Consider the following 48571-nt stretch of genomic DNA (forward strand, 5'->3'; position numbering starts at 1 on the left):
ATTTGGCGCTTTCAAATCCCCTTTCATAGTAAGAGGCATCCAGCAGCAAATACTGAATACAGGTTTCTACAAACACTTTCTGGTTTCTCCGGGTGGCGTTGCGCACAGCATTCAGTGCGCCCTCACAGGTAAGATGTACAATGTACCCCGGGCAACCCGTATAATTGGAAATATCCGTAAAACGGCCGGATGCTTCCGCCTCTGTTACTTCCGGTTGCGAGAGATAATGATAGAGAGGAGACAGCTGGCCATTGGCCTTATGCTGTGCCACCAGGTAATCGATCATATCTCCATTGGTGGCATGTACAGTTACCAGGCCGCCGTGTTGTTTCACCTCCTGCATCAGGGCAGTCATCTGCCGGTCATCGATCATCAACGCACCTTTATATGCCATGAATGTTTTGAAGGAAGTGATTCCTTCCTGTTCAATCATTTCTCTTATTTCCTTCCTGGTATTATCATTAAAATCTGTTACTGCCATATGAAAGCTGTAATCGCCAACAGCAGTACCATTAGCCCTGCTATTCCATTCATTCAGCGCTTCCTTTAAAGAATGGCCCTGCTTTTGTAAAACGAAATCGATCACAGTAGTAGTGCCGCCATGTAATGCAGCCCTGGTACCTGTTTCATGTGTATCGCTGGAAAATGTTCCCATAAACGGCATATCCAGATGTACATGCGGATCAACACCACCAGGCATGACCAGCATTCCAGACGCATCAATTTCCCGATCCGCTTTCACGTCCAGGTTCTTACCAATGGCAATCACCTTTTCGCCATCGATCAGGATATCTGCGACATAATCATCCGTAGCAGTTATAACCCTTCCGTTTTTAACGATCACTGACATAATTAACCTCCTGTTTATAATTACTGGTAGAAGATATTTGATAAGACTTCATGAAAATAAAATAGGTGACTCCCGATACAAAGAACCCCACAAACCATGCATAGCTGTATAACTGCGTGATCCATTGTGGCACAGCACCTGGTGGAATTAACTGAATGGTAGACAGGAATCCGGGGATATTAGGAATGATGCCCAGCAACAATGCCATCATCGCACGCCGGTTAAACCCATTTGTGTAACTATATAATCCTTGGGGCTGATATAATTCATTTGTATTCAGCTCCTGTTTGCGTACGAAATAATAATCGGCAATCATGATTCCACCTACAGGTCCCAGCAGGCCGGAATAGCCCACCAGCCAGGTAAATATATATCCACTGGGATCTGCTACCAGCTTCCATGGAAAAATAAGTATGCCAATAATACCGGTGATATAACCACCTGTCCGGAAACTAATTTTTGAAGGAGACAGATTGGCGAAATCATTGGCCGGGCTTACAATGTTTGCAGCTATATTGGTGGCCAGCGTAGATATTACGACAGCAATCATGGCGATGCTCACCAGTATTTTATTTTCAAATTTCCCGGCCAGTACAACGGGGTCCCATATAGTAGTTCCGTACACCAATGTAGTAGCTGACGTCACAACCACCCCAATAAAAGAAAACAACGTCATGGATGCAGGAAGGCTAAGTGCCTGTCCTTTTATCTGTGCCCGCTGGCTTGCTGCATACCGGGTAAAGTCCGGTATATTCAGCGAAAGGGTGGCCCAGAAACCTACCATACCTGTTAGTCCGGGAATAAAAAATGTCCAGAAGGCAGCAGCGGAATGAAATCTTGAAGGCTGTGTGAGTATGGGCCCCAACCCGCCATTCACTGATGTAATCGCCCAGTATAGTAATGACAGTGCTGCCAGTGGTAAAAATATCGCTTTAAATACCAGCAACTTTTTGATACTGTCAATACCCAGGTAAACGACATACATATTCACCGCCCAGAAAAACAGGAAACAGATGGCAGGGCCTGTAGCCAAACCGAATGAGGCAGGAAATACTGCCGGCATTACGGCCAGTGAACGTATCCACAGATGCAGCATCTGATACAGTGCAAAACCGCCTATCCATGTTTGTATTCCGAACCATCCGCACGCCACTACGGCGCGCAGCATAGCGGGAATATTAGCGCCCCTGGTTCCGAAGCTGGCCCTGGCAAACACCGGAAATGGAATACCATATTTGGCGCCGGCATGCCCGTTCAGCAACATAGGTACCAGCACCACCATATTACCGAGAAAGATGGTGAGTATAGCCTGCCACCAGTTCATGCCGCCATCAATCAATGAACTCGCCAGCATATAGGTAGGAATACACAGGCTCATGCTGATCCATAGGGCGGCATAGTTCCAGGTATTCCATGTTCTTCCGGCAACGGGAACAGGTGCGAGATCCTCGCTGTACAAGGCAGTGTGTGGTATGTTTACATTACCGGGGCTCATCGTTTGTTTTTTATATCATAAAAGCCGCAGGGTTTATGAATAACTATAATTGGCTTATATGGCATATTCATCCGCGATGTACAATGCTTCATCAATCATAGCCAGACCTTCGTCGGCTTCCTCACGGGTGATGCACAAGGGAGGTGCAATGAAAACATAATTCCAGCGAATAAAAGTGTACATCCCCAGTTGTTTCAGTTTCGCCGCCACTTTATTCATTACGGCCATCTCATCCGGCTTTGCATTGAAAGGCGCCATCGGCTCTTTTGTGCTGCGGTTCTTCACCAGTTCTAAACATCCCAGCAAGCCGGTGGTTCTGAAGTCGCCGATACTGGGATGACGTTCTTTCATTTCCGTTACCCGTTGTTCAATATATACACCCATGACGGCAGCATTTTCTATCAGGTGTTCATCTTCATAAATTTTCAATACTTCCACGGCTGCAGCACAAGAAACAGGATGCGCAGAGTAGGTAAGTCCCAGCCATAGTGTTTTGTCATTAAAATAATCAGCAATGGCATCACTCACAATAACGCCCCCCAGCGGGAGGTATCCGGCAGTGATACCTTTTGCAACAGCGATCATATCCGGCACCACACCATGTACATCACAGGCAAACCATTTGCCCGTTCTGCCAAAGCCGCTCATTACTTCATCTGCAATCAGAAGTATATTATACTTATCGCATAATGCTCTTATTTTTTGCAGATAATCTGGCGGATATTTGATACATCCGGAAGTGCCACTTTCGCCCTCCATCAGGATAGCTGCTATATTTTCAGGTCCCTCAAACTCAATGACCCTTTCTACGTGGCTCACACATTCACGCTGGCAGGAGTTAACCTCCTTACCGAACGGGCAACGGTAGCAATACGGATCTTCCACGTGAACAAAGTTGGGCGCCTGTTGCGAATCAAGCGCCAGTTTCCTGGGGTCTCCTCCTGCAGTCATGGTGCCATAGGAAGCTCCATGAAAAGCACGGTAACGGGTAATTATTTTATACCGTCCGGTGTATAACCTGGCGAGCTTGATGGCGTTTTCAACAGCGCTCGCGCCGCACACGGTAAACAGCGTTTTCTTTAGATTTCCCTGGGTAATGGCAGCCAGCTTTTTACCCAGTTCGCCACGGGCCTGTGTAACACAACCCGGAGTTACATAACTTACTTCCTGCATCTGCTGCACCACTGCCGCTGTAACCCGCGGATTGCCATGACCGATATTCACATTAACCAGGCCGGATGAAAAATCGATATATCGTTTTTCATCATAATCGTATAGGTAAACACCGGCGGCATACTTTACGGCAATGGGCGCAATTCCGTTCTGTTTACTCCACGAAAACAATGTGTAATCCAGGTTGTCCTGAATAATTTCCTCTGCGTTTGATACTTTAATGATTTCAGACATAGCATATTTTTTGTTGGCGTTATTGATGTTAACTCATCCAGTTTATGCCTTCTTCTGGATTCCATTTGGTAGTGCTTTTCTTCAGCTTTGTCCAGAATTCTATAGAACTTTTTCCTGTTATATCCCCTACACCGAATTTACTTTCATTCCAGCCGCCGAAAGAAAAAGGTTCACGGGGTACGGGCACCCCCACATTAATACCAATCATACCGGCACTGGCTCTATCCACTACGTAACGCGCCATTCCGCCGTTCTGCGTAAATACCGCTGCAGCGTTCCCGTACGGATTAGCATTTTCAATGGCCAACGCTTCATCTATCGTATTTGTTCTGAGAATGCTGATAACAGGGCCGAAAATTTCTTCTCTGGCAACATCCATTTCCGGTGTTACATAATCTATTACGGTAGGTCCCACATAGGTACCATTTTCCTTGCCTGCTACCTTGGCGCCACGGCCATCCACCAGTATACTGGCGCCCTGCTTTTCAGCGGCAGTGATATAGGCTTCGATTCTTTCTTTTGATTCTCTGTTGATGACGGCGCCCAGGTTTTCTCCGGGGATAATCTTTTTTACTTCCTCACAAATCTTTGCGACAATGTGATCCACCTGCCCTATACCTACCATTGCAGATGCAGCCATACAACGCTGCCCGGCGCAACCACTCATAGATGCTGCTATATTCTGTGCAGTCATATCGGGCTTTGCATCCGGTAACACAAGCAGGTGGTTTTTGGCGCCGCCCAGTGCAAGGCAACGTTTCAATTGCTGCGTAGCCCGCTGGTAAACGATCTTTGCCACCTTGGTAGAACCAACAAAAGACACTGCTTCAATATCGGGATGATCGCAGATAGCATTGACAACTTCACTGTCCCCGTTTACAATGTTAAAAACACCGTCAGGCAATCCGGCCTCTTTTAACAGCACGGCAATTTTTGTAAGACTGATCGGCACCTTGTCTGATGGTTTCATGATCATACAATTGCCCAGTGCAATAGCATTGGGGATGGTCCAGTTAGGAACCATAGCGGGGAAATTAAACGGTACAATGGAAGCGACCACTCCCAACGGCACATGCGATGTTCTGCATTCCACCCCCTTGCTCACTTCCAGCACCTCGCCCGTTATCAACTGCGGTAATGAAGTGGCAAACTCTGTCAGTTCAATACACTTCTCCACCTCTGCCACAGCTTCGCTCAGCGTTTTACCATTTTCTTCACTCACGATTTCAGATAATTCCTGCAGATGCTTTTCCAGCAAATATTTATACCGGAAGAAGACCTGCACCCGTTCCTTTATTGGCGTTTTGCTCCAGCCTGGAAATGCCGCCTTTGCTGCTTTTACCGCCTCTTCAAGGTCTGCTGCTGTGGAACACGGCATCTCTGCAAGTGGTGTACCGTCTATAGGAGAAGTAATTATCAGTGTCCTTCCGGATGTAACATCCCTGAAGCTGCCGTTGACAAAGTTTTTAAGTTGTCCGTATTTCATGCGTGGGGGTCTTTTAATATGGGTAACTACATTTTTTATACTATTAAATGAATATACTAAAAAAAATGTATTTTTAATATGTATTTTCTGAATTTTCTGCATCTTTTAATAATTCCATAAATAGCCAATGGGAAAAAATAAGTCAGGTATTAAATTAAATACGGAGCTGGACGACCTGGATTTTTCTATTCTGACTCATTTACAGAAAGATGGAAGAGTTTCTTTTACCGTCATCGCCGATCAGCTCAATGTTTCTATAGGCACGGTCAGGACAAGATTCAATAAGTTGATCGAAGACGCTACCATCAGCATTATAGGCCGTGTAGATCCTGATAAGGTAGGATTCCGCGCCTATGCGCATATTGCAGTATACGTAAGACCGGCCACGCTGAAAGAACAGGTCGCAAAAAAAATTGCCAGAATGCCGGAAGTCAGTTTCCTGGCAATGACATCAGGCGCGTATGATCTGGAAGTCAATGTGATGTGCCGGGACAATGAGCACCTGGTAGAATTTGTAAATGAGCTGTCTGCACTGGAAGGCGTACACCAGACCAATACTACTATTTATTTTAAGGTATACAAGTATGCCCAGCCGGATCTGATGCTGCTGAAGCAGGGATAAATGCTTCAATGGCTGAAAATTTTTAACTTGCTCACAGCATCCATTTAACCAGTTAATGTCAGACAGCTATTGAAAACCAGCGGCGACAATATCATCATTTATAAAGACCAGATTAATTATGAGAGCAGGTACTTTCATGTACTGATACTATTTCTGCTCTCCGGTCTCTTCATCATATGGCCGATCATGTCTATAAGGGAAAGTGCTGCTGAATTTGGTGCATTACTCCCCTCAGCGGCTTGTTTTATTGCATGTATATTGTGTTTATGTGCTACAGAATGGATACTGCGGATAAAAGAAAAAAGCAAACTGTACAACGACAGGAACCATCTGGCCTTCATTCCCTTTGGGCTCTTTATTACATTGTTCTATTATACAGTCCGGTTACTAAAGATGGCCTTAGGCAGTACAGAATGGACAGATGCCTTGTTAACCGCCGGTTTTTTCTCTCTGGGGTTACTCTTTGCATTTGTGATGATTCGTACTATACAGAGGGTTGTTGCAGATGGTAAGCAGCTACCAATTATTACGCTACACCCTGAAGGATTAACATTTATGCATGCACCCCAGCTGGCCTGGAAGACAATTGCCCGGATCGATCTCTGTTCTGATTTTGATATGAAGACAATGCGCCTGTATCTCACCGACAAACAAATCATTGAATATCCGTTAACTGATTACTACAGCGTCAGTGAATTTAAAGACCTGCAACGGTTAAAAGCCTGCCTGGAAAGATTCACAGGTGAGGTATCCATCAGCGAAACATAATTATTTATTCAAATGAACACTGTCGTTATCAAAAGATCAAAAAACGAGTTCATACAGGCAGAACTATAAGCGGTAAAAACAATACTTAATCAAAAAAGAAAATGGTTATAAGTTAACCTTACAATATTTCCAGCACTGAAATAATACCGGACCAACTTTTATTATTTCCCAAAAAAACCGACTACTTCCTGAAGAAGAAAAGCCGGATAATAGAAAATTGTGCAAGGCCGTCGCAATTTTTTTTGTTACTTTATTTTTACTAGCTTTATCCCTGATCAGTTTATACAAATGCAAGAACAATGAACAATTTGTTGTCTGAAGAAGATTTATGCGAATTGTTAGCCCAGGGTAGTCAGGATGCCTTCAAAGAACTATATAACAGGTATTGGAAGAAGATATACAAAATAGCACTCACTTATTTGAAACAGCCCCAGGAGGCGGAGGATATTGTACAGAACATTTTCATTAAATTATGGCTAAAACGCAGTACGCTTGGGACTGTGCAGTGCATGGACGGTTACCTCCGGGTGGTCACCTGCAACGAGGTAATTTCCTATATGCGCAAACACCAACTCCCCCAGATTGCGTTAGACACCAATATGGAACTAAGTACCGACGATAGTCATCTGCCCCATACAATAACTATATCCCGCGAATCAGCCGCACTTGTCTCCAAAGCGATAGAACAATTACCCCCTCAGCGTCGCCATATTTTCAAATTAAGCAGAGAACAGGGCCTTTCCTATGATCAGATCGCATCCCGCACCGGCATTGTTCGGGAAACCGTTAAAAAACATATTGTCCGTGCATTAGTATCTATCCGTCAATACCTTGAAGTCAATAAATAGATTACAATCTCTTTCTTCATCTCCCTACAATTTTTTTTTCAACATGTCCCCTATCTCTCTTCTTTTGCGTCCTTTAATGTAGAAGGCCGATGATTATGTAAGCTTATGGAACAACAGCAAGTATTTAAACAGTTACTGGACAAGTATTTAGCAGGCAATATCAGTGCAGAAGAAAAAGAGCAGCTGGAAACTTTACTGACTTCCAATGAGTATTCGAATAATCTGGAAACACTCATTGATAAAGATTGGGAGCTATTACCTGCAGAAAAGGATACTACGGATCCACTGGGTAAAGCTATATATGGGAGGATTCAGGAACATGCCTTTGCCGGTAAGCATATACTTCAACCTGTATATGTATCTAAAATAAAATGGTGGGCTGCCGCGTCGGTAGCTGTGCTGATAACAGTATCGGCTACACTGTATTATTTCAATATCAAACCCGGCCACCGGCAAGGCGCGAAGGCACAAGCGCTGCAGAACGACGTTGGCCCTGGTGGTGATAAAGCAATATTAACGCTGGCAAACGGAGAAGAAGTAATACTGGATTCCCGCAGGCAGGGAATCATTGTAAGTCAGTCTGGTCTTACCATTAAGAAGAATGGTGCCGGACAAATTGAATATCATGTTTCCGGCAAACAGGATACACCCGTGGAATTTAATACGATCTCAACCCCGCCAGGCGGACAGTTTCTGATAGTATTACCGGACGGCTCCAGGGTATGGCTCAACTCCTGTTCATCCTTGCATTTCCCTACTGATTTCAGAGAATTGCAGCGTGATGTAGCTTTGCAGGGAGAAGCCTATTTTGAAGTAGCTGAAAATGCCCGTCACCCCTTTAATGTCACCGTTAATAATAAAATAAATATCAAGGTACTGGGAACGCGATTCAATGTGATGGCCTATCCTGATGAAGAAAACATACGCACTACACTGTTACAGGGCGCCGTTCAACTTTGGAACGACAATAAGCCTCTTCTCCTTAAACCCGGAGAAGAGGGGCGGTATAACCGAAATCAATCAACCCTGGTGGCCCTGGCCAGCAATGAAGAAGAAGCGTTGGCGTGGAAAAACGGGTACTTCAGTTTCGAACATGCCGACCTCAAAAGCATCATCCGGCAACTGGCACGGTGGTATGGCCTCGAAATCGTTTATGAAGGCTCCTTACCCGAAAAACGCTTTGTAGGTACGATTCCCCGTAATGGCGTATTATCCGGCGCCTTAAACGTACTGAAAGGAATGGGCGTAGACAGCCGCCTGAAAGGGAAGAAACTTGTGATTATGCCAAAAGACTAAATCATTTTTTTAAACAAACAGCCAAAACGATAATTCACGTTATTGATTCACCAAAACAACCTACGCATGTAGATAATTCAACAATGTTATTCTAAAAAAAAGACCAGGAATGCGCTCACATTCCTGGTCAGTGTCAAGTATTAAACAAACTTGCTTACAGCTATTTATTTTTACTCAACCATACAAATGTATGCAAAAAATCAATATTTGCAGCTGGTATTCCTATACCTGGGGCCATAGATTCAAAATATTACTTTTAATGAAGTGGACTGCTATTTTTATGTTGGCTGTCAGTCTGCATGTAAGTGCCACAGGATATTCTCAACAGATATCCCTGACAGTGAAGAATGCTTCCCTGAAGAAAGTATTTAACGAGATCAGGAAACAAACCGGCTACTACCTGGTTTGCGATGAGTCTCTCCTGGACCAGACAAGTTCAGTAACTTTCTGCGTCACCAACAGTACCATAGATAATGTATTGCAAAAATGCTTTCCCGGCATCCCATTCAGTTACTCATTGATAGAAAAAACCATCATCATCAGGCAAAGAGACGAGCAGGTACCTAGGCAAGACTCCAGCCACCTGGTAACCGGGCGTATCAGCGATGACAGGAATCAACCGCTGATAGGTGCCAGCATCAAGCTGAAAGGCACAACCACCGGTACCACCACAGATCAAAACGGCCTTTTCTCCATTGCGCTCAAAGAACGCTCAGGTTTTCTCGAAATCAGTTTCATTGGCTTTGAATCTAAGACAGTAACAGTATATGCTGCTGATAAAGGTATAAACCTGAAACTGAACCGCGATAGCCGCCAGATAGGTGAAGTAACTGTTGTTACGGCACTTGGCCTGAGTAAAAGAGTGTCTAACCTTACCTATGCTACACAGCAATTAGGTACACAGGAACTGAATACGGTAAAAAGCACCAACGTGCTTAATAGCCTCAGTGGAAAGGTTTCCGGTGTACAAATCAACCGGACTTCCGGTGGGGCCGGTGGCTCCGTGCGTATTGTTATCAGAGGTGAAAAATCTACCCGCAACAGCCAGCCGCTCTATGTGATAGATGGATTACCTCTCATCAACCCCACCGGTGGCGCCAATGCGGAATGGTATAACTCTACAGCTGATGGCGGTGATATACTCAGTACCATTAACCCGGAAGATATAGAGAGCATCAACGTCCTAAAAGGGCCTTCAGCATCTTCCCTTTACGGTAGTCAGGGTAGTAATGGGGTTATTCTCATTACGACAAAAAAAGCGAAAGCGGGTATTTCTAAGGTCGATTTGGCTAGTAGCATGACTTTCGATCAGGCCTATAAATTCCCTGAGGAACAATTCAGCTACCGTCAAACTTCACCCGCTACTGCCACCACACCGGGAAGCGAAGACAGCTGGGGGCTCAAAGGCGTTGCCACACCATCGTCCAATTATATCAAGCATTTCTTCCAGACAGGTATGACCTGGATCAACAGTGTAGGTATGACCTGGGGGAATGATAAAACATCCAACTATCTCTCTTATTCTAACACAGATAATAAAGGGATAGTACCCACCAATACCCTGAAACAAAACGCTCTCACCTTCCGCGAATCCGGCAAATTCCTGAACGACAGGCTCACTGTTGATGGAACCTTCATGGGATCTATCCAGCATACACATAACCGTATAAATCCCGGGGTATATTTCAACCCACTGACAGGGCTATACGCTTTTCCAAGAGGCATCAACTTTAACCAGTACACAAATTACGAATTCGCTTCCGCCACCCGCTATCTGATGGCGCAGAACTGGTGGAACATCAATACCGATAAAGGTTTCACCGGTGAGGACTACCAACAAAACCCTTACTGGATACTCCACCGAAACCCTACCGATAATGAAAACAGGAATCTTTATACTGCCCTTACGCTCAGATATACCATTAATGACTGGTTAACAGCACAGCTAAGAGGCAACTACAACTACTATCAGAATGCGTTCCAGCGTAATACCTATGCCACCACCCAATCCACCCTTGCGCCAGATAACGGGTTGTTGAATGTGAACAAGACCAATAACCAGACATTATATGGCGACGTTGTATTACAGGCCAATAAGAACCTGAATACTGACCTGGTATTGAACGTGACATTGGGTAGCTCTGTCCAGGACCAGAAAGGTGCAACCACGATTGTACGCGGGGCACTTGCTGTTCCCAATGTATTTATGGAATCTGCCATTGACTGGAGCAATATTTCCAGGGCAGTAAATCAGAATACCGCCATTCGCCGCCAGATACAATCTGTTTTTGGTGCGGTGGAGTTGGGATACAAGGATAAAGTATTCATTAATCTGACCGATAGGAATGACTGGTCATCTACCCTTGCCTATACTCCTACCGCCAACAGAGGATTCAACTATTACTCAGGAGGCATAAGTGCCGTGCTGAGCAGGATATTCAACCTTCCTGATCTGTTTGATTATGCAAAGGTTCGTGTATCCTATGCCGTAGTTGGTAATGATATTGATCCATTCAGAACGCGTCCGCTATATACCTTCAATGCAGGTATTTCCACCCCGCCAACAAGTAATCCGATACATGTAGCCGGATACTATCTGCAGCCGGAAAAAAATAAATCACTGGAAATCGGAACGCAGTGGAGCATACTGAAGAATCGCCTGTCACTGGACATAACAGTGTATAAATCCAATATTACCAACCAGTTCTTCCAAAATATTACTGTAGCGCCAGGCCTTGGCGCCGGTACCACTGCAGATGTAAACGGAGGTAATATTCAGAATACCGGCGTGGAAGTAGCCTTGACTTTCAATGTAATTAAAACGCATGCAATTAACTGGAGTACCACCATCAACTATTCCTATAACCAAAACAAAGTTATTGAACTCTTCAACCCCTCTATCGTAGCCGCTCCTTCTGCTGATCAGAAGTATGCCCTGAGCGGTGGCTCCGGATTCCTGGTACAGGGAGGCTCATTTGGCGACATCTATGGCCGCGGATTTAAGAGAGATGCAGCCGGACATATTGTAGTCGGTTCCGATAACATGCCGCTCTCCGTGAACAACATTTACCTGGGTAATCCCAACCCTAAATCCATCATTGGCTGGAGCCATAGTATAAACATCTATGATTTCACCTTTGGCTTCCTGCTGGATGGAAAATTTGGCGGTAAAGTACTCAGCATTACAGAAGCCTTGATGGACCAGATGGGCGTTAGCAAAAGAACAGGTGACACCCGCGATAACGGCGGAAAGATAACAATTCCGGATGCGGTAGATGAAAATGGTAAATCAGTAACAGCAACTGTAGACGCAAAAGATTACTATAAAGCAATTGGTGGTAAAACTCCTGTTGCAGAAGCGTATATGTATGATGCCACTGCGATCCGCCTGAGAGAATTCTCGGTATCATATACCCTGAAACTGAATAAACTGGTGAAACAGGTGCGCTTCAGCGCCGTTGGTAATAATCTCTTCTTCCTGTGTAATAAGGCTCCGTTTGATCCGGAACAGGTGGCGGCTGTTAATCCCGGTGGTGTCGGGGTAGATGTGTTTGGCCTGCCTACCTACCGCAGCCTCGGTTTCAGCCTTAAAGCCACGTTGTAAAAGGTTAGCCGCGATGAATGACCAATTGTTCTTTCTAAAAATGAACTAACATGAAAACCTCCTTATATAAGAGCTGTTATGCTATGATGACAGCCGTGCTGCTCTCAGCCTGTACAAAAAATTTTGAGTCATTGAATACCAATCCTGCAGGGATCACAGAAGATATATTCAAGGCCGATTTCAAGCAGATCGTCCTGCCATTACAGAATGCACAGAAAGCTATTCAAAGCTCCGGTAACTATCAGATACAACAAAATCTAAATGCTGATATCTATAGCGGGTTTATGATGTCACCCGCTCCATTTAACGGCGGCATAAATAACACTAACTACTTCATGATGGACGGATGGAATACAGCTATCCTGGATGTTGCCTATAACAATGTGCTGCAGGTACTCAGCGACTATTCGAAACTAACCACCAGCTATGAAAGCGTTGATTTTTCCTTTACCAATGCTATGGCAAAAACCATTAAGGTATTAGCTTTGCATCGCACCTCAGACATCTTTGGACCTATCATCTACACAAAATTTGGCAAGGCCAATGCAGATCTCTCTGTAGATTATGATTCACAGAAAGATGCCTATACCGCTTTCTTCGCAGATCTTGATGATGCAGCCAATTTACTAAAGCCTTTTACCACAGGATCAAAGAAAGTATTAGCTGCCTTTACCAAAGCGGATATCATTTATAGCGGTAATGCCACCAATTGGTTAAAACTGGTAAATACCCTGCGTCTGCGTTTGGCGATAAGAATTAACTATGTGGATGCTACTACTGCCAGAATACAAGGCGAAAAGGCGCTGGCGCCGGCAAGTGGCGGGCTTATCACAGACAACGCCGCCAATGCACTGGTAGATTTCGGGATGCGTCATCCGATCAGTGAAATTATCGGATGGGACGATATCCGCATAGGGGCGCCACTTGTCAGTTTCTTAACTGGTTATAATGACCCCCGCCTGCCCCATATGACAGCTCCTGCTACTGATCCTGCCGTAGCAGGAAAATATATTGGCATCAGAAATGGAGTGGCCATTGATGATAAATCCCGGTATTCAGGTTATTCCATCCCTTTAGCCAAAGCCGCTTCCGGTGATTATTTCGACCCTAAAGATGGAAAGGCTAAATTGGCTTCCGCAGCAGAAACCTATTTCCTGATGGCAGAAGCAGCCCTCAATGGCTGGGCCAATGCCGGAAATGAAGCAGACAACTATAACAAAGGCATATCCGCCTCTTTTGACGAATGGGCTGCCGGATCATCTGCTGCATATGCAAACGACAATACCTCTACAGCAGCACCTTATGTTGATCCTAAAGCTCAGGTGCCCGGTAACAACGATGTTCCTGTAAAAGATCCCAACCTTAGCACCATTACTATTAAATGGGATGATGCTGCGCCCCCTGAACAACAATTAGAACGCATTATTACCCAAAAATGGATCGCTGTCTATCCCGACGGACAAGAGGCATGGACAGAATTCAGAAGAACCGGTTATCCCAAATTGTTCCCTGTTGTAGTAAACAACAGTGGAGGCCTGATCAAAAAATTTATCCGCAGGCTGCCAATTCCGGCTAAGTATCAATCGAATAACAAGCCTGGTTATGACAGAGCAATACAGACACTCAACGGGCCAGATGACGGTGAAACAAGGTTATGGTGGGACAGTAAGAAGTAATCGCATTTTGCATCTCGATTTTTTACCATAAAACCTCCTCATTATGAAAATTCAGCAATTTGTAGTAGCACTATCAATGGTATCATTGGTAGCCCTTAACGCTTGTAAGAAAAATGAGAGCGCGCTTGCTCCTGTTAGCAGCAAAGCTACAGTAGAAGCAAACCCTCGTGCCCTGCCTGCTCCTGGCAGAAACAAAGTAGCCTATTATACATTCGATGCTGCACCAGTCAACCAGGGTTACAAATCCCTTGTCAACTTCACCGACCGGGCCAACATCGTGATTGTATTTGAAGGTACCCTGTGGGAACTGGCAGATACCGTAAATTATAACAGCGGATGGATGGTAAACAGCATCTACAACTCAAAAAAACAGATATTAGACGACATCCAGACACTACGCGCCCGTGGGGTAAAGGTATTGATGAATGTGGATGATGCTGCCTCATGGAGCACAAGTACCCCATTCACTACCTATAACGGTACCTCATATACGTACACGCAGTTTGCTTCGTTCATTAATAACTGCGTGAATAAGGTTGGACTTGACGGTATCGCCCTGGATGTTGAACATGGCGCCTACGATAATTCCAATTATCGCAACATGATCAAAGAACTGGGTAGATATTTTGGTCCGTTATCTTCAGCCAGCGGCTCTAAAATTTATACCGCCGCCGTATACTCTGGTGGTGAGCCTGGACCTTCTTTCAGAGATCCGGCACTCGCTAATTATATGAACTTTGTGATGGACATGGCTTACTTCAGCGACAATACCTCCCGTTTCAATTACTGGGCCGCCACACTGGGCAATGCTAAAGTAATGGATGGTATGGTGCACGACTATAACAGCCAGGCCTCTGCCGTTAGTCACGCGCAGTGGCATCCTTCACCAGACAAAGCAGGTGTCATGGTCTATGCCGCTAACGCAAATAAAGCGTACACAGATGCTATACTTGGCGCATTTTAATAAATGCTTCCTATTTACCAACGCATAACTATAGACCCTTTATATATATCAAGGGTGACAAGAGGACGTCCTAATGGTGGGGCGTCCTTTCTTTGTGTGCCATGCATGCCTATCGCATGTATACTGACCTAAAGCTGAATATTCGTCGGCGGGTTAAGCTCCGCCTTCCTTACGGATCAAAGAAGCATTGTTAGTACCCGAAGCTCCAAATGAGGTATGAAGTATCGATTTTATGTGTGACGCCCTGGTGGACGGCAGGAAGTTCCGGTTGTTAAACGTAATAGACGATTTTAATCGGGAATCATTGCCCGGCTTTCTCCAGTTTTCAGTGGTCCCCGGTTTTGCGGGGGGACGTCAAACAAAAAAGGTTTGTAAGTTAAACTTACAAACCCTTCCAAGTGCCCAGAACTGGATTCGAACCAGCACACCCTTGCAGGCGCTGCGACCTGAACACAGTGCGTCTACCAATTTCGCCATCTGGGCTACTCTGATTGTGTCAGGGAGCGCAAAGATAATCACTCATTTTATTTTTCCAAAAAAATTTTCAACTAACGGGAATGACTATACTAATAATTATGAATAAAGGAGAAAGACGTGATACTGAAAGTGATATTTCCGCGGGCTACGAGATATAAATCATGAACGCCTTCTGCATGCCGCAGGTTGCCGGTAAGCTTCAAAGCGTAAGTACTGTCGCCGGTATAGGGGATCTCCAGCGTACCGATAACCTTGCCCTTGGGCTTGTCTATACGAAACTCCAGACGTGCGTTGCTCTTCTTCTGATCACAGAGTACCTCCACCTTAAAACCAATTTCACCAAGACTGAGATTCACCTGCGCAAAGCCGAGATAACTCCCCTCCTTCATCTTAAACTCCGTTTCGTACTTCCCTTTCTTCGCTGCAGGCGCCGCTGCCTGCCCATACGCAGCCAGCTGCACGAATGCAAAGAATAGGAAAAATAGCAGCTTCATAGGACAGGGTAGTATTTCGCTACGTTTTTATAAAAAGAACAGGTTCTCTGCTCTCGTTAAAATTAATACAATTGATAAAATTATGGAATTATATAATATTAAATTCAAATAAATTAATACACCGGTCCGCAATCAGGAAATTAGTACATTTGTACTAATGACAGACACTAAAGCAAAAATAAGGGAAGCAGCCCTGAAACTCTTTAATGAGCATGGAATTGACGCCATAACCATACGTCATATTGCAAAGGAACTGGGTATTAGCCATGGTAATGTGCAGTATCACTATAAAAACACCAACGACATTATTCTTACCCTGTTCAATCAGCTAACAGACGACATGACCGCATACCTCGCGAAAGGGGATACTACTCCCCTCACCACCTTCAGGGAATGGAGAGAAAAAATGGAAAGTCTCTTTGATGTAATTCTGCACTACCGTTTTATATTCCTCCACTTCGTGGAAGTGGTACGCCGCGTGCCATCTATAAAAACTATCTACAATAGCTGGGACAAGCCCCGCGAACAACAGTTCATGCAGATGTTCGGGTTGATGAAAGACCAGGGCATCTTCCGCAAAGATCTTCCTGACCAGGTATGGAAAGACCTGATCACCCAGATGTATATCTTTGGTGATTTCTTTCTTTCACACAATGAAATAAAACTTAACCTTAAGGGGAAAAAGGCGGTAAAACACTACGGCAGGATATTTTCCAACCTGTTCTATCCTTATCTCACTCCCAAAGGCCGCCAGCAGGCTGATGAGCTTAATGCGTAACCAGCTCCTCCTGCAACAGGTCTTTCACGATCTTTATCTGCGCAGTGGCCATCTTGGTTTTATCATATGCCAGGTAAATAGTATTAGTGGTGGCAGTGTGCCCGGCCCATACTTCTTTCAACCTGCCCTGCTTCAGCGGGTCCTTCACCAGGTAATTGGAAGCAATAGCCAGCCCGTTGCCGTAACTCAGTGCTTTGAGGATTGCATTATAGTCCGGTATCACAAAGCGCGGCTTTAATACAGGGCGCTTCTGAAAGTTAGCCTGCCAGAACCGGCGGATAACAGACAGGTCACTGCTATACGCATACCAGTCCTGCTCCATGAGCCATTCTTCTGCTTTGTCGTAGTACTCTTTGTTGATGGCCTTTTTAAAGGTGCTGGTATCCAGGCCGGGGCTTCCTACCAATAAAAACTCCTCGGCTAATACAGGCTCATACGCAATATTCTTCTCGTTCCCGTTTGCGGTGGAAAATACAAAGCTGATATCACCCTTCACCAGTTTTTCCATCAGTGGTTTCGTAAGGCCGAACTCGAAGATCAGCTCTGCTCTGGACTGTGATATGACCGGCGCCAGCACCGATTCAAAAAACTCGAGCGGTGCGCCAACGCAGGTCAACGGCATACGCTTCTCACAGGCAAAACGGAAATCTGATTCCACGTTCTCCAGCTTTTCCACCGCTTCCACAATCTGGGTATAAAACAGCTTGCCATATTCCGTGGGCACCATCTTTCGTGGCTGGCGCTCAAAAAGCTGATGACAGATATATGCTTCCAGGGACGACAAATGCTGGCTTACATTCGGCTGCGAAATCAGCAGTTCCTGGGCGGCCCCGGTTAACGTACCGGTTTTATAGATGGCCTTAAATGTACGATACCATTCAAAATTGATCATAGGCAAATCTATAAATAAATTTATACTAATCTATAAATCATACTATTTTATTTATACCAAAACTGGTTGCAAATTTGTAGTGTCAAAACAAAAACAACACAAACATCAATTTTAATATCATGGACCTTAAACTTAAAGGCAAACGTGCATTCGTCAGCGGTTCAACACAGGGAATCGGATTTGCCATCGCCAAACAACTACTCCGGGAAGGTGCAGCGGTAACTATCAACGGCAGATCATCTGAACGGGTAAACGAAGCGGTGAACCGCCTGAAACAGGAAGTTAAAGACGCCATAGTAAATGGCATCGCGGCTGACTTCTCCAAAAAGGAAGACATCGATAATCTGTTATCACAATTAACGGAAACGGATATACTGATTAACAATACCGGCATCTTTGAACCGAAAGCATTCACCGATATTCCAGATGAAGACTGGTTTCGCTTCTTCGAAGTGAACGTCATGAGTGGTGTACGTCTCTCCCGCCAGCTCCTGCCCGGCATGCTGCAACGCAACTGGGGCCGCATTATCTTTATCTCCAGCGAATCTGCCATCAACATACCGGAAGAAATGATCCACTACGGCATGACTAAAACCGCCCAGTTGTCCATCAGCCGCGGACTCGCAGAGCTCACCAAAGGCACCGCCGTTACCGTCAATGCTGTTCTCCCCGGCCCTACTGCATCCGAAGGACTTACCACTTTTGTAGGAGACCTGGCAAAAGCACAGAACATCACCATCCAGCAGGCGGAAAAAGAATTCTTCAAAACCACCCGGCCTACCTCACTACTGCAACGCTTTGAAGATGTAAATGAAATAGCCAGCCTCGTTACTTACATCGCCAGCCCGCTTTCATCCGGTACCAACGGCGCATCTCTCCGTGCAGACGGCGGACTGCTGAAATCTATCTACTAAAAACCTACCAGTTATATTCATATGAAACATCAGATACTGGCTGCCATAGCAGCCGTCGGCATCGCCTTGCCTGCACTTGCGCAACAGGGCCTCAACAAAGAAAGAACGGCATATATCGACAGCGTTATCATCCGCCATATACAACAACAACATATTCCTGGTGCAACGGCACTGATTATACGAAATGGAGAGGTAGTCTACAACAAAGCTTTCGGCTACGCTGATACGGAACGCAAAAAGGCAATGCAGACAGATAACATATTCCGCATCGCCTCACAGTCCAAAGCCATCACCAGCCTGGCCGTAATGATGCTGTGGGAAGAAGGCAAATTCCAGCTGGATGATCCTGTATCAAAATTCATCCCTGCTTTTAAGAACCCGCGCGTGAAAGTATCCTTCAATGCAGCAGACAGCAGCTACACCACCAAACCCGCTACCAGGGAAATCTCTATCCGGGATCTGCTGCGGCACACGTCTGGCATCAGCTACGCCGCCGTATTCGCCGACCCTGAGATGCAGGTCATCTACAGCAAAGCCGGCGTAGTAAGCGGTATCGGTACCACTGACTCCGACCTGAAAACAAAAATGAACCTGCTGGCACAGCAACCGCTGCAACATAACCCTGGTGAAGCTTTCACCTATGGGCTCAATACAGACCTTCTCGGCTACCTCGTAGAAATATGGAGCGGCCAGCCACTGGACGTCTTCCTCAAACAAAGAATATTCGATCCCCTCGAGATGAAAGACACTTACTTCCATCTCCCCAAAGAAAAACAAAACAGGCTCGTTACGTTATATGAAGAGAAAGACGGCAAGATGGTGAAAGTAACCCATCCCATTTATGAAGGTGTGGATCCACTCTTCCCTAACCAACACGGGACTTATCTGTCCGGGGGGGCTGGCCTCGTGTCTACCGTCAACGACTATGCGAAATTCCTATCCGTTTATCTCAACAAAGGTCTTTATAAAAACAAACGCATTATCGGCAGTAAGACCGCAGAGCTGGCACTCACCAATCAACTGACACCAGCCATGGCCATCTCGCCACTGCCAGCACAACCCGAAAACTTCCAGTTCAGCCTCGGCGGCTTCGCACTTGAAACACCTAAGAACGATTACCTGATGCCTTACAGCGTAGGCACATTCAGCTGGGGCGGCGCGTTTAACAGCCACTACTGGGCTGATCCCAAAGAAGGACTGATCGGTCTTATCTTCACACAGGAATACCTCTCCCCTTACTGGTCTATCGGCGATGAGTTTAAGATAGCGGTATATCAATCTCTTTGATCACTTTTCCATATACACCAAAAGAATCACCCATACAGTAATATCCTGTATGGGCGATCTTTTTGGGATTAGACTTATTAACCTTTATTATCCAAGATCCAATTCCGTTATTGCCGGACGAAAGTACGCGTATTCGTTGGAAACGAGCCATTATCAATAAACCACGACAACTGTACAGAGGTCCCGTTACGCACAATCTCCGGGCGGCCTATACTGAGATCTCCAAAAGGCGTAAGCTGTGCAGGGCCCACAAACGTAGTCAGGTCCGTAAAGCCGATGTAAAAAGGAAAAATATAATCCGGATTATTTGCCACTCCTGCCACATTATCCAGTTTGTACGCGCCTGTCCCCACTTTCTCGATATGCAACACTGCGCCATTGGTCGTGCGTTTATAAGTACCACTGATATCATCAGCAGCAGGCACTGTAGTAGCCAACACCAGGCGGGTAGCATAAGTGCGATAACCGTAGGCATTCTTCGCCAGGAACTTCACGGAATAAAAACCAGGCTTGCTCAGATCCACATTATTGGCGTACGGCGTCAGTTGCGTGGTAGCGCCGGAGAGGCTGTCGAAAGCCCTTGCGCCGGGATCTGTGTAAGTGCCGCCTATCCCTAATGACAGCAACGGCTCGCCGCTCAATGTAATTACCGGGTACGTAGGCGTTACCATCTGTGTAATCACGTTATCTGATTTCTTACAGGCGCCAAGCAAGACACCTGCTAGTATGATGATAGATGACAGCTTCATAAGGAGAGGTAATTTATAGTGAAACATCAGTTACCAGCCCACCACACTTTATCAAATACATTGTGCTGCGGTGGCACTTTCGGATTGCGGGTCAGCTCGGAAGCAGGGTACAGGAATATCTGTGGAAACCGCCCCGGTCCTATGATTGAGCCTTGTGACAAAACGAAGAAGGAAGGAAATCCGGTTCTTCTCCATTCTGTCCATGCTTCAATACACTGGTTGCCACACATCGCCGCCCACTTCTGTGTAATGATGGCTTCTGTCTGCGCAGCGCTGCCACTAACGGGGAAGGCTATATCAGGTTGCGCGAGGTAACCATCAACGCCGGTAACACCATAGGCTGCAAAGTTATTGCGGATACCATCAGCATATAGCGCCGCCGCATCACCGCTTAGCCAGCCCCTTACAACAGCTTCGGCCTGCAGGAAAGAAGATTCATAGTCAGAGATCAGTATCACTGGCGCACTGGCCGACTTTGGATTGTTGGCGTTAGCCCCGGTTTTGGCGGATGGAGGAGAAATAGGCGCACCCGATGTCTGCGCATTAAAACTTCCTTGCGGAATACCAACGAAGGTGCCCGCAGGCGTCGGATCAAAGAAGGCTTTCAGCCGTGGGTCATTGTGACCGTTGAAAAAACCGATAGCAGTACTACTGGCCACCAGGTTCTGTACCTTGCCGAGCACCGCGCCTGCAATAGCGCCGTAGAGAGGGTTTTGCTGACCACCGGTAGCATTGAAATCCTGCTTACCCGTTTCTCCTGATCCCATGAATTCCTTCCCTTCCAGGCTCTTGACAATACTCATAGCCCTTGCCGGGTCTGCCTTCGATAAACGCAGCCCTATCTTTAGTTTCAGCGTATTAGCAAAACGCAACCATAGATTCATATCTCCCTGATAGATGAGATCATCATTACCGGGCACATTGGGATCATCTGGATTGATGAGGGCAATAGCGTCATCCAGCATCTTCACCAGGCCATTATAAATATCTGATTGCTTGTCGTAGGCCGGACTGAGATTATTTTTTCCCTGCAGTGCCTGGCTGAAAGGGACATCCCCCCAGAGATCTGTAGACAGCTGAAACGTATAGACCTTGAGGATAGTGGCAATGGCCACATACTGCGGCTTGTTGGTCGCTTTTCCGTTGTCAATCACCTGTTGCATATCTTCCAGCGCATCAGAGTTCATGACTTCCCATACATTGCCAAAAGTACTGGCATCAGGTGAGTACTGGTCATACAATTTGTATTGCGAAGAAGATGGATTCTGGGTCCAGTATTGTCCCCATACCCCGCCTGCGATAGCCAGTGTATTGCCTACCGCAAATGACAGCTCGCCTTCTGCAGAAGACAACAGGTAGGTAACTGGAACATCCGCTGCATGGTTGGGATCTGTGTTAATATCCAGGAACTTTTTGCACCCTCCCATCGTCATCAGGGAGAAAAACAAAACAGCGCTAAAATATATTTTCGTTTTCATCAGATAAACATTTATAAAGTGGCGGTTACCTTGATACCATAATTGCGCAGGGAGAGATTAGATAAAAACTCATACCCTTGCACATTGGCTGCTCCCTGTGAGTTGATTTCCGGATCAGCGAATTTGTTGGATGAAGGCGTCCAGATAAAAAGATTGTTGCCATACAGCGTAATATTCAAACCCCCAAACCCCACGTGCCTGGCGGTATGCGACGGCACCGTATATTGCAGCGATGCCTCCCTGAACTTGACATAACTCGCATCGACCAAATACGCTGCAGACGGCGCCACTGATGTCCAGTAAGTATACGGGTGGAATTTTATGCTGGTATTATCCACAAATTTTCCGCCATCCGCGTACACCGAATTAGGCCACACATAATCTTTGCGATCGTTGTATGCCGTTTCCTCCGTATATCCGCCGAAAGAGATCGTGCTCTTCGTATTAGAATAGAACATACCACCCTGCTTCGTATCAAATAACAACCGCAGGTTGAAACCTTTATAGGAAGCATTGACCCCGAGAGATGCCATATAATCCGGCAGATAGCTGCCATAATAGTTAGTAGCATTACTGAGTGGAAGTCCGGTACTTTTATCTATCACCACTTTGCCCGTAGCAGGATCCATCACAAAACCCTGTCCGTAGAATACGCCATAAGGCTTGCCCACAGCGGCTACCTGCGACATGGTGGTGATGGCGTCACCGATAGAGATCTGTTCCAGTCCCGGCGCAATACTGATCACTTTACTGTTTGTTTTATTATAAGTGCCAAACACTTCTATCTTGAGACCGTAGCGCGTATTCACCGGAATTCCCCGCACACTCAGTTCCACACCGTTATTGCGCATTTCTCCGGTATTAATAATAGATTCTGTATAGCCGGTAGATGGCGCTATGGGCACTTTTACTATCTGGTTGGTTGACTTTGTTGTATAATAGGAAACATCCACTCCAACGCGGTCGCGGAAGAATGACAGTTCTGCCCCTGTCTCAAATGACTGCGTAAACTCAGGTTTTATGTTGGCGTTCCCAATTCTGTCCCTGCGCGTGAATGCCGGCACCAGCTCCCCATTACTGGTAAGCGGAAAAGTAAGTATCCCGAAATCAGATTTTATATCTGTCAGCTCATAGTTAGTGGCAAGCAGGTATGGATCTGCATCCGCACCCACTTTAGCGTAGCCGGCGCGCACCTTTCCGAAGCTGATAATGTTACCCAGCGACTTGTCTTTAAACAATTCGCTGAATACAAAGGAGCCATTTGCACTGTAATAGAAATAAGAATTGTTGTTGGTTGGCAGCGTTGAAGAAATATCATTCCTGCCGGTAAGGCCCAGGAATAACATGTTGCGGTAATCAAAATCTGCCGACCCGTAGAAAGCATATAACCGTTTATTGAAAAGCTCGTTGGTACTACTTAACGGCCCGTTGGAATTGGTGAAACTATAGAAGCCAGGAATATTAATCCCTCCTGAAGGATTGGTTGCCGTCCGGAGCCGGGTGCGTTTCTCCATACGTACGTTGTTACCCACCAGCAACTTCATGTTCAGATCCCTTGCCAGCGGCCGGGTCCAGGTAACCATCACATCATGGTTGATCTGACTGTAGTTGATCAGATCCTCTGAATAACGGCCGATGTCCGTCCAGATGTTACTGCCATAAAAAGGATCAAAAGGCACATAGGTATATTTGGCGCCTTTCTCGTACCGGCGGTCGGAGTAGATATCCGCCCCGATACGCTCTGTGATGTCCAGCTCTGGGATCGGCTTGTACGATAAAGAAAAATCACCGTTGATACGATCTACTGCATTAGTGTTGGTGTAATTCTGCAAAAGAAAGTACGGGTTCTTGGAAAAGGCCCCGTAGTAACCATAGTATTGCGTTCCGTCGGGGCCTGTAAAAGTGCCGTTATAAGGATTGCTCAAATCTTTGAAGCCAATGATGGATATATCCCTCGGTTGCTGAAAGACGGAGTTGTACACGGAGTTGCTCTGCCCGGCCAGCGGTAGCTTACCGGCGATATTGGAATAGGCTATGGTAGCACTGCTTGAAAATTTTTCAGAGAACTCCGATGTACCGCTGAGTCTTACATTGTATTTGTTGTAATTGGTGCCGGGGATAACGCCTTTGTTGTTCAGCGCGGCAAGCGAAAGAAAGTAAGTAGACTTCTCATTACCACCAGACACAGAAACGTTATTGTTCCAGGTTTGTCCTTTGTCAAAGAATTCCTTCACGTTGTTGGGAATAGCTTGATACTTCTTCAGTTGTTGTTTGCCGTTGATGATCTGGCCGAAGGGTCTCTCTTTTCCGTCGAAAGGTTCCCCCCAGCTGAAGTTTTCTTTACGGTCATCGGGAATGGCATCCAGGTTGCCCTGTCCGAATTTATTCTGAAAGGCGGGTAGCTTCAGAATATCAGAGATCTGGTAGCCGCTGCTGACATTGATCTGTGCGCGGCTGTTTTTCTTCCCTTTTTTAGTGGTAATAAGAATAGCGCCGTTAGAAGCGATGCTGCCGTACAAAGCGGCGGCAGCGGGGCCTTTCAGTACGGTCACACTTTCAATCTCTGCAGGATTGAGGTCATTACCACGATTGCCGTAGTCTACCTGGTCGTTGAGGAAATCGGTATTGCGCATGTTATCATTGCCAACCGGTACGCCATCGATGATGAATACCGGCTGGTTGTTGCCCGTAAAGGACGTAGGACCGCGCAACACAATACGGGACGACGATCCCGGCGAATACCCCGATGTAATGTTCAACCCTGCCACTTTCCCCTGCAGGGCATTAATGGGGCTGCTGTTGTCTCCTATTTCTGTGCTGGAAATAGTAGACACAGCATACCCCAGGCTTCTCTTTTCTTTCTTAATGCCTTGGCTGGTTACAATAATTTCTGTCAGGGCGGTTTCTGAAGAGGACAATGAAATCGTGTATTCGTTGCTATTGGTGACAGTTACCTCCTGCGTGGCAAAACCTACGGAACTTATTTCGAGTACTGCGCCGGGCGCCGCTTTCATCGTAAAGCGTCCTTGCTCGTTCGTTTGTGTGCCAGTGGTGGTACTTTTAATACGGATAGTGGCGCCAGGTATAGGCTGATTATTGTCTTTGGCTGTCACTCTCCCGGTGATGCTTTGCTGCGCCGCCGCCGCAACGGATAGCAGGAGCATCCAGATTAAGCATGGAATGTAAATGTAGCGTTTCATGGCAGGCAGATTTTGGTTACCTTTTCCATGAAATTAACCGGATACCTGCTGCATCTTGTGGGAATTCAATGAAGTGCATACTGCGGAATACATACAGCATACAGATAAAGGAGTATGACTTTTGTAGATGATAGCGTGTTGTTGGTAGATGGCAAGCAGCCCTTTCAGAACCCGCCCGGTGCCAGTATGCTTAAAATCAGCTCTTTATAACTACGCCCGATGGGAATGGATTTGTTGTTAATCTCCACATCAGTAGCGGTGAAAGCTTCTATCTTATCTTTTGCGATGATGAACGACCGGTGTATGCGCACGAAATTATTGCGTGCCAGCAACTCTTCTATTTCGCCCAATGGGAACTTGGTGAGGATGGATTTATCTTTGGTTGTAATACTGATATATTCACGCAGACTTTCGATATATAATATCTCGTCCAGATACACCTTTACTTTTTTCTTGCTGACGTTGAAGAAAAGGTAAGGCCGTTCAGGCTTTACCGCGATGGCAGCACCGGGAGCAAACACCGGCTGTTGTTTCAGTTTGTTCACCGCCGTAATGAAGCGGCTGAATTCGATGGGTTTGAGCAGGTAATCCACCACATTGCATTCATAGCCTTCCAGCGCATATTCCTGGTAAGCGGTGGTGATAATGATCTGAGGTGGTTGCTTCAATGATTTTATAAAGGCCAGGCCCTTTAGTTTAGGAAGATGAATATCAAGAAAGATAAGGTCGATGCGTTCCTGTTGCAGCTTCTCCATGGCAAAGATGGCGTCGGTGCAGATTCCCCTGAACTCCAGAAACGGTACCTGGCGGATGTAGTCGCTCAGTACTTCGGCTGCCAGCGGCTCATCTTCCACAACGATACAACTATATTTCTGCATGACTGTTGAGGTTAATAGTCAGATAAACTTTAAACACCGTATCCTCATTCTCCACTAACAACTGGTAGTCTTTATACATCAGTTCCAGCTGTCTCCTCACATTGCTCAGACCAATATTATCGGTTACCACAACCGGTTCGCCGCTCTCTTTGGAATTCTCCACCGTAAAGGTAAGTTTTCCCTGGCGCAGATGCATCACAATATGGATGAATGAGGCGAAACGGGTTTCACTTACCCCATGCTTGAAGGCATTCTCCACGAAAGGCAGCAGCAACAGCGGCGCAATCAGCTGCTGACCATTATCTATCTCCTTCTCAAAGGTGATAGTCAGTCTTTCGTTATAACGGATGCGTTCCAGATCCAGGCAGTCGTCCAGCATCTTTATTTCCTCAGCCACCGGTATCAGCTGCTTACGCGATTCATACAACATAAACCGGAGCAGCTTTGATAGCTTCATCACGATCTCCGGTGTTTTGTCGGATTTCTTGCGGGACAGTGCGTAAATATTATTCAGGGTATTGAAGAGAAAATGAGGATTGATCTGGTTACGCAGGAACTTCAATTCCGTTTCCAGTTTTTCTTTCACGAGCTGTTTCTCCCGCGCGATAACGACCAGCTGCACACGTAACAGTTTGAACATAACTGCGGCGCCACAAACAAACCCCATATCCATCACTGCCATGAGCACACGGCTTATATCCAGCAGATGCCTTGGCTTCACAATATCCTTAAAGAATATGTTATCTATCAGTATCACAAACAACCAGCGGTATATCACAATGCATACCATGAACGCCAGGGCCGCTTCCAGTGCAATGCCCCAGTAAGACAGCCTGTGCTGTAGTGACTTCCTGACTACCACCAGCAGCAGATAATAGGTTAAGATCAGCTTGGGTATCAACATCACCAGACAAGCGCCCAAACATCTCCAGAACAACTGCTGCGATGTAATCGTTGGCGCCGATGCGCCAATCCAGGTATACTCCAGCCAAATATCCTGCAGCAGATATACTACCCAGAATATGATATGTAACAATACGCGCTTCATCATCCGGTTCAAAAATCGTAAAAATGAAAGGAACGTTGGTGAAAATCTACAGATAACCATTTCCGGCATACAGACAACCGCTTGCATCTGCCATATGTATACCCGCTAAATAGTCAGCAGGGCTGGTTGACTACCCTGATGTCCGCCAAAGATATGAAACGGATCATTACAATATTTTCCCGTCTTTTACTGTTTTCTCAAAGAAGATAGCCTCACCATCCACTGTACTCCCCAGCACCACTATCCTGAAGGTCTTGGCGGGTATGGCAATACGGTACTCTTTGGCTGTTACATATGGTTCCCAAAGCCAGGTTACACGGTCCGGCGTGGTCCATTTCAATGGTTTGTCGTATCCCTTCACAGGAAGAACGCTCATATCAGATGGCAGCGCTTTGAGGTCGTTACCCTTGCGGGTATAGAGGCAGATGGCAGGACAAGGAGGGTGGAGATCCTGGTAAACTTTAACGTAAGCAAAATCTTTGAGCAGCATATGGGCTACTATATCTCCGCTCACTTCTTTCTCATCAACATAGTAATATACACCCTTTGCACATTCCTGCTTATCCCAATACATGCTTCGGGCTGCCCATCCTGGTGGCAGCTCATGCTGGAGATAGTCAAGCACATACAAAATCCCTCCCGGATTAACAGGATTTCTCAGATCAAAGGTAAACTGTTCTGTAGGTTGAAAATCAGGAGACACCACATATTGTCTGTCAAGTGCCAGATGCCTATCGTGCCAGCGAGATTTAATTTCTACGGTTTTCAGTTGCTTTGCAGTGGATGATGGTGTTGTAAATCCTGCAACTCCCAATAAAGTTAAATTGCACTTCACCGTGTCTGTATAATATGAAGCAGGAGAAGGCGGCACAAAAGTGGGATACACATCACTAACCAGCATCAGCACATTCCTGCGTCCTCCTGTCCTGCTTGTTTTTAACCGGTAATGAATATATCCTGTATCAAAGAAATACATAGAGGGGAACCTGATATTTCCTAAGGTATCCACCGGCAACAACCTGGGATGCGTAATGACAGAATCCTGCTGAAAATACATTACCAGCTCAGATACTTTACTGCTATTATCTTTGAGTCTTGCATGATAGGTAAGCCAGGAAGTATCCCCACAACGAGTGTATGATGAAAGCATCTGAAAAGATACCATCATAGCTTTCCCAGAGCCAACGGTATCTGTTATCGACAGAGAATAACTACCCTTTCTACTATTATGGATTATATACGTATCTCCATTTTTGCTTATTGTAATTCCCCCACTGTTATTGGTATTCCTGGGATACTTCAGTTTTCTTAACATAGAGGTACTACATGCATTACTAACGGTAACCGGCACTACAGCCATACTCGAAGCATTCAACGTATATCCCCTGACCCAATAATAACCGGTTTGCAAGGGAAGTACCAATTGCCCAAATCCCATGTCATTCACCACTGGAAAAACACTTCTCTGCAACAACGTATTCTTCTCATTATACAACTCTACATAAAAACTTGTACTGAACCGCGTTGTCGTATCACTGGTCAGATATGCCCGCATCCACAGTGTATCTCCCGGATAACACATTTGTTTGTCGATATGTAGATATAGATTTTCCTGCGCTTCACACGTGATGACCTGAAAAACAAGGCACATCATGGATAGTAACTTAGTCATTTCAGTGGAATTAGTATAAAATTACCCTTCAGGCGGATCAACGTTACGATGCCGGTTCTCCTATGACAGTCATTTTTAGGTGATATATCACCAACATATGAGATAGAAAGGGCAGGAACCCTTTCTACCTGAAATTACGAATCTAAAATGGTCGTCTTAAATAATAAAAAGATGTACCCAGCAACTGACAGGTAAATTCGTCCTTAAAAGCCGGATATCCGTGTATGGTACAAATCTGCCCGTTTCCATTTTGAATACAATCCATGCCCAAATCGATAAATCCAAATGTGCACCGGGCTCCTGGGCCTAATTTAGTCCATGCTGTAGTCTGCCTCGCAGCCCTGCCTTTCGCGCCTGACTGTCTAGTAACCAACGCTGCTGACGCAGCAATAACCATAACAGCTACTGCTGCCATCCTGAATCTTTTCATTGCGGAAAATTTTAGATCTTAGATTTCGGTCTACTCTGTTTTGCAGGTTTTCGGCGTCCCCTGTTATTGCGCAATATCTTCAGGCGATCTCCTGCCGGGATAGACCAGTACCCCCAGCGCCGCCAGCACGATGAAAAAGAGATTAAAAACAAGATGCTGATCCCAGCTCAGTTCCTGGATGATACCACCGCAGGAACAAGGTACCTGGTCACTGTACCGGGTAACAATAAATATGTATACTGTAAATAACGTCATCAGGAAAAAACATCCATATAATGCTGGTAATCTCGTTGCAGTAAAAATCAACATAACAGAAAGTGTTATTTCAGTCATAGGTATGCCCCAGTACAACCAGGAAACATACGGCAACAACATAGATGACTGCCCAAGCTGATTGCGGAATTTCTCCACATCAGACAGCTTTGCCACTGCAGCATATACCAGCAACAGGATAAACAGTATACCGGATATTTCCACTACTGTATGTTTCCACGAACGCGTCGGGGTTAAGCCAATACCGGTATTGCCTTTCATCTTTGTAATTTTTAGAATGCGGAAACAGCATGCTACAACGCCAGCGCTGCACCGGTAAGGAGAATTTCTCTCTAATGATCACTCACTATTATGTGATACTAAATGAGGGTTCTTTGTCACCGTTCTTTAAACCGGGATAACAAAACAATTAGGATAACTACCTAACTAAGGTAACAAATTTACATTTCAAACCACCAAATACATCCTGAAAAATTCTTTAAAACCAACTATCTCAACCATTTCTACAGTTAAATAATACTACGATATATTTTATTGAAAATCCATCAGTAAGATTAAACAGACATTAACATCATTTGTTTAAACTAGCTATTCGTAATTTGATTTTCATTTTTCCGAAATAATAGAAATATTGATTATGAACTAACAATGTTTTCCAACCCAATTTTTTACACTAACAACATCCACTATAATTATCGTGTACCCGAAACAAAGGGATCTAATGCCCTTAACTGAAGCCCCGGAACAGTGATATAATTGAAGTACCTCGGTAATTTATCATACATTTGCCGCCACTAAACCATTAATTATCAAGGATGACAGATAAGCAACTGATACACTGGGCGGGCAATCTGAAACTATTACGGACAAGAAAAAAATTATCGCAGCAACAACTGGCAGATACACTGGGTATTAACAGAAATAAGGTTTCTGCCCAGGAAAGCGGTAAAACCAGGAATCCACGTATCGATGACCTGGTATTGATCTCCGCGTTTTTCAGGATCAATCTCGATACCTTCCTTAGAACAGATCTCACCATCCTTCCCGAAGATCAATTACTGGACATGGAAAACAGCCAGTCGGCAGATCTAACAGGGAGGCATATACGTATTTTACCGATCACCGTGAACCAGGATAATGAAGAGAATATGGAGTATGTGCCCGTTAAAGCCAGGGCCGGCTACCGCAGCGGTTTTGCTGATCCTTCATTCGTGGCCTCCCTCCCACGCTTCTCACTTCCGGAACTTCCGCGCGGTAAAACCATCCGCATGTTCCCTGTCAGCGGCGACTCCATGGAGCCTATTCCTGATGGCAGCCACGTGATTGCCCAGTACCAGGAAGACTGGCTGCAGATCAAGGATGGTACCGCCTGCATACTTGTACTGAAAGACAGTGAAGAAGATATCGTTTTCAAGATGGTACATAACAGGATCCGGCAAAACGGCTCCCTGCTGCTCCACTCACTGAACAGCGCATACAACGATTATGAAGTACATGTGCAGGACATACTGGAAATATGGACATTCATTGGCTACATAAGTAAACAATTACCACAACAGTAATTTACTACGGTCACATATCCGCAAATTCCCAGGCGCTTTGGTAAGCGTTCCTGTCGGTAGCATATGTGATAAAGTCACCGTAGAAAGGCAACTGGGATAAGGTAGCGCTGTCTCCCACCACTACCAGCTTCTTACGGGCGCGTGTCATAGCCACATTCATGCGGCGCACATCTGAGAGGAAACCTATCTTGTTCTCAGTATTACTACGCGTCATGCTGATATACACAATGTCGCGCTCCTGTCCCTGGAAGCTGTCGATCGTATTGACCGTGATCTTTTTTTCATACGGCTGTAAGGCTGGTGTATGTTGCAGCTGCTCTTTGAGTACCTGTATCTGTTGTTTATAGGGAGAAATAACAGCCACCGATGGAAATTCATCAGGCTTGTAATGCTTGCCCAGAGAAGCTATCAGCTGGGTGAGATGTCTGAAGAGAAAAGCCGCTTCTTCCGGGTTGGTAGTACTGGTACCCTCAGATCTTTCATCAAAGCCACAACCAGCGGTATCTATGAAGGTCAGTGGCATATCTGCCGGGAACAACGCATGTTTGGCAACGGAGGCATGCGCTTTCAGTCTGTCTTCATAAAAAACAGCAGACGAATAACCCATGATGAGCTCATTCATGCGGTATTGTTCCTCCAGCAGCGACACTGCTTCCGGATACCGGGCGGCACATTTTTCGAGCAGGGTTATACTCAAACCTTTGCGGGCCGCTTCCTCTGATTTGATCGTCGGTGGCAGCTGGCAATGATCGCCTGCCAGTATTACTTTCTGTGCCTTCAGCACAGGAATCCAGCATGCCGGCTCCAGTGCCTGCCCTGCCTCATCTATAACTACGGTGTGATATTTCAGATTACGGACAGTATAATGATTGGCGCCTACAAGTGTAGCAGTGATCACTTGTGCTTTGGCAATGAGATCGTCTGTGATATATTGCTCCGCCTGTTCTACTTCCTTCATGATCTTACGGGCTTCTGTGAATAAGGCCTGGCGCTGCTCCCGCTCTGCCTTGCCAAAATTGCGCTTGTACTTGTGCGCCATATTCCTGAATTCAGCAGCCTGCTTCTTCAATCGGCGGATCTCCTTCATGCTGGTATGTTCCGCAGCTTTGCTATCAAGTGTAAGTGACATCAGCCGCTCCGACACCTTCGCCGGATTACCCACCCGCAGCACATTCAACCCTTCATCAGAGAGCTTTTCACTGAGCAGGTCCACAGCAGTATTACTGGGGGCAACCACCAGTATCTGGCTGTTATCCCGTTGTATCATGGCTTTGATGGCCTGTACCAGCGTGGTGGTTTTGCCGGTACCCGGAGGTCCGTGTACTATAGCCAGATCATTAGCGGCCAGGATCCTGTTTACGGCGTCCTGTTGGGAACTGTTTAATCCTGTGATGGTTACAGGTGTCATCACCTCCTGGAAAGTAGGAACTTTTTCACCGGTCAGTATCTTCACCAGTTTGCCCGCTGGCTTGTCTGCCACGACAGGCGCCTGTTTGAGAGCCTGCTGCATTTCATCATAACTGTTGTCATCAAACAGCAGATCGATACCCAGTTTGCCATTGTTAGCCCATTCCGGCAGCTCATCTGTACGTAATGTGATCTTGAGACGGTTGTCACCTACAAAAGTAATGGTTCCTTCTACCTTATCCTGCCTGGGATCATGATTGGAGAACAGTACTGCTGCTGCACCGAAGCGCAGCTGATGCACCACGTCCTGATGTGTGGTCCGCTCCACCTCTACTGTGAGATAATCACCGCGACTCATTTCAGAACCACGGATAGCCACAGGATACCAGGTAAGTCCATTGTCCCTCCGCACTGCTACCGATGTTGTAGCCGTTTGTTGCTCATAAGCCAGTCTGTCCTCTTCCCGTTCTATTTTCAGCAGATCCAGGAGCTGTTTGAAGTAATCCATCCTGCAAAGGTAACAAAGGTTTCTCGCAAAGGTGCAAAGGGAGCAAAGCAGCAAAGGACATTTTAAGTCAGCAAAGAGAACTCTTTGATAGTCCGTAAATATCGTGAGGTACTACTAAGCAGTCTTATTAACTTAAAATATTCTCTGTGGTCTTTGCTCCCTTTGCAACTTTGCGAGCCTCACCTGCTACTGTCCGAGTTTGAGGATTGTTTCTTCCGCAAGCTCAAAGTGCATGGAGTCTACAGAGTCGCCGGAGAATTCGGCGCCCCAGTACCAGCCGTGATTGTTGAAGTAAGGAAACAACTGATACACACCGCGCTGGGTCTGGTTAAGGCCCTGCCTTACTACGCCCCCGCCGAAGTAAAGATCTATGGCAGTGCCCCAGCTATGGTTCGAAAACCGGCTGGGATTGGACCTCCTGGATCTTACACAAAGCACGCCGCCGGTTTTTACAGTACTGAAAACATCCGGCTGCTCCTGTTTCACCTGCTGAAAAATCAGCAGGAGCGATTCTACGGCATAGCTGTGGCCAGACACCTTGAAAGGGCCTACATCTACCCCATATTTTACCAGCTTGGCATAAGTGCGGCCCGGGTTAGAACAATCTTTTGACAAAACACCGGGTTTCCCGAGAATGCGCAACATTGTTGACTCTTTAGCGGCACTCAATCCTCTGTTCATGACATCTTTGGAAGGGATCGGGATCAGATCATTTAGGTTACTCATAACAACATTTTGAGGTTTACAAATTGAGGTTTACAAAAACAATACGTTTATAAAATTACAAAAATCATTTGATGATCCCGCTTCACGCCCAATTAGTATCAATGATCCATCACTGCTATTTTCACCGCAGTTTTTTTTCTTGAAGACGCGATAAGCAGCAATGGTAATGTCAGCAGAAAGATAATCCCCAGCAACAGAAACGCATCGCTGAAACTTAGCAGGGTGGTTTGTTTCACAACAATGCCGTCTAGCAGCTTCAGGGCCTTGTGATGCGCTTCCGGCGCCGCTGCTCCCTTCAACAAAAAGTAGTGCGTGTACCCCGACAAACGATTAGACACCAGCGGATTGTTGACATTAAGATTGGATACAAGATCCGTACGATGCACTGCGTTACGGTTAGTTACATAAGTATTGATGATAGCAATGCCAAATGAGCCACCCAGTTGCCGCATCATGTTATTGAGTGCTGCACCCTGTGGAATATCACCCGGCGCCAGTCCGGATACAGCCAGTGTTGTGAGTGGCACCGTTGCAACGGCCAGCCCCACCCCACGCCAGATCAGCGGTACAGAAATGTCTGTGGCGCCGGCTGCCAGGTTGAGACCCGACATCTGCCAGGTGAACAATACAAATAAAAACATCCCGGCGGTGATCAGGTATACCGGCGACAAACCGCGCTGTAACAACCTGGCGGTGATAATCAAACCGCCAATTGCTACGAGTGAGCCAGGCAATAACAGCAGCCCCGTCTGTGTAGGTGTGAAACCCAGCAGCCGCTGCGCAAATACAGGCGTGAGAAATACGGAGCTGAATATGCCCAGTCCTGATACAAACGTCAGTACGGCTGCGATACTCAGGTTCCTGCTCTTCAGTACCCGCAGGTTTACTACGGGATGGGCTATACGAAGTTCCCACCAGATGAACAACGCAATGCCAAACGCCGCGATCACCGACAACCACGTAATATAGGGCGTTTCAAACCAGTCTTCCGTTTCTCCCCGCTCCAACACCGTCTGCAACGCGCTTATACCGATGGCCAGTAACAAAATACCTGTCCAGTCGATCTTCTTTGGCGCCTGCTTCACCGGCGGTTCATCCAGTAATACATAACACGCAAAAGCTACAATGATACCAATCGGTATGTTAATATAGAATATCCACGGCCAGGAGTAGTACTCCGTGATAAAGCCGCCCAGCGTAGGTCCGATGGTAGGTCCCACAAATACGCCGATACCAAACAGCGCACTGGCTACATTTTGCTTTTCTTTCGGGAACAATTCAAATACAATCACCTGTGAAACAGACAACAAAGCGCCACCCCCGATTCCCTGCAGGAACCGGAATGCGACCAGCATCCATATCCCTGATGCCTGTCCGCACATAAAGGAAAAGAAAGTAAAGGCAATAACAGAACCGATATAATAGTTGCGGCGTCCCAGCTTGGTGGACAGAAAGCTGGTCAGCGGGATAATGATCACATTGGCGATGGCATACGAAGTAATCACCCACGAAGTATCTTCCAGCGTTGCGCCCAGGTTACCGCTCATGTGCGATATAGCCACATTCACAATGGAAGTATCTATCAGTTCCATAATAGCTGCCAGGATAACCACCGGGAGCAGAATAGCTTGTTTCATGACATAGCTGTTTTATACCAATCGGTATATTCACAAATAAAAAAATAGCCGGCGGTCGCGTTAATTAGTTTCCGGCATTCATTGCCATCAGGGCACTTTCCGGTGAGGATTGCAGTAGCTTATAAATATTGGCAGTAAGTCCGACATGAATCTCCTGCTGATTCGCAGCCAGGGCTTTCAGCAGGCACTGGGCAACTTCCTCCGGTGGTATGCCTTTGCTCCCGCCAATTTCCATGGAGAAGTCAGTGTTCACCAACGGCGGCATCAGCTCAAACACCTGGATATTGGGCTGTGGCGCCAGTGTGATACGCAGTGATTGCGTGTAAGAATGCAAGGCAGCTTTGCTGGCTGCATAAGTAGGCGTTTTAGCACTGGGTGCCAGCGCTACTATGGAAGACACATTCACAATGGCCGCTTCAGCTTTGCTGGTAAGCTGCGGCAACAAACTCTCCGTGATACCCATTACTGCCAGGTAGTTAGTCAGTATTTCATCAGCAGCTTTTTCAAACGCGCCGGCGCATGCGGAGAGGCGGTAGGCATAAGCACGGCCTGCGTTATTAATGAGCATGTTAAATCGCGGGAAATCCTTTTGCAGCTGTTGCACCAGCAGGTCCACCTCTCTCTTTCTCGTTACATCACATACTACAGTAGTAAGCTGTGGCAGCTCTCTGGCTACACGTGCCAGTCTTTCCGGATCCCTCCCTGTAACAATTACCTGGTTGTCGTTTTCTACCAACAGCTTTGCGATGGCAAGCCCTATGCCTGCACTACCGCCGGTGATTAACACCGTGTTGCCTGATATATTCATCTCTGTCCGTTTTTATATACCGATCGGTACATTTATAATGAAAAAAATTTAGAACGAATGAATAAGATCCTCTGCGGCCTGGATAACCGACTTCTTATAATTCAGCTTTCCGGTTACCTTGGCGATCATAATAGCGCCTTCAATCATAGAAATAAGCGTCAGTGCCATCTGTTCAGGATTAATGCTGCTGCGGAACTCCTTCTTCTCAATACCTTTCTTTATCAGTCCGCCCACCATCTCTTTCAGATTCATCAGCGCCTCTGCAGCTTTTTGCTTCAGCATAGGATGTGTATCATCTGCTTCCACCGCCGTATTCTGTATCGGGCAGCCGCCCACTGGAAATGGATGTTTCAGGAAGTTTTCATATACACGTACATAAGCCAGCAGCTTCTCCCGGCAACCACTCACCTTACCCATCTCCTGCCGCAAAATATCCCCAACAATCCTCAGATTATGATCAAATGCTGCCAGCGCCACTTCGTCCTTGTTGGCGAAGTTGCCATAAATACTGCCTTTGGTAAGGCCTGTGGCATTGGTCATGTCACTCAGTGACGTACCCAGGTACCCCTTCTGGTTAAATACAGGGGCTGTCATCTCCACAATAAACTGCCTGGTTTTCTCTGCTTTATTCATACCCAAAAATATACCATTCGGTATTAAAAACAAAAAAAAAAAATTTAGCGATTTTTTTATTTAGGTATTTAGGTATTTAAAATGCAGCGGAGATCATTAAGTGTTATTAACAGAACATGATCTCCGCTGCATTTTAAATACCTAAATACCTAAATAAAAAAATCACTAAATCTTATTTCAACGCTGCATTAATCATTCTGATACTATCTGCCGGCACTTTAAACACTTCTCTGTCGTAAGTAATCAGGCCATTTTCTTCTATCTCTACATCAAATGGTTCGGTGAAGATAGAGCCGGAAAGTCCTTCGTTCTTATAGAGCTGCAGATGTGCCACCATCTGACGGTAGCGCTCCAGGAAAGTGGCGCCGGGGGGTGTTTCGTGCCCCCATCCTTTACCGGGAATCCACTCATGCCCGTCTATCGGAACAAACACGCCGCCAAATTCACCGCATACCATCGCTTTTCCATCTTCATAGGGAGGCATAGCCGGGAAGGGATACAGGTGAATATCGGTGATGTCGCCGTTCTCCCAGGTCTGTTCTGTGAAAGGGCCACTGTGGCCATTGATCAACCGCGAAGGGTCCTGCTCTTTCATCCATTTTGTGAGCTTCACCTGGTCGAAGGAGCCCCAGTTTTCATTGAAAAGCACCCAGCTGATAATAGAGGGATGATTGTATAGCTGCTCAAGGTGAATTTTTGTTTCTGCCTTGAAGTTCTGTTTGGCTTCATCGGGTAACGGGCGCGCCTGCCGCCAGCTGGGCATATCCTGCCATACCAGCATGCCGAGTTTATCACAATGATAGTACCAGCGGTCCGGTTCTATCTTGATATGCTTGCGGATGGTGTTGAAGCCCATTGATTTTATAGCCGCCACGTCAAAGCGCAGCGCTTCGTCTGTAGGAGCGGTATAAAGCCCGTCAGGCCAGTAACCCTGATCCAGCACACCGGTATTATACGTAAACTTATTATTCAGGAAAATGCGGCTGATACCGGATTGATCTTTCTTTATCTCTATCTTGCGCATTCCGAAATAGCTGTGCACAGTGTCTATCACTTTGCCTTTATAGAGCAGCTGAACGCTAAGGTCATACAGATACGGATCGTCGGGCGACCAAAGACGCGCACCAGGTACTGGCAACAGGAAGGCTTCTCCTGGTTTACCACTTGCTTTATTGCTCCCGCTGATGGCATTTAATGTATACCCGTCAACATTACCATTTATAGTTGCGTTAATGGCAAGGTTTCCTTTGTCGATGTCTGGCGTCAGCTCCAGGTTGGAAATAGCTGTTGCAGGAAGGGTTTCCAACCATACGGTCTGCCATATGCCACTCACCGCCGTGTACCTGATCCAACGCGGGCGCAACGTTTGCTTACCATGCATATTGGGCCCGGTATCAGTAGGATCCCAAACACTTACCACCAGCTCATTTTCGCCAGGCTGTAAGGCAGATGTAATGTCGAGGTCAAAGGAATCGAAACCGCCGGTATGTGAACCAACATTCTTCTTATTGACGTATACGGTCGTCTGCCAGTCTACAGCTCCGAAGTGCAGGATTACACGTTTATCCTTGCCTGCTTTACCGGTACTGAAAGATCTTTTATACCAGAGGCGCTGTTCCGGCAACAGCGCTTTTTTTACGCCGGATAATGCAGATTCTATGGCAAATGGTACGAGAATGGTACTGTCGTACAGTGAAGGCAGGTCGGCTTCTTTAGGAGTTACCGTATACAGCCACAGTCCATTCAGGTTTTGCCACTGGCTGCGCACAAGCTGTGGCCGGGGATATTCAGGTAGCGCATTTTCCGGCGTAACGCTGGCGGTCCATTTTGTGGGAATGTTTAATGGGGCCGGCTGCCATTGCTGTTGTGCGTTCGCTTTCAGGAACAGGAAAGCCATCAGGCTCCAGTGAAGGTGCAATTTCATGTAGAATTTTTGTTGTTGGTTTTCGCTTTGGGTGTTATTTGAGTATGATAATATTAGGCAAGTTTGGTTAAATACAACGATCCTTCAAAAAGATTTGCAAATGCATAACAAAGTGCAGGGCATATTTGTCATAACACCATCATAAACTATTCTTGTCTGCTTTCTTACCGATGCCCAATATTATCTCCGTCAGCAGCACTAACAATATCAGCCCCAACAGAAGCTGAAACACCTGGTACCTAAACACTGACGGAGAGGCCATAATGCTGAATACTGTATTCAGCACAAACAACACCACCATCAGTATCACTGGTCTTTTATAGATATTATCTGTCTTCCAGTATCTGTAAAAGTAAAACAACACCGGAAGCCCTGTAAAGAACATAATATTAACCAGCACAAAAAGCAGCTGGCAGGCCAGCATCAGGCCAGCCTGTGCGTCATCATTCCATCCATAAACCTGCGCTGTTTTATAGTGAAACCACTGCAGCGCGCTCTCATGCACTTCAGCTATCCCCTGGTTGTATTGCTCCAGCTGCTCCAGCGGAGGCATAAGGTATACGGCAGCGTTGGGCAGCAGGAAATAACGGGCATATGCCAGTGGGTAGCGACTGATCAGCCGCTTACCATATGCCCCGATAGGAACGCTGGTCACATTATATATCCACACCAATGGCTTGTCGGCAGCTGACACCCACCGGTTGAACATGTATGCTTTCAACGGCCCCCGCTGATCCAGCATGAACCAGGCTCCGTCCTGCGGGCCAATATGCATACCGGGAGGCAGGGTGTCAAAGAAAGCGCGCACCATTCCGTCTATTTTGCGGATCTCAGGATCCGGTGATGTTTCCTTTGAAGGATGCACATACGGATACATATAAAGCGCGTTGTTAGCCAGCTGCCAGGACGAAAAGCCGGAGAACTGCTCTACTCCCGCCACTTGTCCGTTCATCTTCCTGGTGTATTGAATAAAGGCGCCGGAAAATAAAAACACACCCAGTATCCCTATACATTTTATCCCCCGGGGCACTTTCGCAAGCAGCACCGCGAGTACTGCTACTACCGGATAATACAATGCATTGTAGCGTAATATGAAGGCTATGGCCGTTATGAACGACAGCATAAATATATGTACCGGTTTCGCCTGGTACAGTACCCTGATCAGCAGCGCCAGCCACCAAATACTACAGGCGATAAAAAGCGCATCGCTGGATACAATGTTGCCAATGTACAGGTAAAGCGGATTAATAACACACCAGGCAAAGAAAATTGCAGACGCCCACCGGGCTGGCCTGTAAATCCATAACACCGTCAGCACAAGGTACCAGGTACTGATCACCAGCGAAAGGTACTGGATGCTTATCAGGAAATTATCTGCCGCCGAAATGGCATGAATCAGGATCAGCACCTTCGAATACCCCACTGGCCACATATCTACCGGGACATTATTCTTTGCAGCCAGTATATAGAAATAAGAATCCGCATAAAAAGATGGGAATGGATAAAGCAGCTTGAAAATGATGAAACAGCAAACCGCGGCGGCTATACCAGATATTATGACGGTGCGGTTTCTTTTGCTGCGGAAGACAAACTCCCGGAATGATACAGCGGCATCAGGGGGATTCATAACGGGCGGGTTATATAGACGCTGGTAAAGGTACCCTGCATGGCTGAAATACCGCAACAGCAAATGACCGGAAAAATCACGGATGCTCCTGACATAAGGCTGTCATACATCCATTTTACTTTTGAATAAACAATATGATGAAAGCAAAGCACAACGATGCACAGCACGACATCCTTCCCGATGATCTGCAAGCGCTTTTCAACAGCAATAAGAAAGCATACAGGCACTACCAGGCTTTTCCCGGTTCATCCAGGCGCATTATCCTGAAGTGGATCGCGGCCGCCAGAACACCCGCTGCACGCCGGCAACGGATAGAGCTGACAGTAGCGCTTGCCACAGAAAATATCAAGGCGCATCATTAAAAATGACGGTATGTGCAAAAAGCAGACAGACATGTGCAAAAAAATGTCGCCAATGTGAAGGACTGATGCAGGATTTTTTAATACATTTATGACACCAGCATGCTATCCTGCTGTATCAGAATCACTGTCGCTTTACGACGCATATGAAGACCTGTTTAGCCTGTATAAGGAAGGATCAACCATAAGGAAACAATAAGTAACCATTACGTACCAATGCGATCAGCTAGATAATGCTTCTTCATGCTTGTTTCCTGCCGCCGGAAGCCGCAGGGAATGCTATTATGATTACCGGTTTTTATCATTAAAAAAAGGATATGTCTCAATCCTCTCTTCCTTCTGCAGAGGCCACCTCTCAGCAATCGGCCAGGATACTGAAATATGTGACCGATCACTGGATCTCATGCTCTGTATACATGGCGGCGAAACTCAACATCGCTGAAATTCTCACTGCAGGCCCCAAAGATATTACAGAGCTGGCATCGTGCACCAATACGCACACCACCTTTCTATACCGGCTGCTCAGAACGCTGGCCCGTGAAGGTATCTTTGAAGAAACCACGCCAGGCACCTTCGCCATGACGGAGATGGCCACAGCCCTTCTGGGCAATATAACCGGCAGTCTCAAATCATTTCTCCTTACGGAACTGGGCGGTTTCTATTCACCCTGGGGTGATCTGTACCACAGCATGCAACCCGACAATGATGGGCCGCGCCATTATTATAGTGCAGACCAGCAGGATTATTACCATCCGTTTATGGCAACGGATACAGGATACGCTCACCTGACAGAAACGGCCGTCACCGAAAAATATGACTTCTCTCCCTTCAACCTGCTTACGCATATAGGTGGTGGCAGTGGCTCACTGCTGACGGCAATCCTGAAAAAAACACCTGCTCTCTCCGGCGTACTGTTCGACGAACCATATGTAGTAGAAACAACAGCGCGGCGGCTCGCCGCATCGCCGGAGCTCAAAGGCCGTTGTACGACCATATCCGGTAGCTTCTTCCGTGAAGTGCCCACCGGATCAGATGCATATCTCATGAAATACATTCTGCACGACTGGAACAATGAAGATGCCTCCCGGATACTTCATGTATGCAGTAAAGCCATGAACAGCGGCAACAAGTTGCTCATTATTGACGATGTGGCAACAAGCGGAAACGAAAGGACCGCCGACGAGTTCAGGCAATTACTCGCAGAACAGGATATTCATCTCAACCGGATTATACCATTAGCGATAGGTGAAGCCTGTATTATAGAAGGGGAAAAGAACTGATCAATCGTCCGGATAAATGCAAATGAAAGCTTTAGCAAAGACTATTTGTTCAGACATACTCCCATAACAAATAATCTTCGCTAAAGCTAATTGCTACTCCTTTCTGGACGCTTACTTCTGAATAAGTACGTAATCAAAATAGAGGTCCTGAACGTTGCCGCTTACTTCTCTGGTTAATAACACAAAAGAATCTGTCAACAAATCCCTCACCATCCATATCACATCGTTATCCTTATTCCAATCACTACCGGTACTGCGTAATGACCCTGCAATCATGTATGGAACAAATACCAGTTGGGGCAGGGTTACTCTATAATAGCCATCGCTGCCCGGAACATCGCCCACCTTGAACGTACCGGTTGCTATTAATACAGGGGCGGCTTTAGTGCCAGGCGTGTTGTCAACACTGGCGAGATAACGCTGCAGATCAGCATTAAATGTATTGAGACTGGAACTGAGTGTGGCGAGATCCTTGTTTATGGATTCGATGCTGCCGGGACCTTTTGGGTTACTCATACAAATAGGGTTTTAATGGTTATTAAATAATGGACTGGTGATCTCCAGACTACCGGTACAAAAATGCATATTGATCACAGGCCTGCCAAAAAACACATCTGGCATACCAAATAAAAAACAGTATCCTGCATAGCAAGGTGAAGTATCATACTAATAGCAGTCTTTTACCAATCACCGCTTCCATACATCTGCACCCTATTTCCAAACCATCCAGGGATAAAGTTTCTTCAGCTCAGCTGAACCTGGTTGCTGCGTCATAATCTGCTTCAGCAACTTAAAATTCCGTTCCAGTTGTAACCGCTCAATAATCGTGTATTCTGACAGGTCAAACTCTTCGGATAAAATTTTCATGATCTCATCATATCTCTTCTTGCAGATACGCAGATAATAATAATGGCGGTATACCAATCGCTCATCTCTTTTAATAAGCAAGGCGCTGCTTCTTCCAGGCCGATGTCTGAGGGGTTGGGCACTATCGTCTGTTAGCAGCCGGGTAAACAAAACTTGTGTTCCTTTCATGTCAGAAAAATTAGTGGGTGATTGATTCGTGCACTAAAACTATAAGAGGAAAATTTTCATAACTCATGAGGAATTACTTAGCAGTCCCCTGCTTTATATATAAGTTATGCTTTTCCGGTGCTACTCCATATCAGGATACTGCCGCAGCGTATGAACATAAAAATACAGCCTCACGGTTTCCTCCAGGGAAGAAAACCGTGAGGCTGTATGATGGCTGTTTATTGTTAAACCCTTACCCACACAATATATTCCAACTTATCTCCACCCCTGTTTTCGATCATCAAGGTGCAAAGGACAGGCCGTCATAGCTATGGGCATTCAACGGCAGACAGCCCTGTTATAGTAATTTAGGAATTGCTGGTAATATATTAGCATTTGAGAAGATGACGCATGTAAATGTAAACTACATGAATTATTTTTAGTACGATTGATATGTCAACCAATAAGGATACCCGACGTAGTGGAATGAAAACAATAAGACGTTATGAAAAATGAATCATGGGTTGTCGTAGCACTTTAAACATTTTATAAACAATTGAAGACCATATTTACAAAGCGGCGAAGGACAGCCCTTCACCCGGAAAATTTATTGTTTGTATGTAACAACAGCTCAACATAAAGCCCGATATGGTTGATACCGGGAGCACAAGCCCGCCTTCCATATCTGTAGCAGTACCAGATTAATGAACATAAAAAATAATTCCAGTTATGAAACACGGGGAATACCACCCCCTAGCTTCTTTACATTGATGCCAGATTAGATTCAAGTCCATTTATTAACCAGTTCTAAAATCAACGGTCTTATGCAATTCACACAATTACATAGGATGGTGCTTCGTATGTGCTGCACTATCCTGCTCGCCCTCCCATTGCTGGTGTCGGCGCAGACGAAGACGATCACCGGCACCGTCACCGACGACCAGGGTAACCCGGTTGTGGGTATCTCTGTGGCAGTCAAACAAACAAAGACAGGCGCCGTTACTGATGCTGCCGGCAAATTCTCCCTGAATGCCGCAAGCGGCGCTGTGTTGGTATTTTCAGGCATGGGTTATGAAAGCATGGAGATAACAACCGACAGCAAAAGCAATTACCAGGTAAATATCCGCTCCAAAGCCTCCAACCTGAATGATGTGGTAATCGTGGGTTATGGTACGCGGAAGAAATCAGATCTCACGGGGGCTATTGGAACTGTCAAGAGCGAGGCCTTACAGGAACGCCCTTCTTCATCGCTGAACCAGGAACTGTCGGGCCGCGTTACCGGTGTGAACGTTTCTTCTAACTCAGGAAGACCGGGCGGCCGCGCCAACATCCGTATACGTGGTGTCAGCTCCGTCAATGTAGCCAATGACCCATTGTATGTAATTGATGGGGTGATCCTCAACGCTACCGGCCTTCAGAATGGCAGCTCGCCCATTGATTATCTCAACCCGAATGACATTGCCTCCATTGAAGTACTGAAAGATGCTTCCTCTACCGCTATCTATGGAGCGCGTGGCGCCAACGGCGTAATACTGGTAACAACCAAACGCGGCTCTTCCAGCGGCGGCAAAGTAACCTACGACGCAGACTTCAGCCTGGGCACACTGCCAAAGAAGCTGCCTGTACTCAACTCCCGCGAGTTCCTTCAGGTAGAGGAGATTGCCTACAGCAATGCACAGAAATATGATCCTGTAGGATGGGCTAATGGAAAGTATGTAGATCCCAAAACCAAAAGAACCAATCCCTTGCTCTTTGACGCACAGGGCAATCCGCTATATGACACCGACTGGCAGAAAGAAGCCATGCAGCAGGCATTTACACAGAATCATCAGCTGGGCTTCACCAATGGCAATGAGAAAGGCAGCTATGGGGCATTCCTCAACTACCGCAACGAAAATGGTTTGATAAAAGGCTCCTGGCAGAAACGGTATGCAGGCCGTTTTGTATTTGACAGCCAGATCAAAGACTGGCTGAAAGTGGGTGGCACACTGGGTTACACAGATCAGAATGAAAAGCAGGTAGATGAACTCGGCGGCGGCGGCATTGTTACCATGCGCCAGGTACTGGAAGCACTACCCATCATTCCCATTAAGTTCCCGGACGGTAGCTGGGCCGGCAACGACGCCTATCCCGGTATGGAAGGTGGCGCCAACCCGTTGCAGGTTATACAGGAACGCCTTTATTATCTCCGCACACAAACCATGCTGGGTAATATTTACGGTAACATCCGGCTGGCGGAAGGACTGGAACTGAGAACCACCGTGGGCGCCAACATCATCAACCAGCGCCTGGATTACTATGCCGGCCGTACGCTTAATTACATTTCGCGCGGACAACAGGGGGTAGCCCAGGTCAGGAATAACCGGTATAACTCCTGGCAGTTTGAAAACTACCTGACCTACAACAAGGTCTTTAACCGTATCCATTCTCTGAATGCCATGTTAGGTCTTTCCTGGCAACATATCGACCGGTTTGAGAGCCTTGCCGCCACACAAGGCTTCAGCGACGATTACTTTGGATTCTATAACCTCGGTGCAGGCGCCAATCCGCAGGCCCCTTCTTCCAACGGCAACGCATACGGCCTCAACTCCTACTTCGGTCGTGTGAACTACGGGCTGAAGGACAAATATCTGGTAACTGTCACCGGCCGTATAGATGGTTCTTCCAAATTCGGTCAGGCCAACCGTTATGCCTTCTTCCCCTCAGCTGCCCTGGCATGGCGCGTTTCGCAGGAACCGTTTATGAAGAATATTCCGGCTATCTCTAACCTGAAAGTACGCACCAGCTATGGCATCACGGGCAACTCTGAAATTGCCGCCTACCAGGCGCTTGCCGGTATGGGCAACTACGACGTGATCTTCGGCGGACAACGCGCCATCGGGATAGGTATTAACCGTATGCCCAATGAAGAGTTGAAATGGGAAAAGAATCACCAGCTTGATTTCGGTGTGGAGTTAGGGTTGCTTAAAGACCGTATCTCCCTGGAAGTGGACCTCTATCGCAAAAAGACCACCGACATGCTGTTGCAGGCCCCCCTGCCCGGCAGCAGCGGCTATACCAGCATCACGCAAAACATTGGCAGCATGGAGAACAGCGGCTTTGAAATAGCGCTGAATACCGTCAACGTCAAAACAAATAATTTCTCCTGGAATACCATGTTCAATATCTCTGTCAACAAGAACAAAGTACTGGCGCTTACCGGCGGCGGCGACATCTACTCCGGCGCTACGGTAATTCGTGTAGGCGAACCTGTTGGTTCCTTCTTCGGAAGGGTCCATCTCGGCACCTGGAGCACTGCAGAAGCCGATCAGGCGAAGATCTACAAGCAGCGCCCCGGCGACGTAAAGTATGCAGATCTCAACGGCGACAAACAGATCAATGACAATGACCGTACCATTATCGGCAAAGGGATACCCGACGGCTACGGCTCTTTCATGAATACGTTCCGGTACAAAAACTGGTCGCTCACCGTTGACCTGCAATACATGTACGGGAATGATGTACTGGACAGAAGCATCCATTCACTCGAAGACCGCCAGGGCATCGCCAACAGCTATAAGACGGTGCTGAATGCCTGGACAGAGACCAACCAGCACACCCCCATTGCACAGATACGTCCGATTGCTGCAGGCTATACCACCAATAACGACAGCCATAAGGTAACCGATGCCTCGTTTATCCGTGGCCGTAATCTGCTGCTGGCATACATGTTTCCCGCCTCCACTGTTTCCAGATGGAAGCTCAGCAACCTGCGGGTATATGCATCCGTACAGAATTTCTTTGTGGCGACTAAGTACAAAGGCTATGATCCCGAAGTGTCCAACTCCGGCGCCCCATTTGATCAGGGCTTTGCCTTGTATGACTATCCCAAGCCCAGGGTATTTGTACTTGGCCTGAATGTAGGATTGTAACCCTTGTCTGTAAACATTAAATACCACACATCATGAAAACACAGATCAGAAAATATATACCCGCACTTTTACTGGCAGGGGCAACCTGGTTCTCCGGCTGTACCAAATTCCTGGATGAGACGGACCCCAGCAATTTCACGGTAGACAACTACTTCACCAAGCCAGAACATGCCAGCAGCGCAGTAAACAGCATCTATGCCTCCATGCGTGAACCGTTGGTGAGCGGCTTTGGCGGCGGCGCCTGGATGATGACCGAATTTGCCACCGGGCTTGCTGAAACCGACCTGGGTCAGGCGGTGAACAGTTACTTTGTGAAAGACCTGATCAATACCTCTGATAACAGTTACGGTTATACGTACTGGAACAATTATTACCGGGGCATCGCCAATGCTAACCTTGCTATAGAAAAAATACCCGGTATCCGGATGGATGAAGCGGAGCGGAAGAAACTGCTGGGAGAAGCCCGCTTTCTCCGGGCCTGGTATTATTTCAGCCTGGTCAGAATGTTTGGTCATATTCCACTGATCATGAAACCAGTAACGCTCAACTCTCCGGATCTGCGTCCGTCACAGGCGGCTGTAGAAGATGTATACGCGGCGATTGTTGCTGACCTGAAAGAAGCAGAGGTTGCGGGCCTGCCCTGGACCAATCCCTCCGGCAATGCATGCCTTGGCGCGGTGAAATCACTGCTGGCGGAGGTATATCTTACTATGGCCGGATACCCGTTGCAGAAAGGCGCTGCGTACTATGACCTCGCGGCAAAGAAAGCGGAGGAAGTGATCGACTCCCGGCAGTTCAAGCTCTTCACCAGTTACGCGGATCTGCATAACCCCGCCAAAAAGAACATCGAGGAAAATATCTTCATGATACAATACAGAACACAGATCATTCCTTCCAGCTGGCAGGTATCCATCATTCCTTACAACAAAAATATATCTGCATACTCCGATGAAACCGGCGGCATCTACGCTAATATCAACTTCGTGAAATCCTTTGAATCCGGCGATCTCCGGGCGAAGGAGAAACAATTCTTCTTTACCACCTACACGCTGGAATCAGACCGTACGAAAACTGTGGACCTGGGCGGTTACTTCATCTACAAACATTTCGATGAAACGGCACAGACCAGCACCGCCAACAGCGATCTCAACTGGCCGGTGATCCGCTACGCCAGTGTACTGCTTACTTATGCAGAAGCCGCCAATGAAGCCGGCGGGCCAGCTGCCAAAGCATATGACGCTGTTAACGCTATCAGGCAGAGAGCACAGCTGCCGCTGCTGTCAGGACTGAGCAAGGATCAGTTCCGGGAAGCGGTGTGGCGTGAAAGATGGTTCGAGTTGTGCTATGAAAACACTACCTGGTATGATATGGTCCGGCTGCGGAAAGCCTTTAACGTTGGCGCCCGCCAATTTGATAACTATGTAGGGCACAAATTCTCTTACGGACCAGTATTGAGTGAGAAGGAACTGCTGTTCCCGATACCTACACTGGAGGTTAAGAACAATCCGAACCTGAAACAAAATACGGGGTACTAATGTCTGAACTGTGATTTATATGATTGGTTTGATTTTTCTGATGAGCGAAGATTA

At 46.6% G+C, this 48571-nt stretch carries 37 protein-coding genes and 1 tRNA gene; 15 read left to right on the plus strand and 23 right to left on the minus strand.

Features of this window, described 5'->3' with window-relative positions; genetic code table 11:
* The 4 genes from VM802_RS23220 to VM802_RS23235 form a co-directional block, all read right to left on the minus strand.
* A partial coding sequence (locus tag VM802_RS23220) for an amidohydrolase family protein (protein ID WP_325535100.1) occupies positions 1–850 on the minus strand: 850 nt, incomplete at its 3' end.
* Positions 834–2345, minus strand: a complete 1512-nt coding sequence (locus tag VM802_RS23225; RefSeq protein ID WP_325535102.1) for an NCS1 family nucleobase:cation symporter-1 — start codon at positions 2343–2345, stop codon at positions 834–836. The genes VM802_RS23225 and VM802_RS23220, both read right to left, overlap by 17 nt.
* Before the next feature lie 54 nt (positions 2346–2399).
* A complete protein-coding gene (locus VM802_RS23230; protein WP_325535104.1) occupies positions 2400–3752 on the minus strand; it encodes an aminotransferase class III-fold pyridoxal phosphate-dependent enzyme in 1353 nt (450 codons plus the stop codon).
* Positions 3753–3780: 28 nt separating this feature from the next.
* Positions 3781–5238 carry a CoA-acylating methylmalonate-semialdehyde dehydrogenase gene (locus VM802_RS23235; protein ID WP_325535106.1) on the minus strand — a complete coding sequence of 486 codons (1458 nt, stop codon included), beginning with the start codon at positions 5236–5238 and terminating at the stop codon, positions 3781–3783.
* Between the two features lie 127 nt (positions 5239–5365).
* Here VM802_RS23235 and VM802_RS23240 point away from each other — a divergent pair, with 127 nt between their 5' ends.
* The 7 genes from VM802_RS23240 (at position 5366) to VM802_RS23270 (ending at position 15016) form a co-directional block, all read left to right on the plus strand.
* The gene (locus tag VM802_RS23240) at positions 5366–5860 is read left to right on the plus strand and encodes an Lrp/AsnC family transcriptional regulator (RefSeq protein ID WP_325535108.1); all 495 of its coding nucleotides are present in this window, start codon (positions 5366–5368) and stop codon (positions 5858–5860) included.
* Positions 5861–5929: 69 nt separating this feature from the next.
* Positions 5930–6628: a hypothetical protein gene (locus tag VM802_RS23245; protein ID WP_325535110.1), complete on the plus strand. Its 699-nt coding sequence runs from the start codon at positions 5930–5932 to the stop codon at positions 6626–6628.
* Between the two features lie 299 nt (positions 6629–6927).
* A complete protein-coding gene (locus VM802_RS23250; protein WP_325535112.1) occupies positions 6928–7476 on the plus strand; it encodes an RNA polymerase sigma factor in 549 nt (182 codons plus the stop codon).
* Between the two features lie 105 nt (positions 7477–7581).
* Positions 7582–8772 (plus strand): FecR family protein, encoded by a 1191-nt coding sequence (locus VM802_RS23255; RefSeq protein ID WP_325535114.1) that lies wholly within the window; start codon positions 7582–7584, stop codon positions 8770–8772.
* A 259-nt stretch (positions 8773–9031) separates the two neighbouring features.
* Positions 9032–12376 carry a SusC/RagA family TonB-linked outer membrane protein gene (locus tag VM802_RS23260; RefSeq protein WP_325535116.1) on the plus strand — a complete coding sequence of 1115 codons (3345 nt, stop codon included), beginning with the start codon at positions 9032–9034 and terminating at the stop codon, positions 12374–12376.
* A gap of 50 nt (positions 12377–12426) precedes the next feature.
* The gene (locus VM802_RS23265; RefSeq protein ID WP_325535118.1) at positions 12427–14052 is read left to right on the plus strand and encodes a SusD/RagB family nutrient-binding outer membrane lipoprotein; all 1626 of its coding nucleotides are present in this window, start codon (positions 12427–12429) and stop codon (positions 14050–14052) included.
* Between the two features lie 43 nt (positions 14053–14095).
* On the plus strand, positions 14096–15016 hold the full coding sequence (locus VM802_RS23270) for an EndoS/ChiA family endoglycosidase (protein ID WP_325535120.1): 921 nt from the start codon (positions 14096–14098) through the stop codon (positions 15014–15016).
* A 399-nt stretch (positions 15017–15415) separates the two neighbouring features.
* Here the strand turns inward: VM802_RS23270 and VM802_RS23280 are convergent.
* Positions 15416–15499, minus strand: a tRNA-Leu gene (locus VM802_RS23280).
* Between the two features lie 83 nt (positions 15500–15582).
* On the minus strand, positions 15583–15987 hold the full coding sequence (locus VM802_RS23285; protein WP_325535122.1) for a carbohydrate-binding protein: 405 nt from the start codon (positions 15985–15987) through the stop codon (positions 15583–15585).
* Positions 15988–16144: 157 nt separating this feature from the next.
* Here VM802_RS23285 and VM802_RS23290 point away from each other — a divergent pair, with 157 nt between their 5' ends.
* Positions 16145–16765, plus strand: a complete 621-nt coding sequence (locus VM802_RS23290; protein ID WP_325535124.1) for a TetR/AcrR family transcriptional regulator — start codon at positions 16145–16147, stop codon at positions 16763–16765.
* Here VM802_RS23290 and VM802_RS23295 read toward each other — a convergent pair.
* Positions 16755–17657, minus strand: coding sequence for a LysR family transcriptional regulator (locus tag VM802_RS23295; RefSeq protein WP_325535126.1), 903 nt, complete (start codon positions 17655–17657; stop codon positions 16755–16757). The two genes, VM802_RS23290 and VM802_RS23295, sit on opposite strands and share 11 nt — an antisense overlap.
* 119 nt (positions 17658–17776) lie before the next feature.
* Here VM802_RS23295 and VM802_RS23300 point away from each other — a divergent pair, with 119 nt between their 5' ends.
* A complete protein-coding gene (locus tag VM802_RS23300; protein ID WP_325535127.1) occupies positions 17777–18571 on the plus strand; it encodes an SDR family NAD(P)-dependent oxidoreductase in 795 nt (264 codons plus the stop codon).
* 21 nt (positions 18572–18592) lie between these two features.
* Entirely contained in the window at positions 18593–19858 is a 1266-nt protein-coding gene (locus VM802_RS23305; RefSeq protein WP_325535129.1) for a serine hydrolase domain-containing protein, read from the plus strand.
* Between the two features lie 107 nt (positions 19859–19965).
* Here the strand turns inward: VM802_RS23305 and VM802_RS23310 are convergent, their stop codons facing one another.
* The 7 genes from VM802_RS23310 to VM802_RS23340 all read right to left on the minus strand — a co-directional run bounded on the left by VM802_RS23310 (position 19966) and on the right by VM802_RS23340 (position 29847).
* The gene (locus VM802_RS23310) at positions 19966–20607 is read right to left on the minus strand and encodes an immunoglobulin-like domain-containing protein (protein ID WP_325535131.1); all 642 of its coding nucleotides are present in this window, start codon (positions 20605–20607) and stop codon (positions 19966–19968) included.
* Positions 20608–20633: 26 nt separating this feature from the next.
* Positions 20634–22085, minus strand: coding sequence for a SusD/RagB family nutrient-binding outer membrane lipoprotein (locus tag VM802_RS23315; RefSeq protein ID WP_325535133.1), 1452 nt, complete (start codon positions 22083–22085; stop codon positions 20634–20636).
* A gap of 11 nt (positions 22086–22096) precedes the next feature.
* A complete protein-coding gene (locus tag VM802_RS23320; protein WP_325535135.1) occupies positions 22097–25285 on the minus strand; it encodes a SusC/RagA family TonB-linked outer membrane protein in 3189 nt (1062 codons plus the stop codon).
* A 164-nt stretch (positions 25286–25449) separates the two neighbouring features.
* The gene (locus tag VM802_RS23325) at positions 25450–26163 is read right to left on the minus strand and encodes a LytR/AlgR family response regulator transcription factor (RefSeq protein ID WP_325535137.1); all 714 of its coding nucleotides are present in this window, start codon (positions 26161–26163) and stop codon (positions 25450–25452) included.
* A complete protein-coding gene (locus VM802_RS23330; RefSeq protein WP_325535139.1) occupies positions 26150–27214 on the minus strand; it encodes a sensor histidine kinase in 1065 nt (354 codons plus the stop codon). Before VM802_RS23330 ends, VM802_RS23325 begins: the two co-directional genes overlap by 14 nt.
* A gap of 163 nt (positions 27215–27377) precedes the next feature.
* Positions 27378–28883 carry a hypothetical protein gene (locus VM802_RS23335; RefSeq protein WP_325535141.1) on the minus strand — a complete coding sequence of 502 codons (1506 nt, stop codon included), beginning with the start codon at positions 28881–28883 and terminating at the stop codon, positions 27378–27380.
* A 493-nt stretch (positions 28884–29376) separates the two neighbouring features.
* Positions 29377–29847, minus strand: coding sequence for a MauE/DoxX family redox-associated membrane protein (locus VM802_RS23340; RefSeq protein WP_325535143.1), 471 nt, complete (start codon positions 29845–29847; stop codon positions 29377–29379).
* A gap of 554 nt (positions 29848–30401) precedes the next feature.
* Here VM802_RS23340 and VM802_RS23345 point away from each other — a divergent pair.
* A complete protein-coding gene (locus VM802_RS23345) occupies positions 30402–31148 on the plus strand; it encodes an XRE family transcriptional regulator (RefSeq protein WP_325535145.1) in 747 nt (248 codons plus the stop codon).
* A gap of 10 nt (positions 31149–31158) precedes the next feature.
* On the opposite strand, the gene VM802_RS23350 is transcribed toward VM802_RS23345, so the two are convergent.
* The 7 genes from VM802_RS23350 to VM802_RS23380 form a co-directional block, all read right to left on the minus strand.
* Positions 31159–33063, minus strand: a complete 1905-nt coding sequence (locus tag VM802_RS23350) for an AAA domain-containing protein (RefSeq protein ID WP_325535147.1) — start codon at positions 33061–33063, stop codon at positions 31159–31161.
* Positions 33064–33249: 186 nt separating this feature from the next.
* Positions 33250–33789 carry a M15 family metallopeptidase gene (locus tag VM802_RS23355; protein ID WP_325535149.1) on the minus strand — a complete coding sequence of 180 codons (540 nt, stop codon included), beginning with the start codon at positions 33787–33789 and terminating at the stop codon, positions 33250–33252.
* Between the two features lie 98 nt (positions 33790–33887).
* Entirely contained in the window at positions 33888–35426 is a 1539-nt protein-coding gene (locus VM802_RS23360; RefSeq protein WP_325535151.1) for a DHA2 family efflux MFS transporter permease subunit, read from the minus strand.
* A 64-nt stretch (positions 35427–35490) separates the two neighbouring features.
* Positions 35491–36234, minus strand: coding sequence for an SDR family oxidoreductase (locus VM802_RS23365; RefSeq protein ID WP_325535153.1), 744 nt, complete (start codon positions 36232–36234; stop codon positions 35491–35493).
* Positions 36235–36282: 48 nt separating this feature from the next.
* Positions 36283–36867, minus strand: coding sequence for a TetR/AcrR family transcriptional regulator (locus VM802_RS23370; RefSeq protein ID WP_325535155.1), 585 nt, complete (start codon positions 36865–36867; stop codon positions 36283–36285).
* Positions 36868–37039: 172 nt separating this feature from the next.
* A complete protein-coding gene (locus VM802_RS23375) occupies positions 37040–38791 on the minus strand; it encodes a glycoside hydrolase family 2 protein (RefSeq protein ID WP_325535157.1) in 1752 nt (583 codons plus the stop codon).
* Between the two features lie 139 nt (positions 38792–38930).
* The gene (locus tag VM802_RS23380; protein WP_325535162.1) at positions 38931–40418 is read right to left on the minus strand and encodes a hypothetical protein; all 1488 of its coding nucleotides are present in this window, start codon (positions 40416–40418) and stop codon (positions 38931–38933) included.
* Positions 40419–40552: 134 nt separating this feature from the next.
* Between VM802_RS23380 and VM802_RS23385 the strand changes: the two genes are divergently transcribed.
* Positions 40553–40780, plus strand: coding sequence for a YdeI/OmpD-associated family protein (locus tag VM802_RS23385; RefSeq protein WP_325535164.1), 228 nt, complete (start codon positions 40553–40555; stop codon positions 40778–40780).
* A gap of 314 nt (positions 40781–41094) precedes the next feature.
* On the plus strand, positions 41095–42057 hold the full coding sequence (locus VM802_RS23390) for a methyltransferase (protein WP_325535166.1): 963 nt from the start codon (positions 41095–41097) through the stop codon (positions 42055–42057).
* 111 nt (positions 42058–42168) lie between these two features.
* On the opposite strand, the gene VM802_RS23395 is transcribed toward VM802_RS23390, so the two are convergent.
* The gene (locus tag VM802_RS23395; RefSeq protein ID WP_325535168.1) at positions 42169–42573 is read right to left on the minus strand and encodes a hypothetical protein; all 405 of its coding nucleotides are present in this window, start codon (positions 42571–42573) and stop codon (positions 42169–42171) included.
* A gap of 195 nt (positions 42574–42768) precedes the next feature.
* Positions 42769–43092 carry a hypothetical protein gene (locus VM802_RS23400; RefSeq protein ID WP_325535170.1) on the minus strand — a complete coding sequence of 108 codons (324 nt, stop codon included), beginning with the start codon at positions 43090–43092 and terminating at the stop codon, positions 42769–42771.
* Positions 43093–43895: 803 nt separating this feature from the next.
* On the opposite strand from VM802_RS23400, the gene VM802_RS23405 reads away from it, so the two are divergent.
* Together VM802_RS23405 and VM802_RS23410 are read left to right on the plus strand one after the other, a co-directional pair.
* Entirely contained in the window at positions 43896–46982 is a 3087-nt protein-coding gene (locus tag VM802_RS23405; protein ID WP_325535172.1) for a SusC/RagA family TonB-linked outer membrane protein, read from the plus strand.
* 32 nt (positions 46983–47014) lie between these two features.
* Positions 47015–48517, plus strand: coding sequence for a RagB/SusD family nutrient uptake outer membrane protein (locus tag VM802_RS23410; RefSeq protein ID WP_325535174.1), 1503 nt, complete (start codon positions 47015–47017; stop codon positions 48515–48517).
* Positions 48518–48571 lie beyond the last annotated feature (54 nt).

Source organism: Chitinophaga sp., assembly GCF_035538455.1.
GTDB lineage: Bacteria > Bacteroidota > Bacteroidia > Chitinophagales > Chitinophagaceae > Chitinophaga.

What these genes read in the sequence shown, in the direction of transcription:
- VM802_RS23370 (WP_325535155.1), bottom strand. Translation starts at nt 36,867, where the DNA reads ATGAATAAAGCAGAGAAAACCAGGCAGTTTATTGTGGAGATGACAGCC.
- VM802_RS23235 (WP_325535106.1), bottom strand. Translation starts at nt 5,238, where the DNA reads ATGAAATACGGACAACTTAAAAACTTTGTCAACGGCAGCTTCAGGGAT.
- VM802_RS23240 (WP_325535108.1), top strand. Translation starts at nt 5,366, where the DNA reads ATGGGAAAAAATAAGTCAGGTATTAAATTAAATACGGAGCTGGACGAC.
- VM802_RS23410 (WP_325535174.1), top strand. Translation starts at nt 47,015, where the DNA reads ATGAAAACACAGATCAGAAAATATATACCCGCACTTTTACTGGCAGGG.
- VM802_RS23285 (WP_325535122.1), bottom strand. Translation starts at nt 15,987, where the DNA reads ATGAAGCTGCTATTTTTCCTATTCTTTGCATTCGTGCAGCTGGCTGCG.
- VM802_RS23385 (WP_325535164.1), top strand. Translation starts at nt 40,553, where the DNA reads ATGATGAAAGCAAAGCACAACGATGCACAGCACGACATCCTTCCCGAT.
- VM802_RS23315 (WP_325535133.1), bottom strand. Translation starts at nt 22,085, where the DNA reads ATGAAAACGAAAATATATTTTAGCGCTGTTTTGTTTTTCTCCCTGATG.
- VM802_RS23260 (WP_325535116.1), top strand. Translation starts at nt 9,032, where the DNA reads ATGAAGTGGACTGCTATTTTTATGTTGGCTGTCAGTCTGCATGTAAGT.
- VM802_RS23335 (WP_325535141.1), bottom strand. Translation starts at nt 28,883, where the DNA reads ATGACTAAGTTACTATCCATGATGTGCCTTGTTTTTCAGGTCATCACG.
- VM802_RS23365 (WP_325535153.1), bottom strand. Translation starts at nt 36,234, where the DNA reads ATGAATATATCAGGCAACACGGTGTTAATCACCGGCGGTAGTGCAGGC.
- VM802_RS23255 (WP_325535114.1), top strand. Translation starts at nt 7,582, where the DNA reads ATGGAACAACAGCAAGTATTTAAACAGTTACTGGACAAGTATTTAGCA.
- VM802_RS23290 (WP_325535124.1), top strand. Translation starts at nt 16,145, where the DNA reads ATGACAGACACTAAAGCAAAAATAAGGGAAGCAGCCCTGAAACTCTTT.
- VM802_RS23295 (WP_325535126.1), bottom strand. Translation starts at nt 17,657, where the DNA reads ATGATCAATTTTGAATGGTATCGTACATTTAAGGCCATCTATAAAACC.
- VM802_RS23250 (WP_325535112.1), top strand. Translation starts at nt 6,928, where the DNA reads ATGAACAATTTGTTGTCTGAAGAAGATTTATGCGAATTGTTAGCCCAG.
- VM802_RS23360 (WP_325535151.1), bottom strand. Translation starts at nt 35,426, where the DNA reads ATGAAACAAGCTATTCTGCTCCCGGTGGTTATCCTGGCAGCTATTATG.
- VM802_RS23325 (WP_325535137.1), bottom strand. Translation starts at nt 26,163, where the DNA reads ATGCAGAAATATAGTTGTATCGTTGTGGAAGATGAGCCGCTGGCAGCC.
- VM802_RS23320 (WP_325535135.1), bottom strand. Translation starts at nt 25,285, where the DNA reads ATGAAACGCTACATTTACATTCCATGCTTAATCTGGATGCTCCTGCTA.
- VM802_RS23390 (WP_325535166.1), top strand. Translation starts at nt 41,095, where the DNA reads ATGTCTCAATCCTCTCTTCCTTCTGCAGAGGCCACCTCTCAGCAATCG.
- VM802_RS23350 (WP_325535147.1), bottom strand. Translation starts at nt 33,063, where the DNA reads ATGGATTACTTCAAACAGCTCCTGGATCTGCTGAAAATAGAACGGGAA.
- VM802_RS23355 (WP_325535149.1), bottom strand. Translation starts at nt 33,789, where the DNA reads ATGAGTAACCTAAATGATCTGATCCCGATCCCTTCCAAAGATGTCATG.
- VM802_RS23375 (WP_325535157.1), bottom strand. Translation starts at nt 38,791, where the DNA reads ATGAAATTGCACCTTCACTGGAGCCTGATGGCTTTCCTGTTCCTGAAA.
- VM802_RS23380 (WP_325535162.1), bottom strand. Translation starts at nt 40,418, where the DNA reads ATGAATCCCCCTGATGCCGCTGTATCATTCCGGGAGTTTGTCTTCCGC.
- VM802_RS23230 (WP_325535104.1), bottom strand. Translation starts at nt 3,752, where the DNA reads ATGTCTGAAATCATTAAAGTATCAAACGCAGAGGAAATTATTCAGGAC.
- VM802_RS23265 (WP_325535118.1), top strand. Translation starts at nt 12,427, where the DNA reads ATGAAAACCTCCTTATATAAGAGCTGTTATGCTATGATGACAGCCGTG.
- VM802_RS23340 (WP_325535143.1), bottom strand. Translation starts at nt 29,847, where the DNA reads ATGAAAGGCAATACCGGTATTGGCTTAACCCCGACGCGTTCGTGGAAA.
- VM802_RS23345 (WP_325535145.1), top strand. Translation starts at nt 30,402, where the DNA reads ATGACAGATAAGCAACTGATACACTGGGCGGGCAATCTGAAACTATTA.
- VM802_RS23300 (WP_325535127.1), top strand. Translation starts at nt 17,777, where the DNA reads ATGGACCTTAAACTTAAAGGCAAACGTGCATTCGTCAGCGGTTCAACA.
- VM802_RS23270 (WP_325535120.1), top strand. Translation starts at nt 14,096, where the DNA reads ATGAAAATTCAGCAATTTGTAGTAGCACTATCAATGGTATCATTGGTA.
- VM802_RS23405 (WP_325535172.1), top strand. Translation starts at nt 43,896, where the DNA reads ATGCAATTCACACAATTACATAGGATGGTGCTTCGTATGTGCTGCACT.
- VM802_RS23395 (WP_325535168.1), bottom strand. Translation starts at nt 42,573, where the DNA reads ATGAGTAACCCAAAAGGTCCCGGCAGCATCGAATCCATAAACAAGGAT.
- VM802_RS23305 (WP_325535129.1), top strand. Translation starts at nt 18,593, where the DNA reads ATGAAACATCAGATACTGGCTGCCATAGCAGCCGTCGGCATCGCCTTG.
- VM802_RS23310 (WP_325535131.1), bottom strand. Translation starts at nt 20,607, where the DNA reads ATGAAGCTGTCATCTATCATCATACTAGCAGGTGTCTTGCTTGGCGCC.
- VM802_RS23225 (WP_325535102.1), bottom strand. Translation starts at nt 2,345, where the DNA reads ATGAGCCCCGGTAATGTAAACATACCACACACTGCCTTGTACAGCGAG.
- VM802_RS23330 (WP_325535139.1), bottom strand. Translation starts at nt 27,214, where the DNA reads ATGATGAAGCGCGTATTGTTACATATCATATTCTGGGTAGTATATCTG.
- VM802_RS23400 (WP_325535170.1), bottom strand. Translation starts at nt 43,092, where the DNA reads ATGAAAGGAACACAAGTTTTGTTTACCCGGCTGCTAACAGACGATAGT.